Genomic DNA, 57,671 nt, shown 5'->3' with positions numbered 1-57,671 from the left:
AGCGGAGGGGATTTGCTCCAGCCAGAATGTGTGTTGGTCTACGTTTCTCTTCTGGGCTTCCAGTTTCAGAAATAGAGAGAAGGCGTTTTGGTAGTGCGGCTGTATTCTTTCCAGCAAATTGCAGAGCTCTTCGTCTTCTGTGCCCTGAAAGCGGGCGGGCATAGTGACTGCTGCGAGTGCAACATCAGAGCCTTGTCTGTGCAGGTGGAACCCGCGTGAGCGGTTGAGGTTGTCCCGGCCTTTGAGGACGTTGTTGTAAAATTCGTTCTGCTCCAGCTGCTGTTGGCTCAGGAGGCGCTCTGAGTAGACTAGCTGATCAGAACTAACGGATTGAAGCAGCTTGGGAAAAGGATTGAACTGGATAAATTCAGCAATGAGCTCGTTGTAGGCACTGTCTACGTTGAGAGCCGAGAAGTGATAGTAATTGTTTTGCGTGAGGCATTGGACCTGGAATGTGACGGGCAAATCCGGGTATTTCTCGGCAATCGGCGCCAGAATATCGTCTAGGCCCTTACCGGTGACAACGGTTGAGTACATCCGGTTGATGAGCAGTTGTTGCAGATCTTCCATGACAACACAGTGGCTATTATCGACAATGGAATATTAGTTCTACTTTTAATTAAATTCAATTATTCGGTGTATTAGATTTTGGGAGTATACCCCTGATCACACAAACGCGTAGACGGAGGTCTTCTTGGTTTCGTTATCTTCCAGCTCTCGTTGAACTGGAATTTCGTAGGTTTGAAGGTGTTTAAGCCGTGAGGTGGGAAAGTAAGAGCGCTGCGGGTCTCCAACCAGAACCGGGATCGGTTCTGCTCTCTGGTTTGCATCTAACCAACCAAGTACCTTTGTTGTCATGTCTGGGTCGTAGAAGACATCTCCGCAGCAGATCAGGTCATACCCATCCAGCTTGCTTTCAAGCAGGTCTTCTGCTGTGACTTCTATTGTGACATGGTTTTGTGCTGCGTTGATAAGTGCTGCATCGGAAGCAAAGGTGTCGATGTCCGCTGCAACCGCAGAGGCTGCACCAGCTTTCATCGCGGCAATAGCAACAAGGCCGGAGCCGCTGGCAAAGTCAAGGATGCGCTTGCCCTGGACCACTTCTGGATTGTCGAGAATGTATCGCGCCAGTGCTTGTCCGCCTGCCCATGCAAACGCCCAGAAAGGGGAAGGGATTCCGAGTTCTTCAAGCTCTTCTTCCCCCATGCGCCATAGGTCGACGCTTTCGTCTGCGAGGTGAAGAGAGATGGACGGCGCATGAGGAACAGGGTGAATGCGTGTCTGTTCCAGAATGAACTTGCGCCGATCCGTGATTGTCATCGTGAAATCAGACCTCGGATGGGTCCATGCCTGCCATTTCCAGAACCACAGCCCACTCTTCTGGCTTTACCGGCTGAACGGAGAGGCGCATGGAGGTGACGAGAGCCATGTCGGACAGACGCTCTTCGGCCTTTACCTGTGCCAGTGTGACAGTCTGTGGGAGGTCTTTGACGGCTTTGATGTCTACGCATTCCCAGCGTGGGTCATCGGTTGTGGAATCCGGGTGAGCCAGTGCGCACACCTCAACGATGCCGACAACTTCCTTGCCGATGTTGGAGTGATAGAAGAAGCCGCGGTCGCCGATCTTCATATCGCGCATGAAGTTGCGGGCCTGATAGTTGCGTACGCCGTCCCACTCTTCGCCTTCTTCGCCCTTGGCTTTTTGTTGATCCCAGGACCACTTGTTAGGTTCGGATTTGAACAGCCAGTATTGCAACGCTTCCTCCATGTAAACAAATTGTATGTTCTGATCAGAATGACCGGTCATACATTAAATGGAGCACCCGCCGTGATTTGAAAGGCCGATGCTCCAGTTTAGATATGTTGTAAAACGCAGCTTACAGCAAATTTACATATCTGGGTTTTTTAATACCCAGTTCCATGGGCGGATCTCAACAGATTCAAACAGACCCGCGAGTGAGTATGGATCTTCGTTTGCGACAGCCAGAGCTTCGTCGCGGTTTGCTGCTTCGATGATTACGAGCGAACCGGTTGGGGATACCAGATCATCACACATGAACGGGCCAGCACCTTTCAGGCGATCGCCGAGACCACTGAGGAAGTCGAGGTGCGCTTCGCGGGTCTTCTGACGAAGGTCTTCAGAATGTGCCTTGTCTGTGCAGATGAGAGCGTACAGCATATTGGATACTCCAGTAGCGGGATTTCAACCCAACCTTTTAATTCCTGATTTTCAACCAGGCAAATCCTACTTTAAAGGGATTCTACTAGGGGTGGGTCTCTCGTTTGAGTGGACGCGTCATTAAGTCGCTTAATGCTTGTGCGACGTCAATTTTACCCGCAACGATTTGTGAAACCGTCTTGGCGATCGGCATATCAACGCCGTGTTCTGCTGCCAAAGCAACTGCTATGTTGGCTGAGTGAGCACCTTCTGCCAGCTTCTGGCCCGGAGCGACAAGCTCTTCAGGTGTTCTGCCCTGTCCAATCTTCAAACCGAAGGCGAAGTTACGGGATTGGGTGGAGGAGCAGGTGAGCACCAGATCGCCCAGACCGGACAGGCCAGTGAGGGTTTCGCTCTTCGCATTCAATGCCATGCCGAGGCGGGTCAGTTCTGCAAAGCCGCGGGCTGTCAGAGCTGCCTGAGCGCTGGCGCCAAGGCCGTAGCCCACTGCCGCACCACATGCGATGGCGAGAACGTTCTTCAGAGCGCCGCCGATTTGCACGCCGATGAGATCATCGGTTGCGTATGGGCGGAAGCTGTTTGAGGCAAGTGCTGCGGAAAGCTGATCGGCAACAGCGCCGTCTTCTGCCGCGATTGTCACTGCAGTTGGCAAACCCTTTGCCACATCATGAGCAAAGCTCGGGCCGGACAATGCTGCCGGGATCGCGTCTGGCGCCACAGACTTGATGACTTCGGAAAGCAGCTGTCCTGTCGATTGCTCAATGCCTTTTGCGCAGAGCACGATTGGGGTTGCTGGTTTCAGAAACGGCTTGATCGCTTCTGTCATTGTCCGGGTGGTCTGTGCTGGGGTGACGAGCAGAAGGGCATCGGCATCGCTGACTGCGTGTTTCAGGATGCCGGTTGCCGTGATTTGTTCTGTCCATTCAATGCCAGGCAGATACTTCGGGTTTTGCTTGTTGGCGTTGATGGCGGCGATGGTTTCTGCATCGCGTGCCCATAAGGTGATTTCACGACCGGCTCTTGCTGCGGCCAAAGCAAGCGCAGTTCCCCAAGATCCTCCGCCAATTACAGCGATCTTGTTTAGAGCAGTGGTCATGTTGTTTTCCTTATTGGGTGATGTTCAGTCGTTCACACAGTTGGCCAAGAGGGATATCGAACCCTCCATGCATTGTTAGCTTGGACTTAGTTTCGTTGTCTGCCAAATCAACCCAGAAGAAGCGAAAGAGGATAGGATCTCCACCGTCATTTGGGCTCATTTCGTAATGATCCCAAGTCTGCTTTGCTTTTTCCTGAACTTTGAGATGGAAAAATTTGCGGCGGTGAAGCTCTGGGCCCGTGGTCAGAGCATCATCGTAAAGGAAGTCATGACCGTCGAACTGCTCAAGAGCGCCAGAGATGTTGAGGCCGGTTTCTTCTTCAAACTCGCGTTTGGCCGCGTGCAGGTAGCTTTCACCCGGGTCCAGCGTACCGCCGGGCACCTGAAGTGTTCCAGCGATGTTGGTTTCCGGCTCATCAAAAACGAGAAGGTGGGTGCCGCAGGTCATGTAGACGTAAGCTTTGTGCCGAGGCTGCAATGTCGTCTCCGTCAAGAATCAAGCAAATCGATGCTATTGAAGTTGGGCGGATGTTATTTGCAGGAGTTTGTCTCAGGCAAGGCATGAGACGAGTTTGCACATAATAAGCACGAATAGCACCGCATGGCTTTCCATGCAGTGTTGGAGCTGGAGTTCCCGATAATCGGGATGAGCAAGGCGGCAGGCAATGCCTGCGCTGTGTGAGTAAGTAAGTTTCTTCGGCATTGGCTTGTCGCCTTGCCCGGGCGTTTTTGTAGGAGGCTAAGGCCAAGCTCCAGAAGACGCTTGGAAGACCTGAGGCTGTTGGAAAGCCTCAGTTCTCAGTGCTGGCGCCCAAAGGTTTGACCGGACATCCGCTATCCCTCAACACTGTTGGTGAAAGGGGAACCTCCACGGACCTGCTGCGAACTACGTTACCTTCCGCAGTAGCCCCGACCAGCCCACACCAGACTGAGGGACGTTCCCCCAACTGCCCGTATGCATGAGCGTGATGTTGAGTATGCAGGTGTTTGAGGCGAGGGGGATAAGTTTTGTGATGCAGTCTGCTGCCCACTCCGGTGTCATCCCGGCCATCGAGCCGGGATCCATAGCCCCTAGCCTTGCTGATTAACTGAGGCGTTCGACCAATTTCTGATACCGGGGTTATGGGTCCCGGGTCTTCGCTGTGCTTCGCCCGGGATGACGGTGGGAGGCGTACTTTTCGCGATAGGCATTCTCATTTGCAGCACCAAACGCGATCAGAAGAAAGCAGCGCAGAGGTTAAACCTTCGCCCCCTTGCGGCCGAAGCCGACGACGCTTTCGGAGAGTTTGTCGAGTGGCCAGCGTGGGCGAGGGGCTTCGTTCATGTCGTCGCCCTTGCCGTTATGCTCCAGAATGGACGGGTCTTCGGCGACCAGTGTTCTCAGGCGCTCCGCTCCGGCCCATGCAATCATGGCTGCGTTGTCGGTGCACAGTTTGTGCGGTGGGGCGATCAATTCTGCACTATGTTCTGCAGCTACCTCGTTCAGACGAATCCTAATTGCTTCGTTTGCGGCTACGCCGCCCGCGATAACCATCTTAGGTGGTGTGTCCGGATAGCGCTCTTTGAACATTTCGAAGGCTCTGGCACTGCGTTTTCCGACAACATCGGCGACGGCTTCCTGAAAGGAGGCGCACAGGTTGTTGACGGTTTGCTCGCTGACTGGCTCTTCTTTGAGTGCTGCGGTGCGGACGGCAGTTTTCAGACCGGCGAATGACATGTCGAGGCCAGGACGATCCAAAAGTGGGCGAGGCAGCTTGTAGACGGTAGGATCACCAAGTTTTGCAGCTTTTTCTACAGCCGGGCCACCGGGATACGGCAGGCCGAGAAGTTTGGCTGTTTTGTCGAACGCTTCGCCAATTGCATCATCAATGGTTGTGCCCAACCGCTCGTATTCCCCAAGTGCTTTTACTAGGAGGTACTGCGTGTGGCCACCGGAGACGAGGAGCAGGAGGAACGGAAACTCCACCTGATCCGTCATGCGGGCGGTGAGGGCGTGACCTTCCAAATGGTTCACTGCAATCAATGGTTTATCGATTGCCATGGCAATGGATTTTGCTGTCATCAGGCCCACAATGACACCGCCAATAAGGCCAGGGCCTGCGGTGGCAGCAACTGCGGAGAGATCAGAGTACTTCACATTTGCTGTTTTCATCGCCTGATCTACGATACCATCCAGCAACTGAATGTGGGCGCGCGCCGCAATCTCTGGTACAACACCGCCGAACGGTGTGTGCTCATCGATTTGAGAATGCACCACGTTGGACAAAATTACGCATTTGCCATCTTGATCAATCTCAAGGACAGCAGCGGCAGTTTCGTCACAACTCGTCTCTATGCCGAGGATGGTCAGCACGTTTGGTCTCCTTTGGCCGCTTGGTTTTTGTCGTTCTCTCATGCGATAAGCATGGTTGATTTCGCGGGCCGATGATTTTATGTCGCTCATCTAACATGAGCCCCTAGCATTGGGAATGTGATCCTTGCAAACAAAACCTATAAGAATTGGTACACGTGGAAGCGCGCTGGCACTGGCCCAGGCGCATGAAACACGCGCTCGTCTCGCGAAGGCACACGGGTTAACCGATGATGACTTCGAGATTGTTGTTATAAAAACAACGGGAGACCAAATTCAAGATAGGCCTCTTTCCGAAGCAGGCGGTAAAGGCTTGTTCACCAAGGAAATCGAGGAAGCTTTGCTGGATAAGTCGATTGATCTGGCAGTTCATTCTTCCAAAGATATGCCGACGGTTCTGCCGGATGGTCTGGGCATGACCGCTTACCTTCCACGTGAAGATGTACGCGATGCTTTCATTTCTCCGAAGGTTGAGAAACTGACAGATCTTCCACAGGGTGCTGTGGTTGGGTCTTCCAGTTTGCGCCGTCAGGCACAGATCAAGCGTCTGCGTCCTGATCTGGATGTCGTGATGTACCGCGGTAACCTGCAGACCCGTTTGCGCAAGCTGGACGAGGGTGTGGTTGACGCAACCTTCCTCGCTTACGCTGGTCTGCGCCGTCTGGGACAGGGCGATCTTGTGACCTCTCTGATGGATCTGGAACACTTCCTTCCAGCTGTTGGTCAGGGTGCGATTGGCATTGAGGCGCGTCTTGGTGATGAAGAGACTGCGCGCATTCTGGCGCCGATCCATCACGCTGAGACCGAGAGCCGTCTGTTGCTGGAGCGTGCTTATCTGGCTGAGATGGATGGTTCTTGCCGGACACCGATTGCAGGTCTCTCCCACGTGGAAGGTGATCGCATCAAGTTCCGCGGTGAGGTGATCAAGCCGGATGGTAGCCAGACACACACTGTGGAAGGCGAAGGCCCGGTAAGTGATGCGGAAGAAATCGGACGCGAGCTTGGCAAAGAGCTGAAAGCGAAATCTGGTCCGAACTTTCTGGAGCTCTAATGAAGATACTCGTGACCCGACCTCAGCCACAGGCAGATAAAACTGCGCAGAAGCTGGTTGCTATGGGACACGAGGTGATTGTTGAGCCAATGCTGAGTTTCCAGCCGCTGACCGTAAACGGGGATGTGGCTGGGGACGCCAAAGCGATTGCTGTGACCAGTGCGAAAGCGGTTGAAGCGCTTGTCTTCAACGGTATGGTCGACAAACTACAGCACCTTCCTCTTTATTCTGTGGGTGAGGCGACCGCCAAAGCTGCAGAAGCCTCTGGTTTCCAAAAGATCATATGTGCGGATGGGGATGTTGATTCCCTTGGCAGGCTGATTGCTGAACGCAATCAAGTCGGCCCCGTGTTTTATCCAGCGGCAGTTGACCGCAGTGGAGACCTTGCCGGACAACTGGAGCAGCAGGGCATTGCCTGCCGTATGGTGGAGGTCTACCAAATGGCTGCTGCGACTGGCTTTTCTGGGAAAACCCGAGATTTGATTGAAGCCGGAACACTGGATTGTGCGTTGTTTTATTCTCCGCGAACAATTCAAATTTTTCTCAGTATTTCAAATCTTGAAAAAACCACAGTGTTTCTTAACTCTATGAAAGCATTATGTGTTTCAAAGCGGGTTGCAGAGCAGGCGAGATCGTTTGGCGAGGTTTTTACGGCTAAAACGCCAAGTGAGGATGGTTTGTTTGAACTTCTCTCAGGTTCGATAAGTTGAGAGGATGTGATTTGCACTTCTCTGGGCCCTATGGAGAAGTCGTAGTTTGTTTAGCAAGGTGCTAATTCTCCCTGATAGCAGTTTGCTAAAGGGATGCTTATGTTAAGGAAGAGGTGTCTGCGGATGCCTTATCGAGATTGCGTGCGTAATTAAATTGGCGCGGCTGGAAACTGCTTGAAACGCGCCATTCTAGGAGGTTTTGATGGCTGCTGATGACAAAAAGGGTGGGGCGTCCACCGGGGCAGGCTCTGGTGGTGGAACATCATCACGGAAATCTCCGCTCTCCAGTGGATCCCGGAAGCCTGTAACGATCGATCTGCCTGCAAAAGACGTTTCCAAGACTGACAAGCCTGCCGCGAGCGCTGGTGCAACTGCCAAGGCTGCTGCGAGTAAGGCTACTTCTTCCAAGCCGGGCTCAGTGCCGCCAACCGGCAAACAACAATCACAAACTGCTGCGAAGACTGAAAAAACTGAAGCGACTAAAGCTGCGGAAGCAAAGCCTGCAACAGGCGCAAAACCAGCTGCTGGCGCTAAGTCTTCCACCTCAACCGCCAAGCCGACTGCTGCTGCAAGCGCGAAGGCTACGGCAGACGAGAAGAAAACAGCAGCTGATGAGAAGAAAGCTGCTGATGCTGCCAGTGCTACGAAGACGGCAGCTGGCAAGACAACTGCTGCGAGCAAGGCGACAACTGCCAGCAAGACCTCAACCTCAGCTGCTGCAAAAGAGCCTGCTAAGGCAAAAGATGACAAGGAGGGTTCTGGCGGAAAAGACACGCCTCCGCCGCCACCTCCTTCCGGCAAAGGCCCAGGCGGCCCTGCTGACAAGCCTCCGCATCCGCCAAAGCAGGGTGCCGGGTTTGGCGCAATGCTGGCCGCTGGTGTGATTGGCGCGCTTATTGTGGCGGGTGCCGGTTTCGGTCTGCATCAGGCTGGTATGTTACAGATGATCGGTGCAGGTTCCAGCCAGAATGCAACTGAAGTTCAGGCCATGCTGGAAAGCTCCAAGAACCGCTATTCTCAGCTGAAGGAAGAAATTGCAGCTCTGCGTGATCACGCGACCGGTAATTATGCGGCGAAGGACACCATTGAGAAGCTGACGGCTCAGCTGGATGCGATCCAGAAAGAGACCAGTACGAAGCTGAATGACGCGACAGCCGGTGTAACGCAGCGTGTGCAGGAGCAAATCTCCACGCTGGGTGCTGAGATCAAAGAACTCAACGAGTTCATCTCCAACGGTGCTGCTGGTGATGGTGCTGCTGTTGCAAGCCTGAAGAAGACACAGGATCAGCTGGCGAAGCAGGTTGCTGATCTGACAGCTGCCTCGCAAAAGAATGCTGAGCAGGTGCTGAAAGGCGTGCAGGGCAGCTTGACTGACCTACAGAAGCAGTTCCAGGCTTTGAAAGAAGCGCCGACACAGCTGAAGGATCTAAGCTCACAGTTGGCTGTGACTGGTTCCAAGGTGGATGAAGCTTTGGCGCAGATTGGCAAGCTGACCGCAGAGCAGAAGGTTCTGGAAGGCAAGCTTGAAGCGCTGACACAGTCCACGGCTGAAACAACCAAGCAGATGACCGCTCGTGTTGATCGTCTGGAGAAGGCGCTTGGCACAGCGAGTGCGCAGGAACGTGCTGCGCGTGCGATTGCTATTGCTTCTTTGAGGAACGCTGTTGATTCTGGTGACAGCTATGAGGCTGAGCTGGCTGCGGTGGAAGCTGTGCTGCCAAATGATGCAGCTGAACTGGCGCCGTTGAAGGCAAGTGCTGCAACGGGCATTCCATCTTCCGCTGCTTTGATTGCCGGGTTCGGGCAGGTTGCTCGTGATATGAGTGCTGTGTCGCTGACCAGTGAGAATGATGATGTGGTTGATCGCCTGTTCTCCAGCGCCAAGTCACTTGTTTCTGTTCGTACGCCAAATGACAGCGAGGGCACAAGCTCCAGCGCAGTGCTTGGCACGATGGAAGCGCGCGTGACGGCTGGTGATCTGGCTGGTGCGATCAAGGCTTATGATGCGTTGCCTGAGCCGATGCAAAAGGTTGGTGCCGCGTGGGCTGAGCAGGTGAAAGCCCGATTGGCCGCAGATGAATTGGTGAAGAAAATCACCGCTCAAGTTTTGAAGTCGCTTGTTTCTGAAAACAAGTAGTATCGGAAAGGAGCGAAGGACATGGTCCGCGTTCTCATCTTTTTCGCGTTTGTATTTCTGCTGGCCCTTGGTGGCGCCTGGATGGCTGATCGTCCGGGTGTGGTTACACTCGAGTGGCAAGGCTATGTTGTTCAGGCAAGCTTGCTGACAACCGTTGTTGCCTTTGGTGCCTCGATTGTTGCTTCGATTGTGGTCTGGGGTTTCTTCCGGTTGATCTGGAAGTCACCAACGCTGGTTTCTCATTTCATGCAGCGTCGCCGTAAGGACAAAGGGTATGATGCTTTGTCTCAAGGCCTGATGGCGCTTGGTTCTGGCGATACCCTTCATGCCCGCAAGTTTGGCCTGAAGGCAGATAAGCTGCTGGATGGTGATGAACCTGCAGCCCGTTTGCTCCTTGCGCAGGCGTCTCAGCTGGATGGTGATCATGCAGAAAGCCGTCGCCGGTTTGAGGCGATGCTGGAAGACGACCGCTCCATGGCTGTTGGCCTGCATGGCCTTTACATTGAAGCTGAGCGTGAAAGCGAGCCTGCTGCTGCCCGTCACTTTGCTGAGGAAGCCTTTAATCTGGTTCCGGGGCTACGTTGGGCAGGCAATGCTGTGCTTGGGTATCAGGCCGTTTCCGGTGATTGGGAAGAAGCCATTGCAACGCTTGAGCGCAACTATGCTGCTCGCATGCTGGACAAGAAAACCCTTCGTCGCCAGAAAGCTGTGCTGTTGACCGCGCGTGCGCTTGAGCTGGAGAATGAAAACCCGGATCGCGCCCGTACATTGGCTGTTGAAGCGCATGGTCTTGCACCATCCCTCGTGCCGGCTGCGATTGTTGCCGCGCGTCTGCGGACCCGTGCTGGTGAAATCCGCAAGGCGAGCAAGATCCTTGAAGCGACCTGGAAACTCAGCCCGCATCCGGACCTTGCTGAAGCTTATGCCCACGTTCGCCCAGGTGATTCCGTCACGGACCGCCTGAGCCGTGTGAGAACATTGGCAAGCATGCGTGCCTACTCCTCTGAAGGGGCGATTGCGATTGCTGTTGCTGCGATTGAGGCGAAGAAGTTTGACGAAGCTCGTGAGCAACTCAAGCGCGTTCTGCGCTCTGAGCCAACACAGCGTGCCTTCCTGCTGATGGCAGATCTTGAAGAGCGTGAGCATGGTGATCAGGGCCGCATTCGCGAGTGGCTCTCCCGTGCGGTGCGTGCGCCTCACGACAAGGTCTGGATTGCGGACGGCGTTGTTTCAGCTAACTGGGCGCCTGTTTCTCCAAAGACTGGCCGTGTGGATGCCTATGAGTGGGCGACACCGGAAAATACGATGGATCAGGATCAGACCATCGAAGTCATTGATGACAAGTTATTTGAGCCTCCAGAGCTGGCCGCTCCCGTGCAAGTGCTGGATGAGCCGGTAAAAGCTGACATCGTTGTGCCAAAGCCTCAGGATGTTGAGACACCAGCTGCGCTGAAGGAAGAGCCAGCACCTGCTCCAGCTCCAGTAGAAAAAGCAAAGGTAGAGGCGACTACAGCACCGGTTGTGACGGAAACTGCCAAGGAAGAAACGCCTGTTGCAGCAGAAGCACCTGCGGAGACAAAACCGGAGGAAACTGCGCAGTCTGAAGAGCCTCGGGCAACTGTGGTGCCTGTCGAATCTTCCAGCTGGGCGCCGACGAAAGCTAATGAAAAGGCTGAGGCAAAATCTGACGAACCTGCCAAGACTGAGCAGGACGCAGATGCCAAAACGGATGAGAAGGCTGAAAAGAAAGACGAAAAGCTGGTTGAGTTTCCGCTTTCACATCTGCCGGATGATCCCGGGCCTGAGCCTGATGATGAAGATCCGAAAGCGCCGAAGGATCAAAGTTTTAGGTTCTTCCGCTAGCAGTATTGTGTTCGCAGAAGTGAGTGTTTGAGACAGTTGCTTCTGCGAATGCAGATAGATGGTGGATGCCTGTTCCGCCATTGCAAATCAGACTTGCATCTGATCGGGAGCTTGGGTATCAAGCTTCCACTTTCCGGCACACTCCTCGTGCCATTTGGAATGCCGCTGTAGCTCAGTTGGTAGAGCACGTCATTCGTAATGATGGGGTCGTAGGTTCGAGTCCTATCAGCGGCACCACTCATTCTCTGATACTTCATAATCCCCCAAAAACTTGCTAGTTTGGCTTTGTCTTGTGGCTTACTCGTCGTAGGTTCTGATTTGTGTTTTTTGGTCCTTTAGTCGAACCTTTAAGCGCATTGATTTCATTTGCACATATGGAGGCCATCGGGGTTTCGTGGGAGCGGGCTGACGGTGGTGTGGAGTACCGGAAGTGATTGTCGATCACCTGAATAAGTTGCGCGCGTGGTTGTTTGAAGATGCGTTACCGCTTTGGCTGAAAGCTGGCGAAGATGCTGTGAATGGCGGATTTGCGGAAACCATCACGTTGGATTGCCAGGGCAGCGCAGATAACAGACGTGGTCGCGTCAACCCGCGCATGGTGTTCGTGTATTGCGAAGCTGGTCGTCTGGGCTGGAATGGCCCGTGGATGGATGTGGCGCTGCGCACGCAAGCTTATGTGGAGCGGGTCTATGGCACTTCTGAAGGGTACATTGGTGCGCTGGCTACGCCGGATGGTGAGCTGCTGGACACATCCTTTGATCTTTACAATCAGGCCTTTGCATTGCTTGCACTTTCCAGCATTGCTGATGTGAATGCTGAAAAGCGTGAGGAAGCCTGTGCCAAGGCAGGTGCTTTGCTGGAGGTTCTGAAAGGGCGCTTCAAGCATCCTATCGCTGGTTTTCAGGAGGCGGAGCCTGCGCGTGCGCCGCTGGGTGCCAACCCGCATATGCATCTGTTTGAGATGTGCCTTGAGTGGGAGCGCTCTGAGAACCTGAGCGCTGAGCAAAAGGCTGTGTGGTCTGCTCTGGCAGATGAGCTGGGTGCGCTGTGCCTCAAGTTCTTCATTTGCGAGAAGACGGGTGGCTTGCGTGAGTTCTTTGCGCTGGATTGGTCACCGATGCCAGGAGATGAGGGCAGGGCGCTTGAGCCGGGTCATCACTTTGAATGGGCATGGCTGCTGAGCCGCTGGAACAAGCTGCGCGGTGATGACCGTGCCAAGGCTGCGGCTGCGCGTCTCTTTGAGATTGCAGAGGTTCATGGAGTTGATCGTGAGCGCGGTGTTGCGCTGATGGGCATCAATGATGACTTCTCCGTGCGTGACCCGCTGGCACGTCTGTGGTCTCAGGCCGAATGGCTCAAGGGATCTATCGCCATGCTGGAAAGCACGCCAGAGAGCGAGTGGCCTCGGTATCGCCAGTCCATGCTGGATGCTTTGGCGGCGCTGGAGCTGTTCTTTGAGGATGTTCCAGCAGGTCTCTGGAAAGACAAGTTCTTGCCGGATGGTACTTTTGTGAAAGAAGCGGCACCGGCGAGCTCGTTGTACCACATCATCTCGGCCATTTCAGAGCTGGACCGGTTCTGTAAAACCGAGGTTGGACAGAAAGTGGTTGCGCTTGAGAGCGTTAAGTAGCGGTTCCTGCAGGATACACTTGGAGAATTATGATGGTTAAATGGGGTGTTCTATCAACTGCACGGATTGGCCGCGAAAAGGTTATTCCAGCCCTGCAGAAAGCCAAGGGTGTTGAAGTTGCGGCGATTGCTTCGCGCAATGAAGAGAACGCGAAGAAGGTCGCTGCTGAGCTGGGCATTGAGAAGGCCTATGGCTCCTACGAGGCGCTGCTGGCAGATCCTGACATCGATGTAATCTACAATCCGTTGCCGAACCACATGCATGTGCCAATGACTATTGAGGCTGTGAAGGCTGGCAAGCATGTGCTTTGTGAGAAGCCGATTGCACTGGATGCTGATGAAGCGCGGCTTCTGCTTGAGATGCCTGATGATCGCTTTGTTATGGAAGCGTTTATGGTGCGTGCGCATCCGCAATGGCAGCGTGCGCTGGAGATTGTAGAGTCTGGCGAACTTGGCAAACTGCAGAGCATTCAGGCGTTCTTTGGCTACAGCAACCAAGACCCACAAAACATCCGCAACAAGGCAGAGCTTGGCGGTGGTGGCCTGATGGATATCGGCTGTTACCCGATTGTAGCATCTCGTTACTTCTTCAATGCCGAGCCTGAGCGGGTTGTGAGCCTGATTGATCGTGACCGGAATTTCGGTACGGACCGTTTGACCTCTGTGATGATGGACTTTGGTGAAGGGCGTCAGGCGCAGTTTACGGTGTCCACACAGTCTGCTCCATATCAGCGCATCAATCTGGTGGGCACTGCTAAGCGACTGGAAATTCTCATTCCGTTTAACGCGCCTGCGGGTGAAGAGACCATTCTGCGTCTCGATTCCGGCAGTGTGCTGGGTGACGGTGCGATTGAGGTGGAGCGTGTTCCTGCCTGTGATCAGTACACCTTGCAGGGGGAGTTGTTCTCTCGCGTGGTTCAGGGCGAGGAAGAGCTGCCTTATGGCGTTGGTGACGCGATCCAGAACATGGAAATCATTGATGCGATTGTGCGTTCTGAGCGCAATGACAGCTGGGAGACCGTTGGGTCTCCCGACTGAGTGTCTTATGGGCGTTAAACTTTAACGCCGTTGATGGAATACAGGTTGTCGCGATTGAGTGTGTTGAGATCGCGACGGCCACACAGGGCCATGGTGGTATCTAGCTCTTTCTGGAGAATTTCCAGTGACTGTGTCACGCCCTGCTTGCCACCTGCACCGAGGCCGTAGAGGAATGGTCTGCCGATGTAGGTGCCTTTTGCACCCAAGCAGATGGCCTTGAGCACATCCTGACCGGACCGAATGCCGCCATCGATGTGGATCTCCACCTTATCGCCAACCTCGTCCACGATTTCCGGCAGGATCTCGATGGAAGATGGTGCGCCGTCGAGCTGACGTCCGCCGTGGTTGGAGACGATGATCGCGTCACAGCCGGAGTCGACTGCGTGACGGGCATCTTCCTTGTCCAGAATGCCTTTCAGGATCAGCGGGCCGCCCCACTGCTTCTTGATCCACTCAATGTCATCCCAGCTTAGGCGTGGGTCAAACTGCTCTGCTGTCCAGGAGGACAGGGAAGAGAGATCGCCGACGCCCTTTGCGTGGCCGACAATGTTGCCAAAGGTGCGGTTCTGGGTGGTGAGCATTTTCATGCACCACATTGGGCGAGTTGCCATCTGCCAGACGTGCTTTGGCGTAAACTTTGGCGGGGCAGACAGGCCGTTACGCAGGTCTTTGTGACGTTGGCCGAGGATCTGCAGGTCAAAGGTGAGGACCAGTGCGGAACAGCCTGCGTTCTTTGCGCGGTCGATCAGTGAGTTGATGAAGTCCCGATCTTTCATCACATAGAGCTGGAACCAGAACGGCTTGGTGGTTTTGGCCGCAACCGCTTCAATAGAGCAGATGCTCATGGTTGAAAGGGTGAACGGTACGCCGAATTCTTCCGCTGCCTGAGCTGCGAGGATCTCGCCGTCGGCATGCTGCATTCCGGTGAGGCCGGTTGGTGCAAGCGCGACCGGCATTGAGACATCCTGCCCGATCATTTTGGTGGCGAGCGTGCGGTTGGTCATGTCTACCGCGATGCGCTGGCGCAGCTTGATCTTGGCGAAGTCGCTTTCGTTCGCCTGATAGGTGCTCTCGGTCCAGGAACCGGAGTCTGCATAGTCGAAGAACATCTTCGGAACGCGTCTACGTGCACGTTCTTTGAGGTCGCTGATTTCAAGAATTGGTGCCATGTACGGGCCTCCCCCCGAAACATTAGTTTTTATGTATAGAGGGATTGCACGTATCGGTGATATGTCAATATTACATGTATACGACTTAGGTCTACCAGTATTGGAAAATGCATTATTCGCATTCATCTATGAATGCCCTAAGTACTCTGAAATATCTTTGAAGTGCCCAAGATGACTAAAGCGTAATGGGTAAATAACTATCTGAATTTGCTTGTTTTGTTTGTCCGGACAAACGTTATGCGCGTGTCCGGACACGATTTCGTCTTGCCCTGACATCAATTGTGTTGTGAAACCGAAATATATCTCCAAAAGCTGTAATTGCACCCGCTTTTGGTGCTAGGAGAACGGTTATGGCTAAGAAAACTGAGACGATTGAAGTCCGAATGTCACCGGATCTGAAGCTGGAACTTTCCGAGCTGAGCAAGCAACGAGAGCAGCCGATGAGCCAGGTCATTCGTCAGTTGATTGAGCAAGAACTCTCCAGTGCCGAGGCGCAGGCTAATCCAACTGGAGATACGATCATGCCCGTAAAAATGAAGTCGCAACTGGTGAAGTGGGGCGGTAGTGGCGCTGCTGTGCTGGCGCTTGCCTTGATGTGGAATGTGGGTGTTCAGAGCACTGCTTCAGCAGATGCAGGCATTCGCGTTACGTTTGCTGCGATGGACCAGAATGAAGATGGTGTCATCTCCCGCAAGGAGTTTGAGCGCTTCACGTCTCTGGATGCTTTGGAGCTTGTCGATCAGGAGCTTTCAGAGGAAGAGATGAAGCTTCTTGCCTCTGAAGAGGTGGATCAGCTTCCTGAGGCTTGCAAAGCTGATTTTGAGCAGTTTGAGGCTGACGAAGCAAAGGCATTGTTGGATGAGTTTGCCGAAATGGATCAGGACAAGAATGGTTCCGTCGATTTTGGTGAGCTTCGGCATCTTGTGAAGTTGCAACAGCGTGAGTTGTTTCTTGAACTGGACCAGAACGTGGATGGGTATCTAACCAAGCCTGAGCTCGTGGATTTTCAGGGCACTGTTGATCCGGCAATCAGTGCTGACTGCGCAAAAGCATTGCTGGAGCAGGAAGAAGCACAGGCTGACAAGCAAGAGCTACGCTATGTGATGGCCCATTTTGATGAGAACAATGACAAGAAGATCAGTCTAGATGAGTTTTTGAACAATCAGAATGACAGCTTCTTCTGATTGGGCGCAGTCGCCTTGGTGGGAAGCGGATTGCCTGCTTCCCATGGGACCTGCTTATGGTGCCGGATCCTACCGGTCTTCGTTCAACTTACTTCTTTTGCCGACTGATCCAGGCCATCCAATTGTAAAACCAGTTGCGAAGGTTATCTCCGCACCGTTTGAGCACATTGGATATATAATTCATGGCTTACCCTCCATGTGCAGTTATTTCTGCTCTGATGGTGGGCTCAATTCGCTAAATGCGGATGAAGGAACTGCTTCAAGATTTAAGTTTGAATGGTGACCCCGAGTGGATTCGAACCACTGACCTGCCGCTTAGGAGGCGGCTGCTCTATCCAGCTGAGCTACGGGGCCGTTGAGTGTCATCTTGAGATGATGCAGCGAGTTTTCAAATATCATGAAAACCAAAGCTATGCGAGACAGATTGCTTCTCTGTGAACAGGCTAAAGCAGGTTGCGTTTAAGCTGAACCGCTTGATCTGCTTTAGCTTTTGTTTTTGCGTATCTTTGTCTGAAAGCCGGGCTCCACTTTTCAGAGATACGCTTCAGGCCCCAGTTCTGACAGGAGAATTCTCACAGCACGTGTCTCAGTGACATATTTCCTGCGGGTTCTGAGGGGCGTTTGAGTAATGGCGACCTGATACTATTACCAAATGCGTTATAGGGGTGCTGTGTTGTGAGATGGTTTCTGTCAGCTTTATGCGGGGTTCTGATTGGCATTGGATCAAGTGCAGCGGGGTCGTGTGATGAAGCTGAGGTGTCAGAGCAGGGCTTGCCGACGGTTTTGGTGGATGACGCGCTTGCTAGCCCTTTGAAGTTTGCCGCAAGTGATGGCGCGTTTTATTATCTCTCTGATTTGACTTTTCCTGAGGCTCCTCATGCTCCCGGGCAGGAGCTCTCAGGTGGTCGACAAGTTTTTGTAAAAGCATTGGTTGCGCAGAAGGATCGGTGGGGGCGTTTGCCTGCGATTCTGCTTGATCATGAAATGAGTGATTTGTCAGGCAAGCTGGTTGAAGGCGGATTGGCCATTGTTAAGCCACAATTAAGAGCTTTCAATTGCTTGAAATTCCTTATTAATTTGGAGAGTGAAGCTCGCCGGAAAAATGTTGGATTATGGGTCGTTAAAAATGTAATTAATGACTATAAGTCAATAAGCTACGAGCAAATTGGTCTTTATGGACTTGTGGAAGCCAGCGTGATTTCTGTCGGGCAAACGCGATCCAAAACATACTTGAATTTTGGTGAGCGCTGGACAGAGGATTTAACCGGGATTATTCAAAGGGGAAAGCTGGCGGATTTTTCCGAGTTCGGGCATGATCTTTCAGTGATGAAAGGCAAGAGAGTTCGCCTCAGGGGCGTCTTGCAACTGAACCAAGGACCACAGATAGAGCTTAAGCACCCAGCGCAGTTGGAGCTTCTGGACTAGGGCAAAAGCCGGAAACGCGAATGACTTTGAGTAGTGCATTGTCTGGAATACGGACAAGCCTGAGAATTTTAACGGTATCTGCAGTGACCGCAGCCCTTGTTGCGTGTCAGCTGACCGGCTCTGCCAATCAAAGCGCTCAAAAACCCGGTAGCTTGCGTAGTGGTCCTGGGAGCGATGTTGGTGCGCGTGAGCATCCGCGCGTTGTGGCGACCTATGGCGGTGTTTACAAAGACGGCAAGGCGGAAACTGCGATTGCCCGCGTTGTTGGTGGTCTTGTTGCCGCTTCGGAAGATCCTGAAGCGCATTACCGTGTTACCCTTCTCAACAGTCCTGCCGTGAATGCTTTTGCGCTTCCGGGCGGGTATCTCTATGTCACGCGTGGTCTGCTTGCGCTTGCCAATGACACATCGGAGCTGGCTGCTGTTCTGGCGCATGAGATGGCGCACGTAACAGCTCGGCATGCGATCAAGCGTCAGCGTCAGGCTGAGGAAGCTGAGTTTGTCACCAAGGTGATGACAAATATCGGCAAGGATCAGCGGACGATTGATGCCGCCGTGAAAGAGAAGCAAGTGCAGTTTGCCCGCTTTTCTCAGGAACAAGAGCTTGAAGCAGATGATGTGGGTGTAAGAACGCTTGCTGGCGCTGGGTATGATCCTTATGCAGCCGCGCGTTTCCTTAACACCATGGGGCAGTTTGCCCGCTATCAGCAGCTTGGTGGCGAAACCAGTTCGGCTCCAGACTTCCTTTCTTCTCACCCGAATACGCCTGATCGCATTCAGCGTGCTGTGCGTAGTGCGCGGCAGATTGGTGCGCCGGGGATTGGTTTGAATGGCCGTGAGGCGTATTTGACCAGTCTGGACGGCATGCTGTTTGGTGATGACCCGCTGGAAGGCTATGTGAGAGGGCGTCAGTTCCTTCACAAGGGTCTTGGCATCTCCTTTAGCGTGCCGAAGGGTTTTGTGCTTGAGAACTCCGCAGAGGCGGTTCTAGCGAGCAATAACTCCGGCACTGCGATGCGTTTTGATGGTGCTGATCTGACAGGCTACGCCAGCTTAACTGACTATATGTTATCTGGCTGGATCAATGGTCTGATCGACAACAGCGTTCGTCCGACCACGATTAATGGTCTGCCAGCTGTGATTGGTTCTGCGATTACAGATGGTTGGTCGTTCCGCATTGGTGTGGTTCGTATCGGCTTAACTGGATATCGGTTTATCTTTGCTAATCGTTCGCCGACCGCTGTATTTACTAGGGATTTTGAGAAATCTCTCGGTAGTTTCCGTCAGCTGAGCCCTACAGAGCAAGCGCGCCTTAACCCGCTTCGAGTTAAGATCATTCAGGCTAAAGGTGGAGAGACGGCTCGTAAGCTTGCTGTTGGCATGAGCGGCGTGGAGCCATCCCGCCGGTTGGAGTTGTTCACGATCCTCAATCAGGTGAAAGCGAACCAGCGCTTCAAGCCGGGTGAACTGATGAAGGTTATCACCGATTAAGGCTGATTGGCTTCGTGTCCCTGAGACGGAGCCATCGCATCTTTCAGTTTCTGCATGGCACGTGACTCGATCTGACGGACGCGTTCTTTTGAGACACCCAGTTTCTTGCCAAGTGCTTCCAGCGTCACGCCATCTTCTCTGAGCTTTCGATCTCTTATTACGCGTTGCTCGCGTGGGGGCAGTGTTTTGATGGCGTCGAAGAGGCGACGTTCGGCGCGCTCACTGTCCAGATGCACTTCTACGATCTCATCGGGTAGGGGCTCATCTGCTGCGAGCGTGTCCTGGAGCTGAAGGTTTGTTTCGCTGCCTTTGAGCGCTGCGTTCAAAGATGTATCCGAACGGCCTAACCTGGAAGACATCATCTTGATATCTCGCATGTTTGCGCCGGTTTGGTTGGAGATCTGCTGATGAAGTTGATCTTCGCTGAGCTCTGGATGTTTACTTGCCAGCTCTGCGCGCATGCGCTTAAAGCCAAAGAACAGCATTTTCTGGCGCGAGGATGTGCCGCCGCGGACGATCGATTGATTGCGAAGGACATAATCCTGAATGAAAGACTTGATCCACCAGCTTGCGTAGGTTGAGAAGCGTACATCCTTGGACAGTTTGAACCTGTTGGCTGCTTCCATCAGTCCGATGTGGCCTTCCTGAATGAGATCAGAAAGTGGGACGCCATAGGATTTAAAGCGTAAAGCTTGGGCTATCACCAGACGAGAGTGAGACAAGGATAGCTTGTCCAGTGCACGGTGATCGCGTTTTGTGATCCAGCCTTCAAGAAGCTTGTATTCTTCTTCTTTTGACAGATATGGGGCTTTTCTTGCCAGGCGAGCAAGGGGCCCGAGACTTTGGTCTCTTTCATATTGAGCCATGTACGCCTCCTCAGTTTGATCTGAGATACGGCGTGAAAACTCTTTTGGATCTATGCAGATAAAAAGAAAGCCCCGCTACCAGCAGGGCTTCTTTAATCAAGTAAGTTGGGAAAGGCTGATTACGCAGCCTCTTCCTGACCTCCGTCTTCACCAGCAGCAGGTGCAGCTTTAGCAGCACGGCCTGGAGCGGTGGAAAGAACACCTTCGATCTGACGAATTGCTTCAGTGTCAGTCTGCTTCTGAACCGCAGCGATTTCGCGAGCCATACGATCGAGTGCAGCTTCATAGAGCTGACGTTCGGAGTAGGACTGCTCTGGCTGTGCGTCAGAACGATAGAGATCGCGAACAACTTCAGCGGTTGAAACAAGATCGCCGGAATTGATCTTCGCTTCGTATTCCTGTGCGCGGCGGCTCCACATGGTGCGCTTTACACGAGGTTTGCCTGCAATGGTTTCAAGAGATTTTTTAACGGTGGATGCATCAGAAAGCTTACGCATTCCAACAGAAGCAATTTTTGCTACTGGAACGCGGAGTGTCATCTTATCCTGTTCGAATTCAATTACGAGAAGTTCAAGAGAGTATCCAGCTACGGTCTGCTCTTCAATCGCAGTAATCAATCCAACACCGTGAGATGGATAAATGATGTGCTCGCCTGTTTTAAACCCCTGACGCTGCGCGGTCTTTTTTGCGGGTGTGGCCATACGCTATACTTCTCCTGCGCAGTGGTGGCTTGCTGTCCGGGAGACGCAAACAACCTAGATGCAGCGAGATCGCTACATCTTTCTCTGTAGAAAAACGTGAAAAGTCCAATGTATGCGGAAAGCTACCTCTCGCACTAATTGGTTTCGCGTTCAAATGTGATCAGTCGAGTTCTCTGTTTTGGCTACTTCGGCGAATGCTGGCATAAATTATTGTGCGCACTTCAATGGAACTGCGACCATAAAAAAACCTCCGAGTGGGGAGGGTGCAACCAGACTGCCAAATGACTGTAAAAAACTGTATAGCACATTATCCACGGATTTCCAACCTCTCTCAAGCAAGAGAGGATTTAAGACATCCGCGGATAATGTTTGGCAATTAATAAATGTTTGGAAGCTCTAGGCTTTTACGAGCTTAATCGCCCGTACCTGGCTTCTCGGAGAAGTATTTTTCCAGTTTTTCTTTTACGCCGTCAAATTCAGCTGCTTCTGGGAGCTGATCTTTCTTAACGGTCAGATTCGGCCACTTCTCTGCGTACTCTGCATTGAGCTCGACCCACTTTTCCAATCCAGGCTCTGTGTCTGGGAGAATTGCGTCGGCAGGACATTCCGGTTCACATACACCGCAGTCGATACATTCGTCCGGATGAATGACGAGCATGTTCTCGCCTTCGTAAAAGCAATCGACCGGGCAAACTTCAACACAGTCGGTGTATTTGCATTTGATGCAATTGTCTGTGACGACGTATGTCATCGCAATCCTCTTAGTCTCTGGCGCTGCATATTTGTCTGAAGACAAATGGCACGGGCTCTCGCGGCCCTGACGATTTTTTCGTCCATTAAACTTTGTGCTCTTTGCTACCGGTTTTCATTGGGTAGTGCAAGCGCTGTCATAGGCGAAGAGATTGCAATATTGGGGCAAAATTTACCAAAAGTGGCCACTAAAAAGGATCGATTTCGTTGAAGCCCCGAATCCGGGCAATTTGGCGGCGATCTTTTTTCGTTGGACGTCCCGCACCGGCTTCGCGTTGTGCGACTGGAGCCTGTGTTTCTTTGGGAGGTGGCGGCGGTGACATGTCCTCATAAAGCATCTGTGCTTCAGGGGCTGGACCGCGGCGGGTGCCAAGTTTCAAAACCTTAAGGATCAAAAGGCGCCGCGGCATTGTGATGGTCAGTACATCGCCGGGCTTTACAGCTGCTTTGGCTGCTGAAACTTTCTCTTTGTTCAGTCTTACGTGTCCGGACACTGCCAGTTTCTGAGCCAGCGTCCGGGACTTTGTTATGCGGGCGTACCAGAGCCACTTGTCAATGCGGATTGAGCCTTGTGGTTCTGGTGCTGCCATCTGCGGTATCCCGAAGGGGCGACTATTTGTCGCCCTTTTCCAAGTTCTGTTTCAGGGACATCAGCGCTGCGAATGGAGAATCCGGATCCATTGGCTTGTCTTTGCGTGGAGCAGACTTTGCCTGATGGCCACGGTTCTGATCCTTGTTGAAGCCACGGCCTTTGCCGCCCGGCTTACCAGGATTGCGACGCTGCTGATTGTTGCCGCCACCACGACGCTCGCCACCGCCACGACGTTCATTGCCACCGCGTGCGTTGCGCTGCTGACGGTCGTTATTGCTGCGACGACCACCGAAACGACCTGGGCGCCAGATTTCAACGGTGACCGTTTCCATCTCTTGCTCACCTGTCGCTTCTTCAGAAGCTTCTGCCGGAGCAGCTTCTTCTACTGGTGCTTCAGTTGCTTCCGCCGCTGCTGGAGCTTCGGCTTCACCCTCTGCAGCCTGTTCTGCTGGTGCAGCTTCGGCTTCTTCAGCAGGTGCTTCTGGCTTCTTGGTAACAGGGCGCTGTTCTTCGCGTGTTTCCAGACGGTAGCCGAGAGACTTCAGGATGTTGGAGAAGTCTTCGCCTGCACAGCCGAGCAGGGAGGTCATGGAAACGGTAACGGTGAATGCGCCACCTTCTACCAATGCGCCTTCTGGCGGCTCAACGCCTTCTTCCAGAGGCTTCCAGGCAACCAGCGGACGGATGATGTCTGCCAGACGCTCCAGAATGTCGACGCGAACAGCGCGTGGACCACAAACGCGGAAGCCAACGACACGGTACAGTGCCTGCTCGATTTCCGGATCTACTGGAACGGAGGTGCGGCCAGATGCAGAGAGCTGTGGCAGCTCTGTCAGGCCTTTGATTTCGCCTTTGCCTTCTTTCAGCGCCCAGAGCTGAGCAAGCAGCTGGCTTGGTGCTGGCTTAAGAAGTGCAGGGACGTAAATGTGATATGCACCGAAGCGAACGCCGAGTTTGCGGAGCGAACCACGCATCTGCTGATCAAGCTGACGAATGTCATCAGCGATCTCCTGACGCTCAAGAATGCCGAGGCCTTCGGTCAGGCGGAATGCTACGCCGCGAGCGATGCCTTCAACTTCTTCAGCCTGTTCCAGGTCGAAGAGAGGCTTCAGGAGAGTTTCGATGTGGGTCTTGATCCATAGATCAAGGCGCTCCTGCACCATGTCGCGTGCAGGTCCTGTCAATTGCTCATCAGCAAGAATGATCAGGGATGGGCGCAGGGTCTGTTCACCAGCCGTCAGGCGGGCGATAGATTCACCCTGCCATCTTAATGTGCCGTCTGCGGAGAGGATGAACTCTTCGTTAGGCGCGCGAGACAACCGTTCTGCACGGTTTTCAATCTCACTAGCTAGTGCTTTTTGGGCCGCAGCACGGACAGCTTTTTCTTCCTGTCCTTCTGCCGTTGCATCCGGAGCAAACCGGAAGCCATGAAGCTGGCCAATGTGCTGTCCTTCTACAAGGACATCTCCGGTTGCGGTGATCTCCGCTTCGAGCATTTTGTTCTCTCTCAGACGTCGCATCAATACGCTGGTTCGCCGATCCACAAACCGCTGTGTAAGCCGTTCGTGAAGGGCATCTGATAATCGATCTTCTATGCCGCGCGTCACGCCCTGCCAGTGAGCAGGGTCATTCAGCCAATCGGCACGGTTTGCCACAAAGGTCCACGTACGGATATGAGCTATCCGGTTCGCCAGTGTGTCGATATCCCCATCCGTCCTGTCCGCCAGTTTGATCTGACTATTGAACCAATCATCCGGAATGGCTCCGTCCTGGATCAGATGGGTATATATCCCTGTTACGAGATCTGCATGGTTTGCCGGAGCTATCTTGCGATAGTCTGGAACCTGACAGGTATCCCACAGTAATGAAACTCTCTCCTGCGTGGTCGCAAGGGAAAGAATGTCCCTGTCACGATTAGCAAGTTCGAGAACACCGATATCCTCCGCCGGAGGGGCTTTGGTCAAGCCCTCTTCTCGCGGAGAATGCTCCAAACTGCGCAAAAGTGCGCGAATCGAGGAAAAATCGAGGTTTGGGTTGCGCCATTGCAGCACTTTTAATGGCTCGAACTCGTGAGATTCGAGTTGATGGACCAGTTCCTCATCAAAACCAGGGACTCGTCCAGTTACACCAAAAGTACCATCTCTCAGGTGTCGGCCTGCGCGTCCAGCGATCTGCCCGGTCTCAGCTGGGGTGAGCTGGCGGTACTGATAGCCATCAAATTTGCGATGTCCGGCGAACGCGATGTGGTCTACATCAAGGTTCAGACCCATGCCTACGGCGTCGGTGGCGATGAGCCAATCAACGTCGCCGTTCTGGAACAGGTCGACCTGTGCGTTGCGCGTTCTTGGAGAAAGAGAGCCGAGCACGACAGCTGCACCGCCGCGCTGTCGGCGGATGAGTTCTGCGATGGCATATACTTCATCAGAGGAGAAGGCGACAATCGCAGAGCGGCGTGGGAGGCGTGTGATCTTCTTGGAGCCAGCGTAAGTCAGAATGGACATACGTGGACGGGTGATCACATTAATACCCGGCATCAGTTTTTCGAGCAGCGGGCGGATGGTGGAAGAGCCGAGCAGGAGCGTTTCTTCTCTGCCGCGCAAGTTCAGGATGCGATCTGTAAAGACATGGCCGCGTTCAAGGTCGCCAGCCAGCTGCACTTCATCAATAGCGACGAAGTCTACATCCAGATCCTTTGGCATGGCTTCTACAGTAGAGACCCAGAAGCGAGGGGTCTTAGGGATGATCTTTTCTTCGCCAGTAATAAGGGCGACGAGATCAGGTCCCTTCTTCTCTACAAGGCGGCCGTAGACTTCTCTTGCCAGCAAACGAAGGGGCAGGCCGATCAGGCCGGATGAGTATGCGCTCATCCGCTCGATTGCCAAATGGGTCTTACCCGTGTTCGTTGGCCCCAAAATCGCAGTGACAGACCGTGATCTTGTGGTTCGGTGCAACGTGTTCTTGTTCATCTAGAAGTGCAATTCCGTAGTCTATGGCCAAACGTATCTCGGCACTCAATTCTTTGGCTGGGATACTGAAAATGCCCGTGCGGTGCCTCACCCAATGAAGTGGCATTTATATGGCAGAGAAAAGCGCTGTAAAGCTCTGGAATGAATAAAGACGAAAAATGCTGATGATGAGCACTGGAATGAAGTTTCAGTTTCATACCGGTATAAAAGGGCTTTTTGTGTATACGTTATCGACACTCTGCGGTTTTCGCTGAATAAGATGCATGACTAAAACGTGCACTATATGCCGTTTTGGGGAGGTTACATCGTGTTAAATGGTTACAAGAAGCCAGCTGTTACGCGGATTATGCGTAACACATTCGCACTTGTTGCTAGCTAAATTTCTGAGTAACTCTCTTGTTTTAGCTGAAAATTTGCCATTTGGTAATGCCCCCGGACATGCTGCGGATGAGTGCTGCAGGGGGGATGTTGCCACTTCTGTTTTAACCAATGGGTTTCTCCGGGGTGGAGTTATCCCCGCTTTCCCCTCAGGCATATCGTTAAGTTTTTTGCATCTATGCAGAATGAAAAGAAACGGAGAATCCAACTGAGAAAAGTCTCAAAAGGTTGGAATATTTTTCCTATATTACATACGCATCCGTATTGATGTTCGGACAATCTAAGGTTAACGAATTGTTAACCTGCTCCTAACAATAGCTTTTTCCTAAGAAATAAGAATTCTCGTTTTAAGTCTAAAGTTTTCCCGTCGGCACTTTTCGAAAAAGACATAGTGCAATTTAACAATGTCAATATATATGGCCGTATTTCTATTGGGAGAGAAGTTAAATTGAATAGATTTCTTTCCCAATATGAAAACAATGAGCCTCGAATAGAAGATGGGTGATAGATACACCTTCTATATTGAGTGGATATTGCGTAGAGTAAGGTTGTTGGAGGCATAATATGTAGGGGTGTATAAAATGAATCCGTTGACTGCTGCACTTGAATTTGTTGAATCTATTAATAATGAAGAGACACCTGATGGTGTTTCTAAGCGTATTGCTGAACTTGGCCAATCTTTCGGCTTTACAAGTTTTTGTCTCGCTGCGATCCCCGAAGCCGGCGCATCTTTTGATGGGTCAATTATGTTGAGTGGTTGGCGCCCTGAGTGGCAACAACGTTATCTCGACCGTGATTATGTACAAAATGATCCGATTGTCGCGAAAGCGCGCACTGCTAGTCGTCCATTCCTATGGTCCAGTGTTGCACGTGATCGCAATTTGACAGCAGCTGCACAGCAAGTCCTTTCCGAAGCACGTGATTACGGAATGTATGATGGTGTTTGTGTGCCGGTGCATGGCCTTCAGGGCTATCAGGGCATGCTTATCTTTGGTGGACCTGAGGTGCGTTTGAATGAACGCGAGATCAGTGTTCTTCATCTGGTTGGTATTTACGCAAGTAATAAGGTGCGTGAGCTTGTTGGTGCGAACACCAACCGTCCTCGCCATCGCCTTACTCCTCGCGAGCTTGAATGTCTGAAGTGGTCCGCTGCAGGCAAGACAAGTTGGGAGATCAGCCAGATTCTGAATATCTCACAGCATACTGCAGATTGGTACCTGGCTTCGGCTGCCAGAAAGCTGCATGCTGCGAACAGAACACACGCGGTGGCTGAAGGTTTCCGCTTGGGTCTTATTCGTTAAGCTATAACGACACCTACACATGCACTCGGCAGGGTTCGCTATGCGAAGCCTGCCGAGTGCACTTGTGCGGATGAGTATAATTTGTCTCCTTTAGTCGTAAAAGTAGAAAAATTTGCATGAGATATATTAGTGAAGTCAAAATTTAGGGTATTTGTGTATATATTTTTACGTGTTTAGTTTTTCTCAATTGTACGATAAACTCCTTAGAATTTCCCCGTTTTCTTAATGTTTTATGACCCGTTAAATATAGTAATGGCTCAAGTGACTATAAATTAATCTTTCCATAGAGGGATTTGCTCGACTATAAAGCCCCAAAATACATAGAGACTGGGGGACCTACTTTGGCTATTCAACGAATATTGGTTGCTAACCGCTCAGAAATTGCAATTCGAGTTTTTCGAGCTGCAAACGAACTTGGTCTCCAAACGGTTGCTGTATTTGCTGAAGAAGACAAGCTGGCTTTACATCGCTTTAAGGCAGATGAAGCTTATCAGGTAGGTAAAGGCCTGGGCCCGATTGAGGCTTACTTGTCTATCGACGAGATTATCCGCGTTGCAAAAGAACAGCGCGTTGATGCAATTCACCCAGGTTATGGTTTCCTTTCTGAGAGCCCGGAGTTTGCCGAGGCTTGTGCTGAGAACGGCATTATCTTTATTGGCCCTTCTCCTGAAACCATGCGCCGCTTGGGTAACAAAGTTTCTGCACGCGAGCTGGCGATTAAAGCTGGCGTACCGGTGATGCCTGCGACTGATCCACTTCCTGATGATATGGAAGAAGTGAAGCGTCTTGCGCTGGAGATCGGTTATCCGGTGATGCTTAAAGCATCCTGGGGCGGTGGTGGTCGCGGTATGCGCGTGATCAAAGACGAGGAAACGCTGGAACGCGAAGTTGTTGAAGCTAAGCGTGAAGCACGTGCTGCCTTCGGTAAGGACGAAGTTTATCTCGAAAAACTGGTTGAGCGTGCCCGTCACGTTGAAGTGCAGATCCTTGGTGACCAGCATGGCAACCTTGTTCATCTGTTTGAACGTGATTGTTCCATTCAGCGCCGCCACCAGAAAGTGGTTGAGCGCGCTCCGGCTCCTTATCTTGATGAAGAAAAGCGCCGTGAGCTTTGTGAGTATGGCCTGAAGATCGGCCGTGAAGTTGGCTATTGTGGTGCCGGTACTGTTGAGTTCCTGATGGATGCTGATACCGGCAAGGTTTACTTCATCGAAGTGAACCCGCGTATTCAGGTGGAACACACGGTTACTGAAGAAGTGACCGGCATCGACATCGTTCGTGCGCAGATCCGTATTGCAGAAGGTGGTCGCATTGGTGATGAGAACGTCACCGGTGTTCCTGAGCAGGCTGGCATTGAGCTGAATGGTCATGCCCTTCAGTGTCGTATCACTACCGAAGATCCAGAGCATAACTTTATTCCGGATTACGGACGTATCAGCGCTTATCGTGGTGCGACCGGCTTTGGTGTTCGCTTGGATGGTGGCACCGCGTATGCAGGTGCTGTGATCACCCGCTTCTACGATCCGCTGCTTGAAAAAGTCACTGCATGGGCGCCGACACCTGAAGAAGTTTGCGCGCGTATGGATCGTGCTCTGCGCGAATTCCGTATTCGTGGTGTTGCGACAAACCTGATCTTCCTTGAGCGGATCATTGGTCATCCGTCATTCAAGGATAACTCTTATACAACCCGCTTCATTGATAATACGCCTGAGCTGTTTGAGAACATCAAGACAGCTGACCGCGCGACGAAGCTGTTGAACTACATCGCTGATGTGACCGTGAACGGGCACCCAGAAACCAAAGGCCGCCCAACGCCACCAGCAGATGCACCGTCACCTGTTGCGCCGAAGTTCAAATTGCCGGTTATGGATGGCACGCGTCAGAAGCTGGAAGAGCTTGGACCTAAAGACTTTGCCAAGTGGGTGAAAGCACAGCCGCAAGTGTTGGTGACTGACACCACCATGCGTGATGCGCACCAATCTTTGCTTGCTACACGCATGCGTACCTACGATCTGGTGCAGGTTGCTGACAGCTATGCGCAGGGTTTGCCTGAGCTGTTCTCTCTGGAATGCTGGGGCGGCGCGACCTTTGATGTGTCCATGCGCTTCCTGACTGAAGATCCATGGGAGCGTCTTCGTCTTGTACGTGAGAAAGCGCCAAACCTGCTGATGCAGATGTTGCTGCGTGGCTCCAACGGCGTGGGTTACGCGAACTATCCGGATAACGTGGTGCAGCACTTCGTCCGCCAAGCTGCTGAAGCTGGTGTGGATGTGTTCCGCGTGTTTGACTGTCTCAACTGGGTTGAGAACATGCGTGTGTCACTGGATGCGGTGCAGGAGCAGGGCAAGCTGTGTGAGGCAGCGCTTTGTTACACTGGCGATATCCTGAACAGTGCGCGTCCGAAGTATGATCTGAAATACTACGTCAATCTGGCGAAAGAACTTGAAGCGGCTGGTGCGCATATTCTTGGCATTAAGGATATGGGCGGTGTGCTGAAGCCTCAAGCGGCTAAGGTACTGATCAAAGCGCTGAAAGATGAGATCGAAATTCCGATCCACTTCCACACGCACGACACTTCCGGTATCGCAGCCTCAACTGTTCTGGCTGCTGTCGAAAGCGGTGCGGACATTGTTGATTTGGCGATGGATTCCCTGTCAGGCCTGACTTCTCAGCCATGCATGGGCTCTGTTGTTGAAGCGCTGAAGGGTACTTCTCGCGACAGCGGTCTGGATACTGACCGTATTCAGCAGATTTCCTTCTACTGGGAAGCTGTTCGTACTCAGTATCGTGCATTCGAGAGTGATCTGCGCTTTGGTGCTTCTGAAGTTTACCTGCACGAGATGCCAGGTGGTCAGTTCACCAACCTGAAAGAGCAGGCTCGTTCGCTTGGTCTTGAAATGCGCTGGCACGAAGTTGCGAAGGCTTATGCTGACGTGAACATGATGTTTGGTGACATTGTGAAGGTTACGCCAAGTTCCAAGGTTGTTGGTGACATGGCGGTGATGATGGTGTCTCAGGGCATCACACCTGAAGATGTGATTGATCCGAACAAGGAAGTTTCCTTCCCAGAATCCGTCGTCAACATGATGCATGGTGACCTTGGTATTCCTCCGGGAGGTTGGCCTGCTGACCTGCAGAAGAAGGTTCTGAAAGGTCAGGAGCCAATCACAGTCCGTCCGGGTTCTTTGCTGGAAGCTGAGGACATGGATGCTAAGCGTGAAGAGCTCTCCGGCATTCTGGGCCGCAAAGGTTCTGAGCAGGAACTCTCTTCCATGCTCATGTACCCGAAGGTTTATACCGAGTTCACCAAGGCACAGGACAAGTACGGTCCAACCAGTGTGCTGCCGACACCAACCTACTTCTACGGTCTGGATGTTGGCGATGAGATCATGGCCGAGCTGGAGCCGGGCAAGACGATGGTTATCTCCTGTCTTGCGATCGGTGAGACTGATGAGCACGGTGAAAAGCGTGTGTTCTTTGAGCTGAACGGTCAGCCACGCAACATCCGTATCATCGACCGTACGCATAGTGCAGCCAACACACCTGCGCGCCGTAAGGCAGATGATGACAATGAGCTTCAGATTGGTTCACCTGTGCCGGGCGTTATTTCAACGCTGGCGGTGAAGGCGGGCCAAACCGTGAAGGCGGGTGATCTGCTGGTCTCCATTGAAGCGATGAAGATGGAAACATCTGTTCATGCGGAACGTGACGGTGAGATCAGTGAAGTTTGTGTAGCACCTGGCGATCAGCTTGATGCGAAGGATCTGATTGTTACCTTTAAGGGATAGTGCCTGAACAGCACTGATTGATTGAGATTAACCAGCAATGCGTTTGGTGCATGAGCACTATGCATTGCTGGTTTTTTCGTTTCTATATCTTAATTGTCTAATTATATCAGTCGGTTAATTGACTTTTGAAGCTGCGTTTTACGTTAGGTATTGCTACGTTCCGTAGTAGTGCGGTTGTCCCTGTTTCGGCCCTTCTGTATTCAGCGCTCCAACTAATTCGAGAGTGTGTTTCCCAATTTCTGTTCTGCAGGAGCTGTCTTCCTAATGGGTCAGAGTTGGGTTTTTTATTGAGGGTGCGACCGTGCAAACTAAAACAGGAAACCCAGCAGTTATCGGCCTTGCTGGATTTGGTATGACGACCTTTGTTCTGCAGATGGTGAACATTGGCCTGCTGGACAACATGGGTCCGGTTCTTTGGCTGGGCGTTTTTGTTGGTGGCCTTGCGCAGTTGGTTGCAGGTTTCCAGACAGGTAAAACCGGCAACAACTTCGGCTACAGCGCGTTCACCATTTACGGTGCATTCTGGCTGGCGTTTGCCGGTATTCTTGTTGGCAACAAGCTGGGCTTCTACACCTCATCCCACACCGATATCGGCTTCTTCCTGCTGCCATTCACCATCTACACCGGCATCATGTTCTACGGTGCGCTGCACATTCACACTGCAGAAGCTTCCATCTTCGGTAGCCTGCTGCTTGGCTTTATTCTGCTGGTTTTGGGGCACTTTGGTCCTGCATTCTTTAACGTGATTGCTGGTTACGTGCTGATCCTGTGCTCTTTCTGTGCATGGTACGTGATGGCGCACATCATCTACAAAGATGTTTGTGGTCGCGATGTTCTGCCAGTTGGTTCTCCAGTGTTGCAGCCGGGCGAAAAAGTATCTGCAGCTGAGGCAGTTGCTGCTGAGTAAGCTGCGTCCAAATGGATGAAAAAGGCCCGGCAATGTGACCGGGCCTTTTTATTATTTGCCTGTGTGGGATGACCAACTGCTGGCTGGTTCGGATGCGTATCCGATCCAGTTATCCATGAAGGCTTCCAACCAGTGCAGAACCGCTGGGTCATACACGAAGCGCTCGCGGAAATGTTCGCCGCGTTTTTTTGCTCCCGGAAGTACCAGACGGTGAGCAGCGCGTGTGGTCCAGCGGTTCATCATGGCGTAGGTCAGTTCCGGATGAAACTGAATGCCGAATGCATTCTCGCCAACGCGAATGGCCTGATTTTCATAGGTCGGGCTGGAGGCTAACAGTTCTGCGCCTGCAGGAAGAGAGAAGCCCTCGCGGTGCCATTGGTAGACCTGTTTGGGCCATTCCATGAGGTCGGCGCCGGACTCGGTTGCTTCCAGCGGATAGTAGCCAATCTCAACCAAGCCATCGTTATGGCCTGTGACCTTGCCACCAAGGTTTTTGGAGAGCATTTGCGCTCCGAGGCAGATGCCGAGGAATGGCTTGTTTTCCTTAAGCGGAACGCTGATCCAGTCGATTTCCTGCTTCACGAAGTCATCGCCGTCATTGGCACTCATCGGGCCGCCGAAGATGATGGAACCTGCATGATCTGCCAGAGTTTCGGGCATAGGATCGCCGAACCGTGGGCGGCGGATGTCCAGCTCAAATCCACGTTTGATCAACTGCTGCCCGACACGACCGGGATTGGATGTTTCCTGATGCAGTACGACCAGAACTTTGGCCGGGTGCTGTTTATTCCGCTCTAACATTTCAAACTAAAACCTTCAGGTAGAGGAGGGGCTACTACCACTTTGTCGCTGAGCTACTTTCTGCTTAAGCTGCATGCGATCTCTGGAGGAGACGCCAAGGAGCTCTGCAACGCGCCAAATTGTGTTGTCTTCAAATTCATGGACGGACCCATCGGCGAAGACCATCTCCCAGAGAGCCTCGATCACTTTCAGGCGCTGTTCCGGTTCCAGCTTGCGCTTGAGAACGGAGGTAAAGCCGTAAAGATCGACCGCTTCTTCGTCGCGCACTTTGGCGAGCTCCATGAGCTCTTTCGTGTCTTCCTCGTTCAACTCATATTGTTGCTGCAAGACGCGTTTCAACTGGTCCAGTTCCTGCTGCTCAATCTCGCCATCAACGGCGATGATATGGAACATGAGTGCAGCGACCGCCAGCCGTTCATCATCTTCAGAAAAGCGTCCAGCTTCCTCCTGCTCATTTGACAGGTCTTTGAAGAATTTTTTCAGGGCGTCCAGCATTCATGTGCTCCGTGCAACTATTGGTTTTCTTGCACTTTTAAATAGTGCATTTCTGAGGTGCTTAAAGATGATTCAGGTCCGAATGAAATACTATTGATACGCAAAAACAATTACAAATGCCAAAGAAAAGGACCGAAATACGCCAATTTGAAGCCACGTGATACTGCGACAATTGGGAGCAAATATGATAGGACTCACTGGTTCAGAATACGTAGTTCTTTTGTTCTGGCCCTTGAAAGGCTTTAACTAATCATAATTTAGACGTTTTCTACGGGCTTTTTGCCCTGTATTTGTTGAGTACAAGCTGCTTACATGAGAGTCCTTTTCCGGGCCTCACGAAATCGTCCACTAGGATACTGAGACTAAATGAAACGCTCTCTTCTTATCTTTGGAGCTCTTGCCGCTCTTGTGGTTTGTGGTCTGGTGCTTGCACCGCTGCTCGTTCCACAAAAACAGCTGAAAGCCCAAATTGCAGAAACGTTCGAGACAGCGACCGGGTGGAAGCTGCGTCTTGATGGGCGGACGAGTGTGGATCTGCTGCCGACGCTGGCCATCGAGATTGAGAATGTTGGTGTTGCTGGTGTTGCACGAGCTGACGGGATTGAGTTCGCGCGGGTTGAGAAAGCCCGTTTTGAGCTGAACTCTCTGCGTTTGCTGACCGGTGGCAACATCATCCGCAACATTGAGCTTGTTGAGCCGACCTGGACTTTGGAGTTTGATCAGAAAGGCGGCGCTTCCTGGCAGCCGCAGTTGGCAAACGGCAAAGAAGGGGAAGCCTCTTTGGTTGCTGCCAACATTGCGGGCCGCGTGGCCTCCTTCATGCAGCAACTGGATCTGGATACTGTTGGCATTCAGCGTGGTGATGTCTCTTATAGTGAACCTGATCAGGCGGCTCCGCTGGTGTTCTCTGATATTGACCTGACACTGAACTTTGAGAGCGGTGGTGATGCACTGACGGCAGAAGGTGCGTTTGTTCAAGGTGATGAACAGTATGCTGTCGGCGGTCGGGTTGGTTCTGTTACTGCGCTGAGTGAAGCGCGGGCGACCTCTGTTGAGGCGCATCTTGTCGGACCTGCACAGGAGAAGATTGGCTTTAATGGTCAGCTTGCGTTTGGGGCGCGGCCTGTCGGAACGCTTCAGGTTTCTGTTGAACTGCCGGATCTTGCTGCTGTTGCTGCTCAACATGACGCGAAGCTGCCCGAAGCTGTTGGGAGCGCAGCGCTTACGACTGAGCTTCAGTTCCGTCAGCGCGGTGTTCGCACAAAGGATCTTTCAATCACTGCTGGCTCTGTTGGTTTTGGCGGCGATGTTGCGCTGAACTATCTGGAAGACGGCTATGAGCTGAAAGGGCAGGTTAGCGGACAGTCTCTGAACTTTGAGCAATTGCTGCGTTTGGCTGGACTAGATGTTCCTGCTTCCGGTTTTGCCAATGTGGATGCCTCCTTCTATGGCGTTGGCCAGTCTTATGATGAGCTGGTCGCTGCGCTGGAAGTTGATGGCGGTGCTATCCTGCGCAAGGGGCGTGTCTCAGACATTCAACTGCCGAAGTTGCTGGCAGTTGATGGGCGTGATGAAGCTCTGGACGATATGGATCTGACCTTTGTGTTTTCTAGTCTGTCCAAACCGCTTGAGTTGAAAGGCACTGCGCGTTGGAATGGTGAGCCGATTGTTTTGCAGGGCGGATTGCGGTCTGATGCAAATGTTGATCTGGCATTTTCCAGCGAGATGTTTTCTGGCAGCCTGACTGGTCCATACTCTCTGCGTGATGGATTTGGCGGTATCTTCGCATTCCAGACTGATGACTTTAACAACTTCGCGCGTTGGTATGGGCGTCCGTTGCCACGGTATTTGCGTGGACAGAAGCTTGTGCTCTCTGGCCAGTTTGATGCGGATGCAAATGGTGTAGCGTTCCAGAATGCGCAGTTCCAGTTGGATGACACCAGTCTGCAAGGCAATGGCCGGCTGGATACTGGTGAAGTTCCAAAGTTGAGCGGCCAGCTGGAAGTGGCGCATGCCTCCTTCGATAAGATGTTCTCTCGTCATGATGCCAAGAATGCGAAGGGTGAAGGGGATTATGACTTCTCTGTTTTGCGCAGCTTTGATCTGGACCTTGGGCTAACCATTCAAGACCTGAAGCTGGGCGCTTTGCGTGGGCAGAATGCTGAGTTAAGGGCAGCGCTTTCAGAAGGTCGGTTGGCTTTGGATGTGAAGCGGGTTGGCCTTTACAAAGGTGAAGGCGCTGGCAAGCTGTTGCTGAACGGTGCGACTGTGAAGCCGGGCATTTCTGCTGAGTTTTCGCTGAAAGGTATCAATGCGGCTCCGTTCCTTGCCTCACTTGGAGATATGCCGCGTGTGGATGGCAATCTTTATGCTGAGATGGACGTGAACACCTCCGGTAAGACGCCGACTGATCTTTGGGGAAATATGGGTGGTGCGCTGAGCTTCCAGCTTGGCAATGGCATGCTGCATGAGCTGGATGTTGATCGCTTGGTTGCATCTGTTGGCAACAAAGGTATCACCGGCTGGCCGTTTGCTGAGGCGGATCAGACTGAGTTCTCCAGCTGGGGTGCTGACGTTATCTTTGAACAAGGCACTGCAGAGTTTCAGGCTTTGACCTTGCAGAGCAAGACAGCTCTGGTGGAAGGGCGTGGTGCGATCAACATCAAGGATGGCGAGGTTCTCTGGTATTTGCAGCCAAGCATGCTAGATCAATCCAAGTTGGATGGTGAAGGGACTGCAAACACTCAGACTGCTGATATGGCGCCATTGAAGATCCGCGGCTCTATCAACCTGCCGAGCTTTGAGACTGTCGATATTCAGGAGTATGCGAGTGCGTCCTTCGGGGATGTGAAGCAAACCCAGAAGCTCTCTGAGAAGCTGGCGCAGGATCTGGAGACAGCCAAGACGGTTGAGGAAGCTCAGCGCTTGCGGGCAGCTGCTGCTAAGGATGCGCTAACAGCATCTTCTGAAAATACTACGGCCACACCTGAACCGACTGTGCTTGCAAAGCCTGCTGCTGAAGAAGGTGCTGTGAACACGGCTTCCATCGGTGATGGGGATTTGCCCCCACTTGCTGAAGGTGCTGTTGCCAACACTGACACTTCCAAAATCCTCATGCCTGTCGCGAAGCCGGGTGAAGCCCCCGTATCAACACCTGCTGCTGTGGCGGAGGCACCGAAGAAGTCACGCGTTATCGCTGCTCCGAAGCGTGATCTGAAGCGGCGTGATGTGGTGCCTCGTGGTCCGGGCAATGTGAACGTTGAAGCGGTTGCTGAAGGAACGGCAGATACAGATGCAACGCTGACCTCACTAGAGGAAGCATTTGGTATGCCTGCTGGTTTCCTGTCTGACTGATCAAGGTCCAATCAGAATTGAAAAGCCCGGAGCGGTGAATGCTCCGGGCTTTTTGTTAGATAAAGTCGATCTCGTTGCTGAGTGGCATTTGCCTGATGCGTTTGCCGGTTGCTGCGAATATCGCATTTGCCAGAGCTGGTGTTGATGGTGGTGTTCCTGGTTCACCGGCTCCGCCCATACGTGGAGAGTTCTCCAGCAATTCGATGGTGATCTTCGGTGCCTGATACATGCGCATGGCGTCATAGGTGTCGAAGTTGGCTTGCTCCACCTGCCCGTCTGCCCACGTGATTTCCTGACCAAGCGCCTGACTGAGGCCGAAGTTGATGCCGGACATGATCTGGTCTTTGAACATGCCGGGGTCCAGCACGATGCCCGGATCCGCAGCTGCCCAGACTTCCTCGATGGTGACAGTATTGTCTGTGACGTCGACCTGAACCACTTGTGCCGTCCATGTGCCGAATGAAAGAACATGGGCAATGCCACGTCCTTTGCCTGCTGGCAGCGGAGTGCCCCATCCAGACATTTCTGCAACGCGTTTCAGCACTTCACGGGCTGGCAGGAACTCGTCACTGGTCAGATGGGCTAGGCGGAACTCAAGCGGGTCTTTGCCTGCTTTGTGGGCTGCCTCGTCCATGAAGCTTTCATGGAAGAAGCCATTGATGGAGTTGCCGACTGAACGCCAGAAACCAAGTGGAACCTGAAGGTCGGCCACATGGGCCTGACAACGGATGTTTTCGACATCCAGAGGCTGATTGAATGCGCCATCAAGCACAGTGTTATCGGGACCAGCTGGGCTGATGCCGGGGAAGATCCTTGGCATCACGCTTTGGATGATAGATGGGGAGGCCACGTGCATGTCCATGGTCTTCAATGTGCCATCTGGTGTGACTTGACCTTTGAACTCACCAATCGCCATTGGACGGTAGGTGTCATGCTGCGTGTCTTCTTCTCGTGTCCAGGTGACTTTGACTGGATGCGGAGCAGTAGCTTCTGCGATCACTGCGGCATAGAGAGCGAAGTCGACTTCCAGACGGCGTCCAAAACCACCGCCGAGGCGTGTTGTGGTGACGTCGATATCTGCGCTGTCCATATCGAAGTGACTGGAGACCACAGACTGGATCAGGCCGGGAGCCTGCGTACCGGTCCAGACACGGATTGCGCCTCCGTCATGCTGAGCGGTTGCGTTCATTGGCTCCATGGTGGCGTGGGCGAGGAATGGGACGCGGTATTGAACTGATACGGCTTCACTTTCCGGAATGGAGGTGAAGACTTCGGCGTCAGACCCAGTGCCGCCGAGCTCAAAGGTGGCTTCCTGCGTCAGAGCGTTTTCAAGGGCGGACCACATTTGATCCGTGTTCTGAAGAGAAAGCGGATCGTCCCACTCGACTTCGAGCGCCTCTGCGCCTTTGAAGGCTGCCCATGTGTTGGTCGCAATAATGCCGAGACCTTCGCCTGCGATGGTTTTGATCTCGACCACGTCTTTCACGCCGGGAACTGCGAGGGCTTCGGTCTTATCATAGCTCTTGATGCTGACGCCCTTGCGTGGAGCCATTTTGACAGTGCCGTAGAGCATATCTGGCAGCTGGACGTCGATGCCGAAGATACGGCCACCCGTGACTTTCTCTTTCAGCTCGACACGCTTCTGCGATTTGCCGAGGATCTTCCAGTCTTTGGCTTTCTTCAGCTTCATCTCACTTGGTGGCGAGATAGCTGCTGCTTTGCGAGCCAGTTCGCCATACGTGACGGATTTGCCGGAAGCTTTATCCGTGATGGTTCCGTCTGCGAGTGTCAGGTTCTCTTCAGAGGTGCCAAAATGCTCAGCTGCGGCTTTGACCAATACGTACTTTGCAGCGTATCCGGCTTCGCGCATCTTCACGAAGGCGTCAGTCATGGAAGAGGACCCGCCGGTCATGTTCAGGCCGAGGAACTTGGCGACGATCTTCATGGAGCCGCGGGCCATCTCCGCCAGCACGCTTTCATCGTAGAACGGGAATGGTGCGGACTCTTCCAGCATGGAGGAGTTGTAATAGGCCGGGCTGGATGGACCGTGTTCTACAACAACCTGTTCCAGTGGAACTTCCAGCTCTTCTGCGACCAGAGCTGCGAGGGTTGTGTGAACGCCCTGACCCATCTCTGCACGAGGGGCAATGATGGTGATGGTGTTATCTGCATCTACCATCACATAAGGGTTGAACGGTGTCTCACCTTCGGCCTTCTTTGCGTCCAACGGGTTGGCGTAGGGCTTTTGATAGAAGTAGTAGCCCACGACGAGGCCACCGGCGGCTGCAACGCCAAGGCCGAGAAAGGCGCGGCGGGTGTATTTTCCCAATCGGCTCATCTTCAAGCTCCCAGCGTTTGAGCTGCGTCTTTGATCGCAGCTTTGATTTTTGGATAGGTGCCACAGCGACACAGGTTGGTCATGGCATCGCTGATGTCTTCATCAGATGGGTCTGGGTTCTCTTCCAGCAGAGCAACCGCAGCCATGATCTGACCGGACTGGCAGTAGCCGCATTGTGGCACGGAGTGTTTCATCCAGGCCTGTTGAACGGCGTGGAGCTCATCTCCCTGAGAGATGCCTTCGATGGTGGTGATTTCACCTTCCACTTCGCCTACTGGCTGGGAACAGGAACGAACAGCTTCTCCGTCAATGAGAACTGTGCAAGCTCCACAGGCGGCGACACCGCATCCGAACTTAGGACCTTTGATGTCCATGATGTCCCGAAGCGCCCACAGGAGTGGCATTTCCGGATCGGCTTCAATCTCTTGTTTTTGACCATTCACGGTCAGAGGAATTTTCGGGTACATTTGTTTGGCGATCCCGTAAATTTAAAGTTAGGAGACTTTCGTTCTCTTAACTTATGATCTAACGGAAGTTTGTCAATGCACATTGCCAAGATTAATTGACATGCATTGGAAGGGGACATATCACCACTTTATGACCAACCAGAGTTTTCAGCGCGCCAGATCCGCCGAAGCAAAGGCGCAGCGCCATAATGATCTTATTCGTGCCGCGACCTGTGTTCTTGAGCAGGACGGTGTAGATGGACTGACCCTGCAGGCGATTGCCAGCCGTGCGGGTATTGTGAAGTCCAACATCTATCGGTACTTCGAAACGCGGGAAGCCATTCTGGTGGAATTGCTGCTGCGCGATTTCGTGGAGCTGATCGAAGATATGGAAACGAAGGTTTCTGGTGAGATGGCGCCGGCCGATATGGCGCAGCTTCTTTCAGAGATGTTTGCATCCCGTCAGCGTTTGTGTGAGCTGATGAGCGAAATTGCGCCGACAATGGAAAAGAACATCTCCATTGATTGCATTCGCAACTTCAAGCGGGCTTTGCTGGCTGAAGCCAGTCGGGCAACGTCTGTTTTGCAAGAAGGTCTGCCATGGCTGAATGCTGAGGAAGCAATGGCTGTGTTCTTCAGCATTCATGTGTTTGTTGCCGGGCTGTGGCCTGTGACCAATCCTCCGCCGGCTCTGGTTACACTCTACGAAGAGCCGGAGTTTGCACCGCTTAAGTATGAGTTTGCGCCGGCGTTGTTTGGTATGATCACCGCTCACCTGCTTGGTCTGGAAGCATCCAAAAAGCTCAGCGCATGAATGCTGTGATCGCTTGTTCCAACCGGTCGATGCCGACTTGAGGATCGTTGGTGTTTTGAATTTCCACCAGATGCGGTAACTCCGGTAGAGACAAGTCTGCACGTCTTAAGCGTTGCTCAATGTCTTCTGCGGTTTCGCGGCCTCTCATTGATAAGCGCTGGGCCAGCACGTGGATCGGTGCAGTGATGTGCACGACCAGCAGTTTCTCATACTTCTCGACTGCTTCCGCCAGCGCTTTGCGAGATCCGTTTGCGATGGCAATGCCGCCTTTGGTTATGTGGTGATCAACGCATTCAGGTAGCGCGTAGGTTAATCCATGGGCGGGCCAGGATAAGGCGATGCGGCCCTGATCAATGAGCTGTGACATCTCCTCATTGCAGACAGCTTCATGTGGCTCTGAGCCTGCATCTGCCGGGCGAGTGATGAGGCGGCGGGCGAACATGATGTTGGCATTGCCTTCACATCGATCCTTATAGCCATAGATGAGCGTGTCTTTGCCTGCGCCACTTGGGCCGACGACCATCACCAGAGCGCCGGGACCAAGTTTGCCTGCTTGCTTGCTGGTTTTGTCCAGAACTGTCACGACAGATCCATCTCCTGATTGCCTGCGTTAAGCGACGCGGTAGCCTTCGCGCCAGACACCGCGCACGATTGGCACGTCACCGACCATGCGCACCTGCACCAGATCAGCGCGACGGCCAACTTCAAGCGCTCCGCGATCAGCAAGACCAACAGCTTCCGCCGGGATCTTTGTGACTTTCTGGAGAGCATCTGGCAGCGAGATGCTTTCGATTTGCTGAGCGAGTAGGAAGGATGCTTGCAGGAGGGAGACTGGGACGTAGTCTGAAGACAGAACATCCAGATAACCAGCTTCGGCCAGCTCGCGAGCGGAGATGTTGCCGGAGTGGGATTTGCCACGCACGACGTTTGGCGCGCCCATAAGTACGGCCATACCAGCTTCGTGGGAAGCTTTGGCTGCTTCCAGCGTTGTTGGGAACTCAGCCACGTTGATGCCGAACTGAACAGCTTCTTCCACGTGGGCGAGGGTAGCATCGTCGTGGCTTGCCAGCATTATGCCTGCGGCTTTTGCCCGTTCTGCGATTGCATGGCGGTTCTTGTCGGAGTTGCGTTCGGCACGCGCTTTCATTTGCTGCATGAACTCCTGCAGCCGCTCTTCTGAGAAACCTTTCTTGGTTTTGTAGTAGAGCTCGAACTGTTCCAGTGAGGTGAACTGGCGTTGTCCTGGTGTGTGGTCCATCAGGGAAGCGAGGCGCACGCGTGGGTCGTTGTTGAACAGGTCGAAGCCTTCCACGCAGTTGTCTGCAGAGACTTCGCAGCGCAGGTGGATGTAATGGTCTGCGCGCAGGCGGCCTTCCTGCTGGCCAATCTCGATAGCATCCGCCATGGCGCGCATGTCTTTTGCAGTCAGGTCTGCATCATCTTCCATGCCAACGCGCAGAGCATCGAACACGGTTGTGATGCCGGAGCAAGCGATCTGGGCGTCGTGGGCTTGTACTGCGGACACCGCATTCCAAGTGACGCCCGGGCGTGGTTTGTAGTGGTTTTCAAGGTGATCAGTATGCAGCTCAACAAGGCCGGGGATGAGGTAGTCGCCTTCACAATCCAACGCATGGGAAACGTTGCCACTGCTTAAATCGCTGATTTTGCCTTTATCAATCGCCAATGTGCCTTCCACCACCTGATCAGGCAGGATCAGTTTTGCGTTGGTGAAGGTCATTGGTGTGTGTGGCTCGACCATTGTTGATGTCTGGTGTGGCGCTTCGCCGACTAATACATCGCTCATGCTGATTGTCCTTCCAATGGTCTGATTTCAATGACTTGAAATGGCGCTCCGGCCTCTGTTTCAACACAGAGGGCGAGGTGCGAAATGGAGATTGGCTGATGAATGACAGGCTTGAAGTGGTCTTCTGCGGCAGCTTTGAGAGCATTGCGCTCCGTCTCGTCTTCAAGCCGTTTTGACAGGGTCATGTGAAAATGAAAATGCTCGAAAATATAGGGGTAGCCCCATTCCAGCATATAGGCATCCTGCTGTGGTGTCAGGTTGGCCTTGCGGCGACGTTCGATATCCTTGTCGCTTAATGGTGCGCGCAGGTGATCGAACTCCTTGATGCATTGTGCTGCCAGCCCATTGAGTTGCTCTGAGGGCTGGGTTGGTGTCAGTGCCAGAAACTGGCCCAGAAAGTTGGGTGCCAATCCTTCGATAGTGAAGGCCGGTGTTTGGCTGGCAAAAGCGGAAAACGCTGTTTTTACATCCTCCAAGGACTTCCTGGTTGCCAGACGAAAGGGTGGCTTCATGGTGGCATGAAAGCCGTAGCGACGTGCGTCCTCAGTGATTGAATGCAAGCGCTCTCCATTAAGTGCATCGAGCTGAGGTTGCTCAAGGCTATCGTTTGAGAACGCTGATCGCCCGAGCCATTGACTGCCCAGTTCTGTAAGCTTAGCTGACTGCGGATGGGTGAAATAGATTGAGTAACGCATATCCAGAATATCCTTGGGCTTCGAGTTACCGGGCAAACAGTGTCAGTCCTATGACACGTCAGGCCGGTTCGAAGTGATCCAGAAACCTTTCCACAGTCATTGATTGAAACAGCGGGAGCCGCTCGAAGATATCGTCTTCGTGCCAGTTCCACCATTTGAGTTTGATGAGACGGTCTGCCGCTTCCTGCGAGAACCGCCTTCTGATTGGTTTGGCTGGGACGCCGCCTACGATTGTGTAGGGCTCAACGTCCTTTGCCACCACAGCACCAGCTGCGAGGATTGCTCCGTCCCCGACTGTTACTCCGGGCAGTACTGTTACGCCGTGCCCGATCCAAACATCATTGCCGATGGTGACGCGAGCAGCTCTTCGGTCAGCAAAGAACTTGTGGTCCCGCTCTTTATCTTCCCGGTAGTACTCTGGTGTGTAGGTGAAGCGATGTTGGGAAACCCGCTCCATGGGGTGATTGGGAGGACCAAGTCGAACATTGGATGCACTGGCCGTGAACTTTCCGATTGTGGTGTCCGCAACCGTCGAATTTGGGCCAATGTAGGAGTAGTCGCCGATCTCACAATATTCCAGATAGGTTGGGCCAAGCACTTCGCATTGCTTGCCAACCTGAGCCTCTCTTTGGGTGACGGTTGACTCAATGACCGTCTCCGCAATTTTGGGGGGCTTTACCATGGAGCGGGGTTCCCTTTTCTGCATACCTGTTGCAGGCATGCGTTAAGCAGCTGTGGCGAACGAGGTGACGTCGATGATCCGGTCAGCAATGGCATCGCGCACATCATGGTCATGCAGGATGCCTACCATTGCCACACCTTGTTGCTTCTTCTCTTCCACCAATTCCACCACTACAGCTCTGTTGGCTGCATCGAGGGAAGCTGTTGGTTCGTCGAGAAGCAGGATTGGGTAGTGAGCGATGAACCCACGAGCGATGTTGACGCGTTGCTGTTCGCCGCCGGAGAAGGTTGCCGGAGGCAGCTGCCACAGGCGTTCTGGCACGTTGAGGCGGGAAAGCAGTTTGCCCGCCCGTTCAAATGCTTCCTCTTCCGCAACACCTTGTGCCATCAAAGGTTCGGCGACCAGTGTGAGGGCAGGCACGCGTGGGATAGCTCGCAGGAACTGGGAGACATATCCGATTGTGGTTTCGCGCAGGCGGATGATGCGTCGCGGGGTTGCGTCAGCCACGTTCACGATCTCATCGCCGTCCGTAATCAGTATCTGGCCTTTCTGGCAGCGGTAGTTGGCGTAGATCATCTTAAGGATTGAGCTTTTGCCGGACCCAGATGGTCCGCCCAGCACAACGCATTCTCCAGCAGACACCGAGAAGTTGACGCCAGAGACGACTGGGATTTCCAAGCCGCCTTGCAGGTGCATCTTGAAGGACTTGGCAAGGTCTGAAACGAGCACTTTCGTTTTGGGTGTGTTTGACATCGTCTTGTCCTTAAGGCTGCAGAATGGAGGAGACGAGGAGCTGGGTGTAGCTCTCTTGCGGGTCGTCCAGCACCTGATCTGTCAGACCGCTTTCGATCACGTGGCCGTGGCGCATAACCAGAATACGGTGTGAGAGCAGGCGGGCTACTGCCAGATCGTGGGTTACGATGATCACGGAGAGGCCGAGGTCTGTCACAAGACCGCGCAGAAGATCCAACAGCCGAGCCTGCACGGAAACATCGAGACCGCCAGTTGGTTCATCCATGAACACAAGGCGCGGGCCGGTGACAAGGTTCCGCGCAATCTGAAGGCGCTGGCGCATGCCGCCGGAGAAGGCGCGTGGGTCATCATCGATGCGGTCTTCTGCGATCTCAACGCGGCCAAGCCAATCAGTTGCGGTGTCACGGATGTTGCCGTAGTGGCGCGCACCGACCGCCATGAGGCGTTCACCGACGTTTGCCCCTGCTGAGACCGTCATGCGAAGGCCATCTGCCGGATGTTGGTGGACGAAGCCCCAGTCAGTGCGCATGAGCATGCGGCGTTCTGCTTCGCTCATCTCATAGAGATTGCGCATCTGGCCCATGCGGTTGCGGTAGTTGACCGAGCCAGAGGTTGGGGTGAGGCGCGTTGCGAGGCAGTTGAGCAGCGTTGTTTTGCCCGAGCCACTCTCACCTACGATGGCAAGCACCTCACCCGGATAGAGGTCGAAGCTGACATCTTTGCAGCCAATGCGACCGCCATAGAGTTTTGTTGTGTTGCTGACCTGAAGCAGCGGAAGGTCTTCAGTGCTTTGAATAGGCAGAGACATTAGTCGTTTCCTTCTGCTTCCAGCGGGTTGGTTCCCAGGTGACCAACATGGCCTGCTTCGCGGCGGTCCTCGCAGAAATCACTGTCAGAGCATACGAACATGCGGTTGCCGTCATCATCCAGAATGACCTCATCCAGATAGACGCCTTCTGCTCCACAAATGGCGCAGGGTTGTTCGAACTTGGTGACTTCAAAGGGATGATCTTCAAAGTCGAGGCTCACCACCTTGGTATGTGGCGGGATGGCGTAGATGCGCTTTTCGCGGCCAGCTCCAAACAGCTGGAGTGCTTCCATCTGGTCCATCTTCGGGTTGTCGAACTTCGGCGTTGGAGATGGGTCCATCACATAGCGATCCTGCACCATGACCGGATAGGCGTAAGCGGTTGCTATGTGTCCGAACTTGGCGATGTCTTCATAGAGCTTCACATGCATGAGGCCGTATTCTTCCAGCGCATGCATCTTACGAGTTTCGGTTTCTCGAGGCTCGAGGAAGCGGAGAGGTTCCGGGATTGGGACCTGATAGACCAGCACCTGATCCTTGGTCAGCGTGTCTTCCGGAATACGGTGACGCGTCTGGATGACGCTGGCGTCTTTGGTCTTGGTGGTCGTCTCCACGCCTGTGGTCTCAACGAAGAAGTTGCGCAGGGCGACAGCGTTGGTGGTGTCATCGGAACCCTGATCGATCATCTTCAGGCAATCGTCTTTGCCGATGACTGCCGCAGTGACCTGCACGCCGCCGGTGCCCCAGCCGTATGGCATTGGCATTTCGCGGGCGGCGAAGGGGACCTGATAACCGGGGATCGCAATGCCTTTGAGGATTGCGCGGCGGATCATGCGTTTGGTTTGCTCATCCAGATAAGCGAAGTTGTAGTGCTCGCCGGAGATGCCTTGTGTCTCAACGTGCTCGGTCATTGTGCTGCCTCCGCAACGAGTTCCTGTTCAGCTGCTTCGCGCTTTTCCTGCCATTCCTTGCGAACCTTGCGGATCAACTCCAGCTCTGACTGGAAGTCCACGTAGTGGGGCAGCTTGAGGTGCTCAACGAAGCCGGTGGCCTGAACGTTGTCTGAGTGAGAGAGGACGAACTCCTGATCTTGTGTTGGAGAGTCGATTTCTTCGCCTAGTTCTTCAGCGCGTAGAGAGCGGTCTACGAGAGCCATAGCCATGACTTTGCGCTCACCTTGACCCGGAACCAGACCATACCCACGGGTGAACTGCGGTGGCGCGGAAGCGGAGCCTTTGAACTGGTTGATCATCTGACATTCGGTGACTGTCATGGTGCCTAGTGGCACCTCGAAGCCCAGTTCTTCCATGAAGAAGTCAACTTCAACTTCTCCCAGGCGGATTTCACCTGCGAATGGGTGAGTTCTGCCGAAACCGCGCTGGGTGGAGTAACCAAGAGCCAGCAAGAAGCCTTCGTCTCCGCGGGCAAGGTTTTGCAGACGCAGATCACGATCAGCCGGGAAGGTGAGCGGTTCGCGGGTGATGTCGCCAACCAGTGCATCTGGTGCGAGTGGCTCGTCTTCTTCAATGAGGCCTTCGTCATTGAGAAGATCGGTGACACGAGGAACAACCTCTTCCTTCTTGAACTCCTGAGTTTCTGGTGCTGGTGCTTCACCATCTGCGGCTAGTTTGAAATCGAGCAGGCGCTGGGTGTAGTCGAAGGTTGGGCCAAGCAGCTGTCCGCCGGGTAGATCCTTGTAAGTCGCAGAAATGCGACGACGGATGAGCATCTTTGCCGTGTCGATTGGTTTGGAGTAGCCGAAGCGTGGCAAGGTTGTTCTGTAGGCGCGCATCAGGAAGGCAGCTTCGATAAGATCGCCGCGAGATTGCTTGATGCCCAGTGCTGCCAGTTCTGCGTCGTACAGTGAGCCTTCTGCCATCACGCGGGAGACGGAGAGGTAGAGCTGCTCGGAGATTTGCTTGAGGCTCAGGGATGGGATGCTGGTATCACCACGGCGATCCCGAGCCATGAGTTTGTGGGCGTTTCGGATAGCTTTTTCGCCACCTTTCACAGCAACATACATGGGTTAAGCCTCCAAACCGGTGATTTTCGTAGAGCGTGGCAGGCCTGCGACCTGATTGGCTCCGGCGAAGATGACGTCGATGCCGAGCGGATAAAGTGTGCTGTTGTCTTGCATCTGCTGCCAGAAAGTTGCTGGCGCAGGTGAGATGCTGAACTGCTTCTCAGTTTTGATACCCGGGCCTTTGAGGGTGACACCGGTATCTTCGGTCAGTTTGTCGACCATCAGGATGATTGTGGTTGAGCGGTCCGGATACTCAGCAGTTCCTGCTGAGAAGCTTGCGATAGCTGGTAAGAGTTTGGTGTTTGAAACCAATGCGAATGCTGCATCTGCAGGGCTTTCAACAAAGGGAGCTGCTGTGTGGAAGCGGATGTAGTTTTTGACGCTCTCCCCTGCTGCAAGCGCAGGGTCCAGCCATAAAGGCGTATCGTAATCGCAGAGCGTCAGCACCAGTGCAGTTGCTGCGACGGACAATGGTGCTGGAGGCGTGAGTGTCAGATCATCCAGCTGATGCACTGTGCCTGGCTGTGCCAATGCGTTCATGGTGGAGCGGAAGATGGACTGGGCGTTGTGGACTGGATCTGCAAAGCCGGGAGCGGGTGCTTTTGCGAAAACTGAAGTTGCGGTTTGCGTGCTCATGTCATTCTCCCCGTACCATGGTGAAGAAGTCCACTTTGGTGGCGGCGACTTCAGCGCGTGTTTCGTTTTCAGCTTGCTCCTGAGCATTTGCCAGTGGCTGAAGAACTTTCGCTTCAATCAGCTCGCGGTTTTCGGGCTGTTGCCAGAGGGCATCGACCAGTGCGGCTTGCAGAACCTTTTGCTTGTCCCGGCCAAGGGCCTGACCAAAACCGGTGGTGCCGTCTTCAAGGGCGATGACGCAGCGGGTGACAGTCGCTTCGCACATGTTGAAGGGAGCACCGGTGCCGCCTGCGCGGCCACGGACCATCACCAATCCGATTTCTGCTGGACGGATAATGGTGTAGCTCGGCTCCAGACCGAGTTTGTTCCAGACTTCAGCAAGATCTTGCGCTGAGGCCTTGGCCAGAATGCCCATGGCATTCTGCCTAGCTGCAATTTCGGGTGTATGCTCTTTGAGCGAACTTGCCGTCATTTCAGCCCCTTTGACTTTCAGGAACACGCTGGTTCTCTGGCATTGTGTGGTGACGCTTTGATCAGGAGGTTGGTCTGCACGCCTGAATTTGGTTGCTAAGCTAGAATAAATATTGTCTAGTTGTATAGACAAATATTTTGCTCGCCAACTGAGTAGTGTTGTTTCATGACGAAGACATGACGAATCCGATGAAATTTGATTTTTCTCCGATTGAGCGACGTGCCGGTGTTGCCATGTGGAAGCAGATTGCAGAAGTGCTGCGCACTGAGCTTTCGCGTGCTGAGGTGTCTGAAGGTGAGAAAATTCCTACAGAACAAGAGCTTGCTCAAAGTTTTGAGGTGAACCGACATACGGTTCGCCGAGCAATTTCAACGCTGATTGAAGAAGGTTTTCTGCGTTCAGATCAGGGGCGGGGAACCTTTGTTGCCCGGGCTCCGTTGGTTTATCCCATTGGTCCGCGCACGCGTTTTTCGGAGAATTTGTCGGGTCAGGCGCAAGAGGTTTATGGGGATATCTTCCGCACAACAGAGGTGGGCGCAGATGCTTACACCGCTGAATTGCTGGAGGTTGACCTTGGTACCGCGCTGTTTAAATGCGAGTCTGTGAGCTATGCCGATGGGACGCCGGTTATCGCAGGAACGCGCTGGTTTGAGGTGGCTTGCTTCCCAAACCTGCCTGCTGATTTGCGGGAGACCAACTCAATCACGAAGATCATGGAGAAGTATGGCTTCGGTGATTACCGGCGCAAAGAAACGCGGATTACTGCGGCTCTTTGTAGTGTGCACAATGCGGAGCTGCTGAAGATTTCCGAAGGATCGCCTGTGCTTGTGATGGAGTCCATCAATGTGAATGCGAGCGGTGCGCCTATACAAATCGGACGGGCTTATGTGGCGGCTGACCGGATGCATCTGACTGTCAGGAACGACTGAGCCTAGATCAGAGCCAGTATTTTGGAGCTTCTACAGCGGCGTTCCAGCGTTCCTGTGCTTCCAGCCAAGCGTTGTCAGCACGGGCCTGATGCCAGCCAGCGACGAAGCCGATGACTGTTGAGACTTCGTTGTTTTGTAAAGATTGCGGAAGCTTCATCGCGACGAGACGGTCCGCCATGGCTACATCATTCAGGTAGCCGAAGGTATTTTGCAGGCGCTTCAGGCACTTAAGGAAAATGCGTAAATCTTCTGGCTCGTAGAGCGAGCGGAAGAACTCAACGGTGTAACGCATTTTTTTGAGCGCTTTTCGCAGATCATGGCGTTGCTCAATCGTAAGATCCTGCAGGTTCTCTGCCCGCTTTTCGCAGGCCCGCCAGCGTTTGGAGAGGGCATTTTGTGCGAAAGTCTGAATCGACAGGTCGAGTTTTCTGGTGTCTGTCAGGCCCAGATTTTCTTTCCATGCCGGGCTGTGAGAGAGTTCCCCCAGCTGTAGCAGGAAGCTGTTCAGCTGCGGATTTATCAGGTCTTGCCTCAACTCAACCTGCGCTTCCACATGGGCCAGTTTGATGGCTTCGAAGAGCGGTTCGACGGAGTGGGTGTCTGGTAATAAAGGAATGACGGGTGTGATGATGTCTTCCACCAGCACATCGATATCCCTTTGATTTCCTGCCGTTGTTGCCAGTTGCTTTGCGGAGGCATCGAGGTCAGTGATGATTTCGTTGTTTGGTAAGGCTGCCTTGTAGATGTTGAAGGCGCTTCTTAAACGGCGGAGGCCAACGCGCAGTTGGTGCGGGCCTTCAGAGATGTTTTGCTGCAAAACACAGGAGCGGTTGGCGACGATCTGATTGAGACATTCGCCAAGGATTTTCTGGAGGGCGGACCCGGCGCTTTCCTCTGGTTCCAGCTCGATGTAATTGGAATGCTGCGCTTCTGAGGGGAGCTCAGGTGGTTGACCACTTGCTAGCCGGTAACCGATTCCTGCTTTGTTGCTGTTGGAAAACAGAATTGGTCGATCTTTCATAAGAGCCCCAGCCAGTTTGTACAGGCTCTCGACCGGACCTTCCATGAGCTCCAGTTCCACTTCGTGGATGGGATGCTCGTCCGTTTTCGTTCTGGCAATGCCGCTGTCGAAAGCGACTTCGATCTTCGCACCAGCTTTGTCGGTGTAGTAGGTCAGCGTGCGGGAGATGGCGGTTTCAAAAAGGATGCCCCAATCTTTATCTTGCAGCAAAGACAGGAGCTTCTGACGAGCTTCCTCATCTGTGATCGCATCAAAGTCTGGTTCGATCCCACCAATGGGCAGCTCAAGCTCAATCCGTTTGGAGAGCCCGGACTGCATGCCGCCGCCTTGCTTGATGGTTTGCAGCCAGTTGGTGCCGTTGTGGCGGGTTCTGAGGGAGATGCGTGCTTTTTTGAGCGTGTGGTCTGGCGTGTCGTAATAGACTGAACGGAGCTTTTTAGTCGACTGTTCGCTGACTGCAAAGCCTTTGGGTGGCTTGGCTTTGATCAGCTGCGCCAGTGTTGCTTCATCGACGGAAAGTTTGAGCTCAATCTCGTGCATGATCGCAGGACCACCTTAAGCACAGCGTGCGATGTGGAAGCGTGTTCCATCCCACTCTTGTTGATTTTACGTAGTAAACATCTCGCGAACGCAACCCGGTGTAAAGGGTGCAAAACGTCTATGGGAATTTATCAAAGATATAATCCCCATTTGGCAACGGTATTATGAAATGTGCTCTATGAATGCCCGTTGGTGCGTTACGCGGGTGTCAGTGGATCCTGCTGGAATAGGTAGGCATCAAAGGCTGGATCATCCACGTCAGACAGCTCCATGAGGCGCTTCTTGACGTTCTCAAGGTGTTGCCACATCGCCTGTTTTGCTGCCTGCGGATCGCGGCGCTGAAGGGCGTCCAGAATGTCCTGATGGTCGTTCAACCACTCTTCGCGATAGGTGTGGTCGAAGATGCGTTCGTGCAGTTTGTCCCACATTTTGGAGCGGGTGCGCTGCTGCCAGAGGTTTCTGACCATGTCGACCAAAACGGAGTTCTGAGTAGCTTCTGCGATCAGAAGGTGGAATTCTTCGTCTGCTTCGTAGCCACCGGAGCCTTTGGCAAGGTCTTCGCGTTCCCGTTCCAGAGCATCGCGCATGCGCAGGATATCGGCCTTGGTGACCATGGATGCTGCGAAGGCAGCGATGTTGCTTTCCATCAGCTGGCGTGCCTGCAGCAGTTCAAATGGGCCGATGTCTTCCAGATTGGAAGTGGGAGTAACCTGATCTGTATCCGGTAGGCGAACGACATAAGTGCCTGAACCTTTACGCACATCGATCAAGCCTTCAATCTCGAGCATGATCATAGCTTCGCGCAGGAGCGAGCGACTGACGTTCATTTCTTCAGCAATCTGGCGTTCCGGGCGCAGGCGATCACCGACCTTGAACGTTCCGTTGCTCAGTTCTTTGCGCAAGACTTCAGCTACTTCCTGATAGCGGCGGCGCTGACCATCCATTTCGCTTGTTCTCCCATGCCTGCGCGGTTGGCGTATTTTTAATGATTGCTGCACGCTTAAGATACTAAATAAAGCAGATTTGCAAGCGAGACAAAAGGCCAGAGATCTGCGTTGTTACTCTGGCCTTTCGCATTCTTGTAGAGGGCTTACTGGGTCAACGCTTTGATGCGTGTGATCAGGGAGCCAACTCTTTCAGATTTTTCCGCTGCTTCTGCATGCATTGGCAAGACAGCTTCAATGAATGGCGCTTTATCCACCTCAACGAACTTCACGCCCAGCTCAGATTTTGCCTGCTCAATGTGCTTCTTGGTCATGTCATTCCACTGGGCACGATGGAAGTGCATGGAAGACTTGGCAGCGTCACGAATTGCTGTTTGCTCGTCAGCGCTTAGCGTGTTCCAGATGATTGTTGAAATCACCACGATAGATGGGATCATGGTGTGCCCGTCATCGGAGTAGACTTTGGAGACTTCGCCGTGGCGTGCTGTGGTCAGCGCGAGTGGGTTATTCTCTGCACCATCAACCACGCCCTGCTGGAGTGCACTGTAGAGTTCGCCCCAGGCAATTGGAGTTGGGCTGCCGCCGAGCAGTTCCACCATGCGGATTGCGGAAGGAGATGGCTGAACGCGGATTTTCATGCCTTTGAGATCGGCTGGTGAGTTGATGGCCTTGTTGGCATAGAAGGAGCGGGCGCCTTCCACGTAAAAAGTCAATCCGATGAAGCCTTTGTCTTTGGATGCAGCAAGGATGTCATCGCCGATTGGGCCGCTGAGAACGTCGAAATAGTGGTTCTCGTCAACGAAGATGTAAGGCAGGTTTAGTGCGGAGTAAGACTCTTCAAAGGCTTCGAGTTCGCTGGCGTTGGTTTTGGCCATGGCGAGGGTGCCTTCCTGCACTAACTCCATGGATTCCCTTTGAGTTCCCAAGGCACCGTTGCCGTAGATGCGGATTTTGAGTGAACCGTTGGTGGCTTCCGCTACTTTGTCTGCCATATGCTGCATGGAAATGTGCAGAGGATGCTCTGGCCCCTGATTGTGGCTGAGTTTCAATGTCTTCGCGTAGGCAAATGAAGTTGTTGCAAGTAGAGCAGCGCACAGAACTGTCGCTTTGGCAATCTTTCTCGTAAACATATGCTTCCCCCCTGATTATCGCAGCGAATGTATTCGTGAGATGAAACTAAGGAATGCTGAGGCTGCGATATGTATTGGAAAGCATTGGACGGATTCGGGGAGTTGTCAAACCATTTTATATATTGGTTGACCTTATGTGAGTGCGTTTAGTTTTCCGTCTAAGGTGAATTTATATATTTAATCAGGTCAGTAGTGAGGGGAAAATATTTGGCTATGTAATCGAGTTGTTTTAATTGGTCTGAGTTCTTCTAGGGAATGCGTAGATTGGTCAACCGAAACAGGCTTTATAGAAAAACAGCCCCAGAAGTTGTCTTCATGGGGCTGTGATTGCTGATATCAGTTCATGTTCTTTGGCTTCCATCGCCGCAGCAGCATGGCGTTGGTGACGACAGATACTGAACTCATGGCCATAGCTGCGCCTGCGATGACCGGGGAGAGTAACCCGAGCGCTGCCAGTGGAATGCCGATGATGTTGTAGATGAAGGCCCAGAACAGGTTCTGTCTGATTTTTCTGAGGGTTGCTTTGGAGATGTCGAGCGCTGCCGGGATCATTTTCGGCTCGGAGCGCATGAGAGTAACTCCTGCAGTTTCCAGAGCCACATCGGCACCGGACCCCATCGCTATGCCCAGATCAGCAGCGGCCAGAGCAGGGGCATCGTTGATGCCATCGCCAACCATAGCTACATGATAGCCTTGCTCTTTCAGATCGTTGACGACTTCGTTCTTGCCTTCTGGCTGAACTCGGGCCTGGAACTCGTCTACGCCGACTTGATCAGCGATGTTTTTGGCGGCGAGTTCGGTGTCGCCGGTGATCATGACTGTGCGAATGCCTTGATTTTTAAGGGATTCTACAGCTTCTCTAGCGGAGTCTCTCGCCTGATCTACGAAGGCGAGGACGCCGATGGCGCGGTCGCCGAGGGCGACTGTGACGGCGGTTTTACCGGCGGATTCATAAGTCTTTACAAGGCCATCGCCCATCATTGAGGGGGCTACGTTGAGGTCTTTCATCAGGGCTGCGTTGCCGATGGAGACCTGCTGGCCAGTGAGCTCTGCGATCAGGCCTTTGCCGGGGATAGCTTTGATGGACCGTGGGCGGGTGAGCTTGAGGTTGCGCTCTTCCGCAGCGCGGATAAGTGCGCTGGCGAGCGGGTGCTCACTGCCCAGCTGGATGCTGGCGGCGATGGTCAGCAGGCGATCGTCGTTGCGGTCAAAGGCCTGTGCATCCGTCAGAACTGGCTTGCCGACTGTGAGTGTGCCGGTTTTATCGAAGAGGATGGTGTCGACTTTATGTGCCCGCTCCAGCGCTTCGATATCGCGGATAAGTATGCCTGCCTTCGCTGCTGCGCCGGTGCCTGCAACAAGGGCGGTTGGGGTAGCAAGTCCCAGTGCGCAAGGGCAGGCGATGACGAGGACGGCAACAGATGCGCCGACCGCTGTTGTGACATCGCCGGAGTAGACCATCCAACCGGCGAAGGTTGCCAGTGCGATCAGGACAATGACGGGGACAAAAATAGCGGCGACTTTGTCGACTAATTTCTGCAAAGGTGCCTTGGAGGCCTGTGCGCCTTCAACGAGTCGGATAATCTGGGCTAAGCGTGTTGATTCACCAAGGGCTGTGGTGCGCACAAAGATTGCACCGGAACCGTTGATTGTTCCACCGGTTACCTGATCGCCTGTGTTTTTGTGCACGGGCAGGCTCTCACCGGTAAGCATAGATTCATCCAGCTCGCTTTCGCCGTCTTCAATCAGGCCATCGGTTGGAACACGCTCACCCGGTTTGACAACAATGTAATCACCCAGACGCAGATCAGAGATGCTGACGGGGATAATCTTGTCGCCAACGATCTTGTTGGCTGTTGTTGGGCGCAGGGCAATCAGAGAACGGACGGCTGCGGATGTGGAGCGTTTTGCTCTGATTTCCAGATACTTACCCATCAGGATGAGGGTGAGAATGACAGCGGATGCCTCAAAGTAAAGGTCGGCGGCCTCAGCCTGAGACGCGAAGAAGACGTTGTATACGCTATACAGATACGCAGCGGATGTGCCCAGAGAAACGAGGACATCCATGTTTGCGCCGCCATGGCGCAGGGCTGCGAATGCGCCCTTATAGAATCGTGCACCGACGAAAATCTGGATTGGCGTTGCTAATGCAAACTGCAGCACGCCAGAGAGCTCAAACTGCACGCCAAACGCCATCAAAACCATTGGAATCACTAGAGGAATTGCCAGCAGCGTCGATAGCGCGAAAAGTTGAAAGGTTTTGCGTTCTTCTGCGTCGCTATGTGCTTCGCGCTCTTCAAAAGCCTTCTGTGCTGCCTCGGCTTCATCCCGACGCTCTTTCGCCTCAAAACCAGCTGTGGTGACCACATCAACCAGATCGTTTGCAGCGATCTGTGGCAGGTGGTCGACCTCTGCCATTTCCAGCGCGAAGTTGACGGTGGCGTTGACCACACCTTCAGTCGCTTTCAGAGTCTTTTCTAAGCGGGAGGCGCAACCTGCGCATGTCATTCCGGTGATGTCGAGTTTGACGGTTTGGGCTGCGGAGGCTGAGGGTGTGTTCATCAGAGCTATCTTCGGTTGCCGAGTTCAGACCATCAGGACTTATTACCATTGGTGATGGCGGGTCAAGAGGTTGTAGAGCGGGTGAATACGCAAGCTCCCCTATGTGATGTAGAGCTGCTGTGATCGTGATCAAAGCTGCGATCACGCTTTGATCAAATTTGCAGAGAACACATAGGGTTTGAGACTCTTTGCGCTGTTTTGGCCGTGTTGTGTTGAAACGTGGTGCTGTGGATAGTCACGTTATGGGAAGTGGTTGAAACTACGTGGTCAGCAGGGAGATGATCTGACTGATCTCTTTTGGTGGGTTCGGCAGGCTGGCGCATTCCAGGATGAGCGACTTTCCAGTTGGGTGCCACCCAGTGAAGGGAGCTTTGAGATCGCCCTTTTGCAAAGACGGTTCAACGAGGGCTTTGTGACCCATCAGAACGCCAGCGCCGTTTCTGGCTTCCTCCAATGCGATGGCATAGAGGGAATAACTCGGGCCTTGGTTTAAGCCTTTGAGTTTTGGTGCGTTTGCATTTGCCCAGAGTTGCCAGTCTTCGGCCCAGATCGCGTCATGCAGGAGTGTGGTTTGCTCCAGATCTTCCGGTGTTTTCAACTGGCTTGTTGTTGAAGGTGCGCAGACCGGGGTGATGAGGTCTTCCGCGAGGACCTGCTCCTGAGCTGTGTCTTTGGGTTTGCCGATGAAGATGGAGAGATCGTAGATTTCACGGTCCAGATTGGGTGGTGTCTCCAGTGCGATGACGGAGATGTTGGTGTCTGGCAAAGCGGCGCGGATTTTGGGCAGGCGCGGAGAGAGCCAGAGTTGGGCGACGCTTGGCAGGGCTGCGATGTGAATGGTTTTGCGGCTGGTTTTGGCTCTCAGCTGTCTGACGGCATTGCCCAGTTCATCAAAGGCCTTTGAGAAATGCGGGGCGATCTCCTGTCCCAGCTCTGTCAGGTGAACGCCTTGCGAGCGGCGCTCGAACAGGTCTGTACCGACCCACTCTTCCAATGCCTTGATGTGCTGTGAAACGGCGCCGGGTGTGACGCTCAGCTCTTCTGCTGCGTTGGCAAAGCCGCCAAGACGGGCCGCTGCTTCGAAAGCGCGGAGGGCGTTGAGGGGCGGGCCCTTGGGGCGGGATGGAGAAACTGACATCGCTTAGCCTTAGTTTTTCTAGGCCAATAATTACATATTCTGGTTTGCGCTCTCAAGCATCCTGTCCGCACACTGCTCTTAGCAATTGGGAGGTTGTGATGGTTTTAGCGAAACGAAATTGGGTTCCGGCTGAGTGTGAAGCACTGGTGCAGGAGGTTGCACAGCGCACGCAAACGCAGAGTTCTGCGGCTTTGCTGGACAGGCTGGACACATTGGCAGCTCAGAACAGGGAGATCCATGAGGAGCAGTGCTTCAACCTGAACCCGGCGACCAATGTGATGAACCCGCGCGCGGAAGCGTTTCTGGCTTCTGGCATTGGGTCTCGCCCTTCGCTTGGTTACCCCGGTGACAAATACGAGATGGGTCTGGAAGCCATTGAAGAGATTGAGGTGATTGCCGCTGAGCTGAGTGCGGAAGTGTTTGATGCACAGTACGCTGAGATCCGCGTTCCTTCTGGCGCCATCGCCAATCTTTATGGTTTCATGGCCACCTGCCAGCCGGGAGATACGATCATCGCGCCGCCTGCTTCCATTGGTGGGCATGTGACCCATCACATTGCAGGCTGTGCAGGCCTTTATGGGTTGCGTACTGTGCCAGCGCCGGTGAATGCGGATGGCTACACAATTGATGTGGACGGGCTTCGTGAACTGGCGAAGGCGGAAAAGCCGAAGCTGATTACGGTTGGGTCCAGCCTCAACCTCTTTGAGCATCCGGTGCGTGCTATTCGTGAGATTGCCGATGAGGTGGGTGCGAAGGTGATGTTTGATGCGGCCCATCAGTGCGGGATTATTGCAGGCAAGGCCTGGGCGAACCCGCTGGAAGAGGGCGCACATTTCATGACCATGAGCACCTACAAGAGCCTTGGCGGGCCTGCTGGTGGTCTGATTGTTTCCAACGACGCTGAGCTGATTGAGCGGATGGATGCCATTGCGTTTCCCGGTATGACGGCCAACTTTGATGCGGCGAAGTCTGCTGCTTTGGCAGTGACCATGCTGGATTGGAAAGAGTATGGACAGGCTTATGCTGCAGAGATGATCGCTGTCTCCAAGGCTTTAGCTCAAGCGTTAGATGGGGAAGGTATTCCGGTCTTTGCCAAGGCGCAGGGCTTTACGCAGTCGCACCAGTTTGCGGTTGAAGCTGCTGAGTTTGGTGGCGGGCAGGCTGCCTCCAAAAAGCTTCGTAAGGCTGGCTTCCTCGCTTGTGGCATCGGATTGCCGATTTCTGAGGTGGATGGTGACATGAACGGGCTGCGCATTGGCACCCCTGAACTGGTGCGCTGGGGCGTTGGTGTGGAACATGCCGCTGAGATGGCCCGCCTGATTGCAGCGGCGCTGCGATCTGATCAGCCAGAGCAGTATCTTGCAGAGGTCTCTGCGTGGCGTCAGCAGTTTGATCAGCTGTGTTACGTGATGGCTGGAGAGCCTGTTTCAGCATAACCACTGCTTTGCAGAGAGCGTGTCCGCCAGTAGGTCGAAGACCAGGCGGATGCGCTTGGAGGTGTGCAGCTCGCGGTGTGTTGCCAGCCAGAAGGGCACGTTGAATGGCTCAAAGCTGGGCAGCACCTGTTCCATCTCTGGGAACTTATCTGCGATCTCCCGGATCATGACGATGATGCCGAGGTCGTTTCTTGCCAGCTCCCACCCCACCAGACCGCTAGCGGTGGTTTGCTTGAAGTTGTGCTCGCTCAGCGGCAGGTCTGTTTCGCTGAAATGCTTG

49 protein-coding genes and 2 tRNA genes (2 of these 51 cut by a window edge) are annotated in these 57,671 nt (G+C 53.3%); 17 read left to right on the top strand and 34 right to left on the bottom strand.

Annotation, left to right across the window (positions count from 1 at the left end):
• From AC3CB2_RS21700 to tsaD, 7 genes are all read right to left on the bottom strand, one after another.
• Positions 1–570, bottom strand: the start of a protein-coding gene (locus AC3CB2_RS21700) for a helix-turn-helix transcriptional regulator (protein ID WP_352936342.1). 591 nt of this gene lie to the left of the window's left edge; only the first 570 of its 1,161 coding nucleotides appear in the window; it begins with the start codon at positions 568–570; its stop codon lies beyond the left edge, outside the window.
• 96 nt (positions 571–666) lie between these two features.
• A complete protein-coding gene (locus AC3CB2_RS21695; protein WP_352936341.1) occupies positions 667–1,320 on the bottom strand; it encodes a class I SAM-dependent methyltransferase in 654 nt (217 codons plus the stop codon).
• A 7-nt stretch (positions 1,321–1,327) separates the two neighbouring features.
• Complete coding sequence (locus AC3CB2_RS21690; protein ID WP_008551363.1) at positions 1,328–1,756, bottom strand: EVE domain-containing protein; 429 nt, start codon at positions 1,754–1,756, stop codon at positions 1,328–1,330.
• A 132-nt stretch (positions 1,757–1,888) separates the two neighbouring features.
• Positions 1,889–2,179 (bottom strand): YciI family protein, encoded by a 291-nt coding sequence (locus AC3CB2_RS21685; protein WP_014287103.1) that lies wholly within the window; start codon positions 2,177–2,179, stop codon positions 1,889–1,891.
• Between the two features lie 85 nt (positions 2,180–2,264).
• Positions 2,265–3,275 carry an NAD(P)H-dependent glycerol-3-phosphate dehydrogenase gene (locus tag AC3CB2_RS21680; protein WP_352936339.1) on the bottom strand — a complete coding sequence of 337 codons (1,011 nt, stop codon included), beginning with the start codon at positions 3,273–3,275 and terminating at the stop codon, positions 2,265–2,267.
• Positions 3,276–3,285: 10 nt separating this feature from the next.
• Complete coding sequence (locus AC3CB2_RS21675; RefSeq protein ID WP_352936337.1) at positions 3,286–3,753, bottom strand: NUDIX hydrolase; 468 nt, start codon at positions 3,751–3,753, stop codon at positions 3,286–3,288.
• Positions 3,754–4,512: 759 nt separating this feature from the next.
• The gene (gene tsaD, locus AC3CB2_RS21670; RefSeq protein WP_352936461.1) at positions 4,513–5,625 is read right to left on the bottom strand and encodes a tRNA (adenosine(37)-N6)-threonylcarbamoyltransferase complex transferase subunit TsaD; all 1,113 of its coding nucleotides are present in this window, start codon (positions 5,623–5,625) and stop codon (positions 4,513–4,515) included.
• Between the two features lie 127 nt (positions 5,626–5,752).
• Here tsaD and hemC point away from each other — a divergent pair, with 127 nt between their 5' ends.
• From hemC to AC3CB2_RS21635, 7 genes are all read left to right on the top strand, one after another.
• Positions 5,753–6,676, top strand: a complete 924-nt coding sequence (hemC, locus tag AC3CB2_RS21665; RefSeq protein ID WP_008551662.1) for a hydroxymethylbilane synthase — start codon at positions 5,753–5,755, stop codon at positions 6,674–6,676.
• Complete coding sequence (locus AC3CB2_RS21660; protein WP_352936335.1) at positions 6,676–7,386, top strand: uroporphyrinogen-III synthase; 711 nt, start codon at positions 6,676–6,678, stop codon at positions 7,384–7,386. The genes hemC and AC3CB2_RS21660 overlap by 1 nt, the downstream gene beginning before the upstream one ends.
• A gap of 202 nt (positions 7,387–7,588) precedes the next feature.
• Entirely contained in the window at positions 7,589–9,523 is a 1,935-nt protein-coding gene (locus tag AC3CB2_RS21655) for a phage tail protein (RefSeq protein ID WP_352936333.1), read from the top strand.
• A 21-nt stretch (positions 9,524–9,544) separates the two neighbouring features.
• The gene (locus AC3CB2_RS21650) at positions 9,545–11,386 is read left to right on the top strand and encodes a heme biosynthesis protein HemY (RefSeq protein ID WP_352936331.1); all 1,842 of its coding nucleotides are present in this window, start codon (positions 9,545–9,547) and stop codon (positions 11,384–11,386) included.
• A 161-nt stretch (positions 11,387–11,547) separates the two neighbouring features.
• A tRNA-Thr gene (locus AC3CB2_RS21645) sits at positions 11,548–11,623 on the top strand.
• Between the two features lie 193 nt (positions 11,624–11,816).
• Positions 11,817–13,016, top strand: a complete 1,200-nt coding sequence (locus AC3CB2_RS21640; RefSeq protein WP_352936329.1) for an AGE family epimerase/isomerase — start codon at positions 11,817–11,819, stop codon at positions 13,014–13,016.
• Positions 13,017–13,045: 29 nt separating this feature from the next.
• Positions 13,046–14,053: a Gfo/Idh/MocA family protein gene (locus tag AC3CB2_RS21635; RefSeq protein WP_075698007.1), complete on the top strand. Its 1,008-nt coding sequence runs from the start codon at positions 13,046–13,048 to the stop codon at positions 14,051–14,053.
• A gap of 14 nt (positions 14,054–14,067) precedes the next feature.
• On the opposite strand, the gene AC3CB2_RS21630 is transcribed toward AC3CB2_RS21635, so the two are convergent.
• Positions 14,068–15,222, bottom strand: a complete 1,155-nt coding sequence (locus tag AC3CB2_RS21630) for an alpha-hydroxy acid oxidase (RefSeq protein ID WP_008551533.1) — start codon at positions 15,220–15,222, stop codon at positions 14,068–14,070.
• 350 nt (positions 15,223–15,572) lie between these two features.
• Here AC3CB2_RS21630 and AC3CB2_RS21625 point away from each other — a divergent pair, with 350 nt between their 5' ends.
• Positions 15,573–16,406: an EF-hand domain-containing protein gene (locus AC3CB2_RS21625; protein ID WP_352936327.1), complete on the top strand. Its 834-nt coding sequence runs from the start codon at positions 15,573–15,575 to the stop codon at positions 16,404–16,406.
• A 277-nt stretch (positions 16,407–16,683) separates the two neighbouring features.
• Here the strand turns inward: AC3CB2_RS21625 and AC3CB2_RS21620 are convergent.
• A tRNA-Arg gene (locus AC3CB2_RS21620) sits at positions 16,684–16,760 on the bottom strand.
• 402 nt (positions 16,761–17,162) lie between these two features.
• Here AC3CB2_RS21620 and AC3CB2_RS21615 point away from each other — a divergent pair.
• A complete protein-coding gene (locus AC3CB2_RS21615; protein ID WP_352936325.1) occupies positions 17,163–17,831 on the top strand; it encodes a thermonuclease family protein in 669 nt (222 codons plus the stop codon).
• 20 nt (positions 17,832–17,851) lie between these two features.
• Positions 17,852–19,321 (top strand): M48 family metalloprotease, encoded by a 1,470-nt coding sequence (locus AC3CB2_RS21610; protein WP_037037720.1) that lies wholly within the window; start codon positions 17,852–17,854, stop codon positions 19,319–19,321.
• On the opposite strand, the gene AC3CB2_RS21605 is transcribed toward AC3CB2_RS21610, so the two are convergent.
• The 5 genes from AC3CB2_RS21605 to AC3CB2_RS21585 all read right to left on the bottom strand — a co-directional run bounded on the left by AC3CB2_RS21605 (position 19,318) and on the right by AC3CB2_RS21585 (position 25,196).
• The gene (locus AC3CB2_RS21605; protein WP_352936323.1) at positions 19,318–20,187 is read right to left on the bottom strand and encodes an RNA polymerase factor sigma-32; all 870 of its coding nucleotides are present in this window, start codon (positions 20,185–20,187) and stop codon (positions 19,318–19,320) included. The genes AC3CB2_RS21610 and AC3CB2_RS21605 overlap by 4 nt on opposite strands.
• A gap of 119 nt (positions 20,188–20,306) precedes the next feature.
• Complete coding sequence (locus AC3CB2_RS21600) at positions 20,307–20,888, bottom strand: CarD family transcriptional regulator (protein WP_008551556.1); 582 nt, start codon at positions 20,886–20,888, stop codon at positions 20,307–20,309.
• Between the two features lie 412 nt (positions 20,889–21,300).
• The gene (gene fdxA, locus AC3CB2_RS21595; RefSeq protein WP_008551659.1) at positions 21,301–21,639 is read right to left on the bottom strand and encodes a ferredoxin FdxA; all 339 of its coding nucleotides are present in this window, start codon (positions 21,637–21,639) and stop codon (positions 21,301–21,303) included.
• Between the two features lie 187 nt (positions 21,640–21,826).
• Entirely contained in the window at positions 21,827–22,228 is a 402-nt protein-coding gene (locus AC3CB2_RS21590; RefSeq protein ID WP_352936320.1) for an RNA-binding S4 domain-containing protein, read from the bottom strand.
• Between the two features lie 22 nt (positions 22,229–22,250).
• Positions 22,251–25,196, bottom strand: coding sequence for a helicase-related protein (locus AC3CB2_RS21585; RefSeq protein WP_352936318.1), 2,946 nt, complete (start codon positions 25,194–25,196; stop codon positions 22,251–22,253).
• A 959-nt stretch (positions 25,197–26,155) separates the two neighbouring features.
• Here AC3CB2_RS21585 and AC3CB2_RS21580 point away from each other — a divergent pair.
• From AC3CB2_RS21580 to AC3CB2_RS21570, 3 genes are all read left to right on the top strand, one after another.
• Positions 26,156–26,875, top strand: a complete 720-nt coding sequence (locus AC3CB2_RS21580) for a LuxR family transcriptional regulator (RefSeq protein WP_008551372.1) — start codon at positions 26,156–26,158, stop codon at positions 26,873–26,875.
• 341 nt (positions 26,876–27,216) lie between these two features.
• Positions 27,217–30,663: a pyruvate carboxylase gene (pyc, locus tag AC3CB2_RS21575; RefSeq protein WP_352936316.1), complete on the top strand. Its 3,447-nt coding sequence runs from the start codon at positions 27,217–27,219 to the stop codon at positions 30,661–30,663.
• A gap of 301 nt (positions 30,664–30,964) precedes the next feature.
• Positions 30,965–31,570 (top strand): acetate uptake transporter, encoded by a 606-nt coding sequence (locus AC3CB2_RS21570; RefSeq protein ID WP_054783494.1) that lies wholly within the window; start codon positions 30,965–30,967, stop codon positions 31,568–31,570.
• Positions 31,571–31,621: 51 nt separating this feature from the next.
• Here the strand turns inward: AC3CB2_RS21570 and AC3CB2_RS21565 are convergent, their stop codons facing one another.
• Both AC3CB2_RS21565 and AC3CB2_RS21560 read right to left on the bottom strand, forming a co-directional pair.
• Positions 31,622–32,371 carry a glutamine amidotransferase gene (locus AC3CB2_RS21565; RefSeq protein WP_352936314.1) on the bottom strand — a complete coding sequence of 250 codons (750 nt, stop codon included), beginning with the start codon at positions 32,369–32,371 and terminating at the stop codon, positions 31,622–31,624.
• Positions 32,372–32,386: 15 nt separating this feature from the next.
• Complete coding sequence (locus tag AC3CB2_RS21560) at positions 32,387–32,866, bottom strand: tellurite resistance TerB family protein (protein WP_008551624.1); 480 nt, start codon at positions 32,864–32,866, stop codon at positions 32,387–32,389.
• A 366-nt stretch (positions 32,867–33,232) separates the two neighbouring features.
• Between AC3CB2_RS21560 and AC3CB2_RS21555 the strand changes: the two genes are divergently transcribed.
• Positions 33,233–36,220 (top strand): AsmA family protein, encoded by a 2,988-nt coding sequence (locus tag AC3CB2_RS21555; RefSeq protein WP_352936312.1) that lies wholly within the window; start codon positions 33,233–33,235, stop codon positions 36,218–36,220.
• Positions 36,221–36,275: 55 nt separating this feature from the next.
• Here AC3CB2_RS21555 and AC3CB2_RS21550 read toward each other — a convergent pair whose 3' ends face one another.
• Positions 36,276–38,558: a xanthine dehydrogenase family protein molybdopterin-binding subunit gene (locus tag AC3CB2_RS21550; protein WP_352936310.1), complete on the bottom strand. Its 2,283-nt coding sequence runs from the start codon at positions 38,556–38,558 to the stop codon at positions 36,276–36,278.
• 2 nt (positions 38,559–38,560) lie between these two features.
• Complete coding sequence (locus tag AC3CB2_RS21545; protein WP_083417395.1) at positions 38,561–39,025, bottom strand: (2Fe-2S)-binding protein; 465 nt, start codon at positions 39,023–39,025, stop codon at positions 38,561–38,563.
• Positions 39,026–39,155: 130 nt separating this feature from the next.
• Between AC3CB2_RS21545 and AC3CB2_RS21540 the strand changes: the two genes are divergently transcribed.
• Positions 39,156–39,818, top strand: a complete 663-nt coding sequence (locus AC3CB2_RS21540; RefSeq protein WP_352936308.1) for a TetR/AcrR family transcriptional regulator — start codon at positions 39,156–39,158, stop codon at positions 39,816–39,818.
• Here AC3CB2_RS21540 and phnN read toward each other — a convergent pair.
• The 10 genes from phnN to phnG are packed head-to-tail and all read right to left on the bottom strand — an operon-like array spanning position 39,808 to position 47,691.
• Positions 39,808–40,401 carry a phosphonate metabolism protein/1,5-bisphosphokinase (PRPP-forming) PhnN gene (gene phnN / locus AC3CB2_RS21535; protein WP_352936306.1) on the bottom strand — a complete coding sequence of 198 codons (594 nt, stop codon included), beginning with the start codon at positions 40,399–40,401 and terminating at the stop codon, positions 39,808–39,810. The genes AC3CB2_RS21540 and phnN overlap by 11 nt on opposite strands.
• A gap of 27 nt (positions 40,402–40,428) precedes the next feature.
• Positions 40,429–41,577: an alpha-D-ribose 1-methylphosphonate 5-triphosphate diphosphatase gene (locus tag AC3CB2_RS21530; RefSeq protein WP_352936460.1), complete on the bottom strand. Its 1,149-nt coding sequence runs from the start codon at positions 41,575–41,577 to the stop codon at positions 40,429–40,431.
• Between the two features lie 41 nt (positions 41,578–41,618).
• Positions 41,619–42,317 (bottom strand): DUF1045 domain-containing protein, encoded by a 699-nt coding sequence (locus AC3CB2_RS21525; RefSeq protein ID WP_352936304.1) that lies wholly within the window; start codon positions 42,315–42,317, stop codon positions 41,619–41,621.
• A gap of 58 nt (positions 42,318–42,375) precedes the next feature.
• A complete protein-coding gene (locus tag AC3CB2_RS21520) occupies positions 42,376–43,038 on the bottom strand; it encodes a DapH/DapD/GlmU-related protein (RefSeq protein ID WP_352936302.1) in 663 nt (220 codons plus the stop codon).
• A 3-nt stretch (positions 43,039–43,041) separates the two neighbouring features.
• Positions 43,042–43,752: a phosphonate C-P lyase system protein PhnL gene (gene phnL / locus AC3CB2_RS21515; RefSeq protein WP_352936301.1), complete on the bottom strand. Its 711-nt coding sequence runs from the start codon at positions 43,750–43,752 to the stop codon at positions 43,042–43,044.
• Between the two features lie 10 nt (positions 43,753–43,762).
• Complete coding sequence (gene phnK, locus AC3CB2_RS21510) at positions 43,763–44,560, bottom strand: phosphonate C-P lyase system protein PhnK (RefSeq protein WP_352936299.1); 798 nt, start codon at positions 44,558–44,560, stop codon at positions 43,763–43,765.
• Complete coding sequence (locus tag AC3CB2_RS21505) at positions 44,560–45,471, bottom strand: alpha-D-ribose 1-methylphosphonate 5-phosphate C-P-lyase PhnJ (protein ID WP_352936297.1); 912 nt, start codon at positions 45,469–45,471, stop codon at positions 44,560–44,562. The genes phnK and AC3CB2_RS21505 overlap by 1 nt, the downstream gene beginning before the upstream one ends.
• Positions 45,468–46,583 (bottom strand): carbon-phosphorus lyase complex subunit, encoded by a 1,116-nt coding sequence (locus tag AC3CB2_RS21500; RefSeq protein WP_352936295.1) that lies wholly within the window; start codon positions 46,581–46,583, stop codon positions 45,468–45,470. Before AC3CB2_RS21500 ends, AC3CB2_RS21505 begins: the two co-directional genes overlap by 4 nt.
• A 3-nt stretch (positions 46,584–46,586) precedes the next feature.
• Complete coding sequence (gene phnH, locus AC3CB2_RS21495; RefSeq protein WP_352936293.1) at positions 46,587–47,219, bottom strand: phosphonate C-P lyase system protein PhnH; 633 nt, start codon at positions 47,217–47,219, stop codon at positions 46,587–46,589.
• Position 47,220: 1 nt separating this feature from the next.
• A complete protein-coding gene (gene phnG, locus AC3CB2_RS21490) occupies positions 47,221–47,691 on the bottom strand; it encodes a phosphonate C-P lyase system protein PhnG (protein ID WP_352936291.1) in 471 nt (156 codons plus the stop codon).
• A 188-nt stretch (positions 47,692–47,879) separates the two neighbouring features.
• Between phnG and phnF the strand changes: the two genes are divergently transcribed.
• Positions 47,880–48,620: a phosphonate metabolism transcriptional regulator PhnF gene (gene phnF, locus AC3CB2_RS21485; RefSeq protein WP_352936289.1), complete on the top strand. Its 741-nt coding sequence runs from the start codon at positions 47,880–47,882 to the stop codon at positions 48,618–48,620.
• A gap of 7 nt (positions 48,621–48,627) precedes the next feature.
• Here the strand turns inward: phnF and AC3CB2_RS21480 are convergent, their stop codons facing one another.
• From AC3CB2_RS21480 to AC3CB2_RS21460, 5 genes are all read right to left on the bottom strand, one after another.
• Positions 48,628–50,181, bottom strand: a complete 1,554-nt coding sequence (locus AC3CB2_RS21480) for a CYTH and CHAD domain-containing protein (protein WP_352936287.1) — start codon at positions 50,179–50,181, stop codon at positions 48,628–48,630.
• Between the two features lie 197 nt (positions 50,182–50,378).
• Positions 50,379–51,125: an FCD domain-containing protein gene (locus tag AC3CB2_RS21475; RefSeq protein WP_075697986.1), complete on the bottom strand. Its 747-nt coding sequence runs from the start codon at positions 51,123–51,125 to the stop codon at positions 50,379–50,381.
• Between the two features lie 146 nt (positions 51,126–51,271).
• Positions 51,272–52,255, bottom strand: coding sequence for a TRAP transporter substrate-binding protein (locus AC3CB2_RS21470; RefSeq protein WP_352936285.1), 984 nt, complete (start codon positions 52,253–52,255; stop codon positions 51,272–51,274).
• A 336-nt stretch (positions 52,256–52,591) separates the two neighbouring features.
• On the bottom strand, positions 52,592–54,817 hold the full coding sequence (locus tag AC3CB2_RS21465; protein ID WP_014287066.1) for a heavy metal translocating P-type ATPase: 2,226 nt from the start codon (positions 54,815–54,817) through the stop codon (positions 52,592–52,594).
• Positions 54,818–55,076: 259 nt separating this feature from the next.
• Positions 55,077–55,955, bottom strand: coding sequence for a LysR family transcriptional regulator (locus AC3CB2_RS21460; protein WP_352936283.1), 879 nt, complete (start codon positions 55,953–55,955; stop codon positions 55,077–55,079).
• 98 nt (positions 55,956–56,053) lie between these two features.
• On the opposite strand from AC3CB2_RS21460, the gene AC3CB2_RS21455 reads away from it, so the two are divergent.
• On the top strand, positions 56,054–57,391 hold the full coding sequence (locus tag AC3CB2_RS21455) for a serine hydroxymethyltransferase (RefSeq protein ID WP_352936281.1): 1,338 nt from the start codon (positions 56,054–56,056) through the stop codon (positions 57,389–57,391).
• Here AC3CB2_RS21455 and AC3CB2_RS21450 read toward each other — a convergent pair.
• On the bottom strand, positions 57,383–57,671 hold the final stretch of the coding sequence (locus tag AC3CB2_RS21450; protein ID WP_037037725.1) for a LysR family transcriptional regulator. The gene runs 614 nt beyond the window's last position; the window shows 289 of its 903 coding nt (coding positions 615–903); its start codon lies beyond the right edge, outside the window — the gene reads right to left on this strand; its stop codon occupies positions 57,383–57,385. The genes AC3CB2_RS21455 and AC3CB2_RS21450 overlap by 9 nt on opposite strands.

This window comes from Pseudovibrio sp. SCP20 (genome assembly GCF_057774105.1).
The sequence above is the reverse complement of the archived record's forward strand: the minus strand, read 5'-3'. Positions and strand labels throughout refer to the sequence as shown.

Bases quoted from the DNA above. Each gene is read 5' to 3' on its own strand.
- AC3CB2_RS21695 (WP_352936341.1), bottom strand. From the start codon at position 1,320: ATGACAATCACGGATCGGCGCAAGTTCATTCTGGAACAGACACGCATT.
- AC3CB2_RS21685 (WP_014287103.1), bottom strand. From the start codon at position 2,179: ATGCTGTACGCTCTCATCTGCACAGACAAGGCACATTCTGAAGACCTT.
- AC3CB2_RS21680 (WP_352936339.1), bottom strand. From the start codon at position 3,275: ATGACCACTGCTCTAAACAAGATCGCTGTAATTGGCGGAGGATCTTGG.
- AC3CB2_RS21660 (WP_352936335.1), top strand. From the start codon at position 6,676: ATGAAGATACTCGTGACCCGACCTCAGCCACAGGCAGATAAAACTGCG.
- AC3CB2_RS21655 (WP_352936333.1), top strand. From the start codon at position 7,589: ATGGCTGCTGATGACAAAAAGGGTGGGGCGTCCACCGGGGCAGGCTCT.
- AC3CB2_RS21650 (WP_352936331.1), top strand. From the start codon at position 9,545: ATGGTCCGCGTTCTCATCTTTTTCGCGTTTGTATTTCTGCTGGCCCTT.
- AC3CB2_RS21635 (WP_075698007.1), top strand. From the start codon at position 13,046: ATGATGGTTAAATGGGGTGTTCTATCAACTGCACGGATTGGCCGCGAA.
- AC3CB2_RS21630 (WP_008551533.1), bottom strand. From the start codon at position 15,222: ATGGCACCAATTCTTGAAATCAGCGACCTCAAAGAACGTGCACGTAGA.
- AC3CB2_RS21625 (WP_352936327.1), top strand. From the start codon at position 15,573: ATGGCTAAGAAAACTGAGACGATTGAAGTCCGAATGTCACCGGATCTG.
- AC3CB2_RS21610 (WP_037037720.1), top strand. From the start codon at position 17,852: ATGACTTTGAGTAGTGCATTGTCTGGAATACGGACAAGCCTGAGAATT.
- AC3CB2_RS21605 (WP_352936323.1), bottom strand. From the start codon at position 20,187: ATGGCTCAATATGAAAGAGACCAAAGTCTCGGGCCCCTTGCTCGCCTG.
- AC3CB2_RS21600 (WP_008551556.1), bottom strand. From the start codon at position 20,888: ATGGCCACACCCGCAAAAAAGACCGCGCAGCGTCAGGGGTTTAAAACA.
- fdxA (WP_008551659.1), bottom strand. From the start codon at position 21,639: ATGACATACGTCGTCACAGACAATTGCATCAAATGCAAATACACCGAC.
- AC3CB2_RS21590 (WP_352936320.1), bottom strand. From the start codon at position 22,228: ATGGCAGCACCAGAACCACAAGGCTCAATCCGCATTGACAAGTGGCTC.
- AC3CB2_RS21585 (WP_352936318.1), bottom strand. From the start codon at position 25,196: ATGAACAAGAACACGTTGCACCGAACCACAAGATCACGGTCTGTCACT.
- AC3CB2_RS21580 (WP_008551372.1), top strand. From the start codon at position 26,156: ATGAATCCGTTGACTGCTGCACTTGAATTTGTTGAATCTATTAATAAT.
- AC3CB2_RS21565 (WP_352936314.1), bottom strand. From the start codon at position 32,371: ATGTTAGAGCGGAATAAACAGCACCCGGCCAAAGTTCTGGTCGTACTG.
- AC3CB2_RS21560 (WP_008551624.1), bottom strand. From the start codon at position 32,866: ATGCTGGACGCCCTGAAAAAATTCTTCAAAGACCTGTCAAATGAGCAG.
- AC3CB2_RS21555 (WP_352936312.1), top strand. From the start codon at position 33,233: ATGAAACGCTCTCTTCTTATCTTTGGAGCTCTTGCCGCTCTTGTGGTT.
- AC3CB2_RS21550 (WP_352936310.1), bottom strand. From the start codon at position 38,558: ATGAGCCGATTGGGAAAATACACCCGCCGCGCCTTTCTCGGCCTTGGC.
- AC3CB2_RS21545 (WP_083417395.1), bottom strand. From the start codon at position 39,025: ATGTACCCGAAAATTCCTCTGACCGTGAATGGTCAAAAACAAGAGATT.
- AC3CB2_RS21540 (WP_352936308.1), top strand. From the start codon at position 39,156: ATGACCAACCAGAGTTTTCAGCGCGCCAGATCCGCCGAAGCAAAGGCG.
- AC3CB2_RS21530 (WP_352936460.1), bottom strand. From the start codon at position 41,577: ATGGTCGAGCCACACACACCAATGACCTTCACCAACGCAAAACTGATC.
- AC3CB2_RS21525 (WP_352936304.1), bottom strand. From the start codon at position 42,317: ATGCGTTACTCAATCTATTTCACCCATCCGCAGTCAGCTAAGCTTACA.
- AC3CB2_RS21520 (WP_352936302.1), bottom strand. From the start codon at position 43,038: ATGCCTGCAACAGGTATGCAGAAAAGGGAACCCCGCTCCATGGTAAAG.
- phnL (WP_352936301.1), bottom strand. From the start codon at position 43,752: ATGTCAAACACACCCAAAACGAAAGTGCTCGTTTCAGACCTTGCCAAG.
- phnK (WP_352936299.1), bottom strand. From the start codon at position 44,560: ATGTCTCTGCCTATTCAAAGCACTGAAGACCTTCCGCTGCTTCAGGTC.
- AC3CB2_RS21505 (WP_352936297.1), bottom strand. From the start codon at position 45,471: ATGACCGAGCACGTTGAGACACAAGGCATCTCCGGCGAGCACTACAAC.
- AC3CB2_RS21500 (WP_352936295.1), bottom strand. From the start codon at position 46,583: ATGTATGTTGCTGTGAAAGGTGGCGAAAAAGCTATCCGAAACGCCCAC.
- phnH (WP_352936293.1), bottom strand. From the start codon at position 47,219: ATGAGCACGCAAACCGCAACTTCAGTTTTCGCAAAAGCACCCGCTCCC.
- phnG (WP_352936291.1), bottom strand. From the start codon at position 47,691: ATGACGGCAAGTTCGCTCAAAGAGCATACACCCGAAATTGCAGCTAGG.
- phnF (WP_352936289.1), top strand. From the start codon at position 47,880: ATGAAATTTGATTTTTCTCCGATTGAGCGACGTGCCGGTGTTGCCATG.
- AC3CB2_RS21480 (WP_352936287.1), bottom strand. From the start codon at position 50,181: ATGCACGAGATTGAGCTCAAACTTTCCGTCGATGAAGCAACACTGGCG.
- AC3CB2_RS21475 (WP_075697986.1), bottom strand. From the start codon at position 51,125: ATGGATGGTCAGCGCCGCCGCTATCAGGAAGTAGCTGAAGTCTTGCGC.
- AC3CB2_RS21470 (WP_352936285.1), bottom strand. From the start codon at position 52,255: ATGTTTACGAGAAAGATTGCCAAAGCGACAGTTCTGTGCGCTGCTCTA.
- AC3CB2_RS21465 (WP_014287066.1), bottom strand. From the start codon at position 54,817: ATGAACACACCCTCAGCCTCCGCAGCCCAAACCGTCAAACTCGACATC.
- AC3CB2_RS21460 (WP_352936283.1), bottom strand. From the start codon at position 55,955: ATGTCAGTTTCTCCATCCCGCCCCAAGGGCCCGCCCCTCAACGCCCTC.
- AC3CB2_RS21455 (WP_352936281.1), top strand. From the start codon at position 56,054: ATGGTTTTAGCGAAACGAAATTGGGTTCCGGCTGAGTGTGAAGCACTG.